Origin of the sequence: Prevotella sp. AM23-5 (assembly GCF_003473645.1) — a bacterium.
GTDB lineage: Bacteria > Bacteroidota > Bacteroidia > Bacteroidales > Bacteroidaceae > Prevotella > Prevotella copri_A.
In genome coordinates, this window is the sequence record NZ_QUCG01000005.1 from 1 (window position 1) to 57,671 (window position 57,671).

Consider the following 57,671-nt stretch of genomic DNA (forward strand, 5'->3'; position numbering starts at 1 on the left):
GTGCTGTCATTTTCCATATTCCATTCCTGTGAGTTTAAAGCATCCTCATAAAGGTAATATTGTCCCAGCAAGAAGTCGGTAACAGTTATCTTTCCTTGCGGATAATTCTTGTAGATGGTTGCAGACATTCTGCGATGTGGTATGGCATTGTATAATTGCTTTCCTTTCAATCCTTTTCCAACAGCTTCAGTCAAGAAGCTATCCCATAGTTTATCGCCATTAGGAGAAGCCATCAGAGAATCACACTGATAAGTATAATAGCTATAGCATTTTGAACACTCTGCTCCGATTTGCAGATAGAGCAAATCTTCCTTGCGCTGTTGTTCTCCAGACAGCGTATCCGTAAGATATTCATATACATAGCTACACAGCATATTAGCCGTATCTATCTTCTTATTTTGGGCAAAGCCAATAAGATAAAAAGTTAAAAATAGAAATATGAAACACTTTCTCTTCATGATTTTTCAATACTATATATCTATTTATATTTTACAAACTTTCTAATTGTTTATATTTCCACTTTTTAGAACCAACTTTTTCTATCTGGGGAATATCAATGCCCTGTAGTTGCGTTTGTGACTGGAAATCTCCAAAAAGAAATATATATTGTTCCTTTAAGAATTTTTCAAATGTAGTCGTCTCAAATTTGTTGTTTCCAACGTAAGTCTTGCTAAAGACAATCGGCTTCTTTGACACCTTTTCCATGCCAAGAAGTTTAAAGGCATGGCTATTATCTTCCGTAGTAGCCTCCATTATCAGTCCCGGCAATCCACATAATTTCCAAGGTCCGTCAGTTATTGGAATATCCATAGCAAACCATGCAGTCCAACAATGACCACGATAATGGCAGACTGCCTTTTGGCATTCATGTCCCAAGATTAATTTAGAAGAATCTTGTATTACCCAATTCTGAGCATATAAAGTATCTTCATAAATATAATCTTGCATCAGTAAGCCATCTGTTACAGTCATCTTTCCTTGCGGATAGTTTTTGTACACATAGGCTTTCATCCTTTTATGAGGCCACTCGGTCTTACTACCTATCGCAGCATTTATCTGCTGGCGCAGTATTACATCTCTATCAGGAGAAGCAAAAATAGAATCTACCTGCATACTATAATAACTATAGCATTTGGACATATTTTTACCTATCTGCAGCACCAACCAATCCTTGGCTGTTTTTCCAGACAAAGTATCCTGTATATAGGTATAATCATATTGACATTTCAGATAAGCTTCATCTATTTTTTTCTGGGCATAACAACATCCTATCCCCATATAGGCTAAGATTGTTAATGCCACCCAACTTTTCATTTTCTCCATAACTTTTCCTTGTTTAAAATAAAGATACTCTTTGATTCTATTCTCTTTCTATCAAGTCATAGTTACGTTTATCGTCTGACAGACCTAAGGATATACCTGACGTAGCCTCGCTTATGCTATTTTGATTATGAAAATAATTATATTCAGACTTCAGAAAAGCTTTCCGGTCTGTCTTTATCCGTTTTCTATTGAAAACATCATAAACGATAGGCGTGCCAGCATCCTTCTGCAATCCCTTGATGCAAAAATATTGCTGTCTCCCCTTGTCATACACTTCCATAATCAAACCTGGAAGACCACAAAATTTCCAAGGTCCATCACTCATAGGAACATCCAAGGCAAACCATGCCGTCCAAGAGCGACCACGGAATCTGCAGGTTGCCTTCTGGCAGTTATAGCCTAATATGTTTTTAATGCTATCACCTTCTACAACCCAATTCTGTAAACCTAAGCTGTCACTATATTCATAATACTGAGACATCAGATTGTCCGTTACCGTCATCATATTCTGCGGATAATTCTTATAGACGCACGCCGTCATTCTGCGATGTGGAAAAGAATTAGTCAGATACCCTTCTCGCTTTAACGCTTCTTTAAACAATGCACGAAACTTTGCTTTGCCATCTTCTGTAGATTGCAAGGAATCAGACTGGTAAGTATAATAACTATAGCATTTTGAAACATTCTTTCCGATAGAAAGAAAGAGTAAATCTTCTCCTTTCTCATTATTCTTTATCGTATCTTTCGAATAACAATAATAGTATGAGCAGAGATATTGCCCACTGTCTATCACGTTATTCTTAGCTTGCAACAGAAGCGCACCAAAGAACAACATGGATATACTTATAAAAAATCTCTTAACAAACATATTAATATAACCTTTAAAAATTAAAGAAATACTCTTTTGACTGCAAAAGTACTAAATCATTTTCAAAATCCTTTATCTTGAAGTATAATTTATATTAATAATGTGAAGAAAAGACGGAAGAGTTCGCAAAAGGTTCAAACATCCGGTGCATAGAAAGCTACTTTCGAAAACACTCTTCACGAAGAATCGCCAGGAAGCTATTCCGTTGCTTCGCTGGCGATTCTGAGAGAGAGAGATTTATCTATGTAATATCGTGTTCTTATTCCGCCTGAATACCGAAGTACTCGTTGAGTTCGGCGATGGCAGCACCATCGGCATTAGGAAGATCCTTCACCAACTTGCCTTTCTCCAGCAGGAGGATGCGGGTGGAGATGTCGGCAATGAAGTTGAGGTTATGGCTGGAGATGATGACCGTGGTGCCCTGCTCCTTGCAGATGCGCTGAATCATGTGGGCGATAGTCATCTGAGAAGATGGGTCGAGATAGTTGAAAGGTTCATCCAGGAGAAGAACCTTCGGATTGATGATCATCGCTCCAATGATGCCAATCTTCTGTCGGTTGCCCTGAGAGAAATCACGGAGATACTTCTTGGTTCCCATGATTTCATCGTGCATAAAGCCCTCAAACTGCGCCAATCGCTCCTGCAGGGTTTCATCGTCGATGTTATAGACATCAGCGATGAAATCGAAGTATTCCTCAGGGGTGAGGAAGTCGATGAGGAATCTGCCGTCGATGTAACTGCCGGTATATTCCTTCCAGGTTTCACTCTCGTTCACCTTTTGTCCATTGCTTTCCACGAAACCATCATCCGCCTGAATCAGGTCGAGAATCAGGCGGAGCAAGGTGGTCTTGCCCGCACCATTATTACCTACGAGTCCTATCAACTCGCCCTTTGCAACACCCAGATTATCAATATCGAGTACGGTATTGCCATTATATATCTTTTTGAGATTCTGAATCTTAATCATTTTACTTTGAACTTTGAATTTTGAACATTGAACTTTATGATTACTCTCCTAGCTTTCCATGAACTTCTCCATGCGCTTATACTTGTTCTTCTCGAAGATGGCAGCAATCTTGGTGATGAACCATTTATGGATGGCGATGCTGATGACTGCCAGCGCTACGCAGGTGATAAACCATGCCGTCTCGCCAAAGAAATGATAGATGGCAGCGACGCCAGCCAGCGGGAAGAGGAAGGCGATGGCATAAAGATTGATCTTCAGATTCGCTCCCTGCATGCTGAACATGGAAGTCTGGAATATCTCCAGACGGGAAGAGAAGAGTGCCGTAGGCAGATTAAAGAGATTGATGAACACCGCCAGACAGAAACCGCTGATGAGCACCTGGATTCCGATTCCTGCCTGCAGGAAAAGGAACGGAAGGGTGAGCAGCAAAGCAACTGCACTCACCACCATATAATAATAGAAGCAATTCTGCAGCATCTGCTTCACCTTTACCGGCTTGGTCATCAAACCATGGAAGAAGTTTGCCTCAATACCAAAGGTCCATTGCGACAACACCACCGATGGCAGCAGGATGGCACCTGCCACATAGAGGGTAGTCATAGCCACCTTATCCCCCATTTCCTGTCCCGGCTCTAAAGGCATCAGGGCGAAGAGATAGGCATCGAAGAGGAAGATGGCGGTAATCATAATCACCATCGTACGGACACGCTTTGCTCTCAATGTGCCGATATATTGCAGACTGAAAAGGTTGATATGGCTGAATCCACGGAACTTGGAAACCTTCTGCTTCTGCTCGTTATAAATCTTTTCGTGATAGAGATAGGCGGTAAGTCCGGTGAATACCGCTCCTGCAAGGAAGAAGAAACCTATCCATCCCATATATACTGGGAAGAAGGAAGCCACAAACATATATCCTATCAGCACGGCAAACATTCCCATCCATCCCAATATCAAGGGCCATTTCAGAATCCACTCCGTAGCCTTGCGGTAACAGGTGATGTAGATGCCGTTGATGAAAGAGAACTCCAGGAACAGGAAAAAGCTGGCTACAGCCTCTCTTGCCGGCAGGAGATAGATGAACACCGGAAGCGTAAGCACCGGAAGCACATAGTTCCAGAAGCTCACGAGATTGGTAGTGAGCAGGAACTTGTTCCAGATTTTCTCTGGCACAGGGCGCGACTTCACGTAATCATCCATTGCCGTAATATCCCGCTTCATCACCATCTTCATGATGATGTCTGGAATCAGCATGCCGATTACGATGCCCGCACCCAACAATGCCGGCATATCTTCCCCCTTCAGTTCTCCTCCACTCTCGGTGAAGCCCTGGTAGAAGCCCACACCCACCATCACATACAGGAAGATGATGTAGCACGCCACGAAGGCATCTCTCTTGCGGAAGTTACGGCGCTGTTGCAGCCACCATAACCTTAACAGTAATTTCAACATAATTCTTTCATTGCATTGGTTTATGGATGCAAAGGTAAATAAAAAGCTCTGAATTCTCTAACAAATTAGAAGAAATAACCTAAAAATAACATTAGATAAGAAACAATTTGCAAGAAGAAGCAAAAAGTTATAAGAAAAAAACAAAAAAAGCAGCATCTTCGTCCCGAAGATGCTGCTCGTTTCTAACTAACACTAACTTATGTATCAACTATTCATCAAACTATTAAAGCCTAAAAATTAATTCTATTTTACCGGCAAGATGTTACCATCCTCATCATAGAAGAGAGGAGCCACCTTTACGCTGCGAAGCCAGGTTGTATCATTTGATGGCACGCAGTCGTGATGGAACAGATACCACTGTCCCTTGTACTCACAGATACTATGATGAGTTGTCCAACCTACTACCGGTTCCAGGATGACACCCTTGTAAGTGAACGGACCATAAGGATTATCACCTACAGCATAACAGAGATAATGAGTGTCACCAGTAGAGTAACTGAAGTAATACTTGCCCTTATATTTGTGCATCCAGCTAGCCTCGAAGAAGCGATGAGGATCATCGGCTGGCAATACCTTACCCTCCTCGTCAACAATGACAACAGGCTTTGGCATCTCAGCAAACTGCTGAACATCATCAGTCATCATGGCTACACGAGATGGCAACGGGTTCTCCTTACCTTCAGGGAGATGCTCATTCTTCAGAGCCTTGTTGTCCTTATACCACTGAAGCTGACCGCCCCAGATACCACCGAAGTAGCAGTAAATCTTGCCATCATCATCCTTGAACACGCAAGGGTCGATGCTGTATGACTTGCGGATTGGGTCGGCATTCGGAATGAAAGGACCTTCCGGCTTATCAGCCACAGCCACACCGAGATGGAACACACCATTATAATCCTTGGCAGAGAAGATGAGATAGTACTTGCCATCCTTCTCTACTACATCGTTGTCCCACATCTGCTTCTCTGCCCATGGCACATCCTTCACATCGAGAATCACACCATGATCGGTTACCTCACCTTCCATCACATCGTCCATAGAGAGAACATGATAGTCTTTCATCTGGAAGTGACCGCCATCATCGTCGAAGCTTTCGCCGCTGTCCCAGTCATGAGATGGGTAAACATACAGGCGACCGTTAAACACATTGGCAGATGGATCTGCCATATAATCCTTAGGGAACAAATATCTTGCTTTCATTGTTATCTTATATTTAAAGAGATTGATGATATTATCTTAAGAGATTCTATTTGAAGAGATTGACGATTTCCTTCACCACTGGCTTCACCTCGTTGTTGCGGTCGATGAGCAGTGGATAGTTGGTTCTGCCAGGGATAGGCCAGCCATTCAACCAAGAGTGACCATCGTTGACACCCCAGAAGGTAACACGACTGATGACATCCTTGTGACGCTCTACAATCTTGAAGAGATCGAGATAACGCTGGTTGAAGAGTTTCTGTGCCTTCTTGTTAAGTCCCTTCACGTATGGATTGTACTTCTTCTGAAGTTCAAACTTCTGACTGATTTCCGCTCCGCCGAATCCTTCCGGATTAGGAAGCATGTTCATATCCAGCTCAGTCAGCATCACCTTGACACCTTCACCTGCAAAAGCCTCGATGCTCTTCTCATACTCAGCATAATCAGGATAATCAAAACCATTGTGGCTCTGCATACCTACAGCATCGATGCGGAGACCCTTCGCCTTCAAATCGCGAACCAGCTTGCAGATAGCCTCTCGCTTAGCTGGCTTAGAAGTAGAATAATCATTGTAATAGAGTTCTACGTTTGGATCAGCCTCATGCGCAAAGCGGAAAGCCAGTTCGATGAACTCCGGACCGATAATTTTATAATATAAAGACTTGCGGTAAGAGCCATCATCCTCGAAAGCTTCGTTCACAACGTCCCATCCCTTTACTCTACCTTTATAATGAGTAACCACATTCATGATGTGATTATACATTCTGCCGATGAGCACTTCACGGCTTACCAGATTACCCTTATCATCGGTAAACATCCACTTAGGTGGCTGAGAGTGCCAAACCAGGCAATGACCTATCAAGGTCTTGCCGTTCTTTTCAGCCCAGTCAGCCAGCTTATCGCCATCGGTGAAATCAAAACGATTCACCTCCGGATGATTTTCCTCGCCCTTCATACAGTTCTCGGCAACCACCTGGTTAAACTGTTTCTTCACTACTTCCTCACCTGCTGGGTCTTGTCCGTCTGTCAGAGAAGTATTAACGGCAGCACCCACCAGGAAGTACTTGCCCATGGCCTCCTGGAATGTTGGGATTGTCGTATTATTATTGCCTTTCTGGGCAAAAGCTGCAGAAGCAAGCATCAAGCCCAATGCAAAAGTCGATATTTTCTTCATGTCTAATTTATATTTTTCTCAATTTTAAATGTTACTTTCCCTGTTTGTGCCGAGCCTCAATCTTCTTGTTGATATCATCAATAACCGCATCTGTCAACTCATACTTCGAAATAATGAAGATGGCGAGCAGCAACAAGGCAGCAGGAATGACACATACCAACCAGAGAATACCCTCCTGAGCCTCAGGAGTCTGCTCCACGGCCTTCGGATTGTAAGCCACGTAAGCAAGGATGGCTGGAGCCACCACACTACCCAAGGTCATACCCGCCTTGAAGAAGATGCCCGTCAAGGCATTCACGATACCTGCAATACGCTTACCACTCTTATACTCTCCATAAGAGATAACCTCAGGAACAAGAGCCCACATATAACCCGTAGCTACAATAACACCCGTTGACTTAACAAACTGGGCGATATAGACGAGCATCATACTTGGCTGCTCCATCTTTGCTACCAGATAAAGGAATGCCATACCCACGATGGCGATGCCCAGGAACACATAGAACATGTTCTTCTTGCCGATTGCCTTCTTAATCATAGGCACCAGTGGCATGAAGATGAACGATGGTGCCGAACCCAAACCCATGAAGATGGAAAGCTGCTCGGAGGTTCCGTGAAGGTTGCTGTTCATGAAGTAAGCTCCTGCCGCATTGCCGATAGACATCATGGCGAAGGCGGTGATGAAGAAGAAGGCTATGATACGCAAAGGACGGTTGTGGAAAAATTCCATCCAAAGGTCGCTTATCTTCACATTGGCACTCTCCTCGGCATTCATTACCACACGCTCCTTACACTGTGAGAAACAGAAGAGGAGCAACAACAAACCAATGACGGCATAGATGGTCATGGTGGTAAACCAAGCCACCGGATCCTTAGGCAAACCATCCGACTGCTGGTCGGTAAAGTATGCGATGAGCAACGGAAGGCCTGAGCCTACAGCCAAACCGCCACAGTTTGCCATAAACATACGAACTGACGTCAACACCGTGATTTCATCGGTATCACGAGTCAGCGATGAGTTCAAGGCTCCATAAGGTACATTGATAAATGTATAGAGCAATGTCATGGCAATGTATGTGATATAGGCATAGAGCAGGGATGGTGCAAAGCCATTCCAGAAGCAGAGGATGGCAAAGCCCGAAAGTGGGATTCCTACGAATACCAGATAAGAGCGATACTTACCCAACTTAGGATTGTGCTTATCTATAAGGGCACCTACAATAGGGTCCCAAATCACATTTGCAACATTTCCTACCGTAAACATCACGGAAACGTCAACTGCATCGAGTCCGTAGATATCGGTATAGAAGAACAACAAGTACATACATGTTGTCTGGAAGATGAGGTTTTGTGCCAAGTCACCAGAACCGAATCCGATGCGCTGCAACCAACTCAATTTGTAGAATCCCTGGGATTCCTGTGAATTCTTTTCCATATCTTTATTCTTTTATTTCAATTTTTCTGCGGCAAACTTGCCCATAGCTTCATATCCCTTAGGGTTGAGATGCAACCAGTCGTCTGAATATTCAGCCTTCAGGCGCTGAGGGTCTTTCGGGTCACGGGTTAATTCATCGAAATCGATGACCTCATCAAAGGCACCGCTCTTTCTAATCCATTCGTTCACGGTTTGGCGCATTGCCTCATGCCAGAAAGAATACCATCCGTTGCCCTTGGTTGGGGTGATGGTTCCGCCATATACCTTGATGCCTTTAGCCTTGGCTTTTGCTATCAGTACCTTGTAGCAGGCAATCAGGGTATCTGTTACATGTTCATAATTTCCTCCGCAGCAACCGATATCGTTGGTTCCTTCGAAGATAATGAGCTTATCTACACCTGTCTGTCCCAGGATGTCACGGTCGAAACGCTTCATAGCTGGTTCGCTCAATCCGCCTTGCACCACGCAGTTGCCACCGATTCCGAGATTCAACACACCGTATGGCTTCTCTGCATTCAGGGCATCCGAGAGGAAATCGGTCCATCGGTTCTGATGGTTGGTGGTACTTCCACGGCCATCGGTAATAGAGTTTCCGAGGATAGCCACCACAGGGGTAGTCTTATCGGTCTTCACATCAATGGCTGAAAGATTGTACCAGTGGTCAGCCTTCTCCTGCTTATCGAAAGCAACATCCGTTGGCTTCACCGCCTTGCCCTTCACATTACTAACAATATAAGATGTGGTACGTGATCCGCGATGAGATGTTGCATTCACAGGAGTCTGTGTGCCATAATCGATGGTAATCGTAAGGCGCTGACCACTCTTCAAGGCATACTTCAAATCATCAGAGAAGATAGCCTTTCCAGGAGCAATGGTCACATTCTTCTTACCTCTGAATTTAAGATACTTCACCGTCTTGGTCTGAATTCCCCAGTTACTAGGAACATCTGTATCTGCAATATACACCGATTTGATTTCCACCGGTTCCTTGCTCTGCTCATTACTGAGCTTCACTCTGAGTTCCTCTCCGCCAAAGGAAACATGAACCACCTGTCGGCAAGAGCGGTTGCTCAAGCTTTTCTTAGGCATATCTCCTTTGCCAGTCCATTCCACTGCAGTAGCCCAAGAGCCTTTCCATACCTTCTGGGCAAAAGCTACAGAACTTGACGCTGCCAACACGAGTGCCAAAGATAAGATTCTTATTGCTTGTTTATTCATTGTTATTATGATGCTTTTAATGTTTCTATTGTTGTTGACGATGCAAATTTACTAATAAATTATGAAATAACAGGTATTTTATAGTTACCATTACTTTTCTATTTGTTTCATACTCACAAAAATGGCACAAAAAGATAAAGAAACAAAAAGAAACGAAACATATTGTTACATTAGAATTTGTTTCTTCCATTGTTTTTTGTTACTTTTGCAGCCATAATAACCTATTTAAATAAGAAACGGACAAAAAATATGAAGCATATCAGACATTGCCTCACGGCACTCTTCGCTATCGCCCTATCGCTTATGGTATGGGCCGACAGTGGTGAACTCTTCACTTCGGGCAAGCTATCCAGTTCGCTGATCAACTGTATTGTGCAAGACAAGTATGGCTATATCTGGGTGGGCACGGAATACGGACTCAGCAAGTTCGACGGCTACCGCTTTACCAACTATCTGCACAACGAAGAAGACACAACCTCCATCACCGACAATATTATCTCCGACCTTCTGGTAGATAAGAAAGGTAACCTCTGGATTGGTTGCGCCAAGGGATTGATGCGCTATAATTATGAGACGAACAATTTCTCCCGTCTCCAGTTTCCTGATGGCAGAAAGCCACGCATCTATTCGATGGTAGAAAGCCATCGCGGCGATATCCTGCTGGGCACTGCAGGTTACGGTCTCTACTCCGTGAAGAACAACGGCATAGAGAAAACGGCAAACAACAGATTCACCATCAGATGGGAAAGAGCATACGCCGAGCGCGACTCGGACGTATTCTTCACCCATATCTACGAAGACAAGCACCACTATCTCTGGCAGAGCAGTCACCTGTCAACCTTCACCCGATTCATCGAGAAGCAAGGCAAGGTGCAGCGCAAAGACTTCAAATCGCCATACGGAGCTCCTGTGGCATTCATCCAGCATCGCCCGCAAGCCATGCTCATCGTCTGCATGTATGGCATCATCTACTATGACTATCGAACGGGGCGTATAGCCGATGCCGGTTACGACCTGGGTACTTTCAAGAATCATGTAACCATCAACAATGCCACCTTCGACCACGATGGCAACCTCTATATCAGCACCTCTGAACATGGAGCCCTGATTATCAAGAAGGGAAGCAACAAGGTGGAACAGCTGGAAAACAGCAACAGCAATTTCAATCTTTCCACCGCCTTCGTCAACGATATCATCGAAGACAAGGACAACAACCTCTGGATAGGCTGCTACAAGAAAGGTCTCTATCTGCTCAACCAGCGCCAGCAAGCCTTCAGCAGCTGGAGTTTCTCGGCACAGAACTACATCATCGGCAGCAGCGTTTCTTCCATCGCCCCTGGTGAGAATGGCGAAACATGGTGTACGGTGCAAAACAGTGGCGTATTCTGTTTTGATGCTTCAGGAAAGATTATCGCCCACCCTACCTCGCCAGCAGGCACCTGCATCATCTACAAAGACCGCCGTGGTGCATACTGGATCAGCAACGGAAGTGCGCTCTACAGCTACAATCCGCATACGGGAGCCTATCAGGAAAAGCTCACCTTTACCAGCGCAGGTATCTACTGCATGACAGATGACAACCAGGGCAATCTCTATATCTCTGTATATAGCAAGGGCCTATATATATATAATGTGGAAAGCGGAAAGGTTACCGTACTCAATATGCGACAGAGGGGAAACAAGGGATTCCTCTGCAACGACTGGGTGCGCAGCATGGCATTCGACCATACCGGTCATCTGTGGATAGGCACTTCAAATGGCGTTTCCTGCCTCAACACGAAGACACTCAGCTTCAAGGACTTCGGATGGAATAACATTCTGAAAGACAGACAGGCGAATGGCATCTGCGAAGGAAAGAACGGCAATATGATTATCGGAACGGAAGAAGGACTCTATCTTTTCGACCGAAAGAACAACAAGACCCTTGCTCTCCCTCACGCCGAAGTTCTGAAGGGAAAGCAGGTGTGCAGCATCATCAAAGACCATCAGGGCGACTTGTGGATAAGCACTACCATGGGCATCTGGCAGTATGACCAGAAGAACAGACAGTTTATCGGGCACATCAATGGCAACGGACTCACCACCCGTGAATACGTGCTGGGTTCCTCCATGCATACCGCCAGCGACCTCATCGCCTTCGGAACAAGTGACGGCATCACCACCTTCTACCCGGAAAGAGTGAGAGCCAAGAAGATGGAACTGGGAGATGTACACCTCACCAACTTTATCATCGACGGCAAGCCAATCAACTGTCTGACGGATGAGTTCACGATACCATACGAGGAGAATTCGTTCACGCTGGAGTTCTCGCTGCTCAACTACAGGAACACCGACAACATCAGCTTCCAATATCGTATCAACGAGGGAAAATGGAACAGCACCAACGAAGGCTCCAACGCAGTATCATTCAACAAGTTGAAACCGGGCAGCTACACCCTGGAGGTAAGAGCCATGAGCAATGGCAACTTCTCCAAGAAGTCAACCATCATCCACATCAAGGTGTGCGACCCTTGGTATGCTTCCACCTGGGCATTCCTCCTCTATTTCCTGGCAGCAGCAGGCATCATCCTGTACATCATCTACCGGTATGAGCGCCATCGCAAGGAAGACCTGGAGGAAACCAAGATGCAGTTCCTCATCAATGCCACCCACGACATCCGTTCACCGTTGACACTGATTATGGGACCTCTCAACAAGCTGAAGACAAGAATCACGGATGCCGAAAGCAAACAGGATATCGATACCATCGACCGCAACGCCCAGCGCCTGCTGCTTCTGGTAAACCAGATACTCGACGAGCGAAAGATAGACAAAAACCAGATGCATCTGCACTGTCAGAAAACCCAGCTCAGGGAATTCCTGAACGGCATCATATCGCTCTACCGTTTCAATGCAGAAGAGCGCAACATCACACTCTCGCTCCAGGAAGATGCGAGCCTCAACGATGCCAATGGCAAGTTGCCTGTATGGATAGACCGCATCAACTTCGACAAGGTGATTTCCAACCTGCTCTCCAACGCCATGAAATATACCTTCAATGGCGGCACCATCACCCTCATCATGGGCAAGGACGAGAAGAATGCCATCATCAAGGTACAGGATACCGGCATCGGACTGAAGGAAGAGAAGACTGACCGACTCTTTGACCGGTTCTACCAGGGCAACAACAGCAGCGACCTTCACATCGAAGGCACCGGCATAGGACTGAACCTCTGCAAGGCATTCGTAGAGATGCACGGAGGCAAGATCAAGGCATACAACCGCACCGATGGCATCAAGGGTTCCTGCTTCGAGGTAACCATTCCGCTGGGCAAGGAACATCTGAAGCCAGAAGAGATTCTCAACGAGGAAGAGGACAGAAGCATCGAATCCATCGGCAAGAAAGTGCAAGCCAACCGCAACTTCAACATTCTGATAGTAGATGACGATGCAGAGATTGCCCATTATATCAAGACCGAACTGAGCGACTGGTACCGATTTGAACATGCCAGCAACGGCAAGGAAGGTCTCAAGATGTTGCTCACCGGCAAATATGATCTCGTGATAAGCGATGTGATGATGCCGGAAATGGATGGTATTACCATGCTCAAGAAGATTAAAGGTAACTCTAACGTAAGCGATATTCCGGTCATCCTGCTCACCTCCAAGAGCGAGGTAGAGAATCGACTAGAGGGATTACGCAAAGGTGCCGATGCCTTCCTGGCTAAACCTTTCAATATGGAAGAGCTGCATATTCTCATCGACAATCTGGTAGATAATGTCCGACGCATCCGTGGCAAATACAGCGGTGCGCAGGGACAGAAGGCTAAGATTGAGCAGATAAAGGTAAAGGGCAATAACGACGCTCTCATGGAAAGAGTGATGAAATATATGAACGAGCACCTCGCCGACCCTGACCTCAACGTTGAGAAACTGACAGAAGATGTAGGCATCAGCCGTGCCCAACTGCACCGTAAGCTGAAAGAAATAGCAGGTGTCTCTGCCGGTGAATTCATCCGTAACTTACGATTAGAACAAGCTGCACGTCTTATTGAAGAAGGGCAGATCAACATCACGCAAGTAGCTTATTCCGTAGGATTTTGCAACCAGACCCACTTCTCTACAGTGTTCAAGAAACACTATGGCATGTCACCAAGTGAATATGCTGAAACAAAGAGAAATGAGAAATAAACAACAAATAAAAGAAAATAAGGTATTTTTTCGTATCTTTGCAGCAGAAACAATAATAATACAAACTAACGATCTGCAAAGATATGAAGAAATACCTTATTTTTTTATTTACGGTACTTACATCACTCCATGTTTCTGCACAGAGTGATGGCTCACAGTTATGGCTCGGAAAGCAGTATGCCAACTCATGCCAAGTCATCTCACAGTTGCCCGATGATGCAACAGCCAAGATTGCCAAGCAGGAGTTGGAAAACAACTGGCGTGGCAAGAATGTAGAATTGAAGATAGACAAGACGCTGAATCTTGGCGAGGGTTATCACCTCTATGCCCGTCCTGCACAGCAAGGCGACAACATTCAGTATGAAGCAACCATCACCGCCAGCAATCCTATCGGTTTGCTCTATGGTGCCTACGAGCTAATTCGACTTCAGAACACTGATGCCTACAACACAGGTAGCGGCAATCAGCAGAACTTCAGCAAAGCTATCGATGAGACCGAGAAACCACAAGTGGGTCTTCGCATTCTTAACCATTGGGATAATCTCGATGGCAGCATCGAACGTGGCTATGCCGGCAAGAGCATCTTCAAATGGGAAGAAATCAAACTCGGCAAAAACGGCAAGGGTGGCAGCATCAGCAAGAGTCTTCACGACCGTCTCATCACCTATGCCCGTGCCAACGCATCGCTCGGTATCAACGGAAGCGTACTGAACAATGTAAATGCATCGCCAAAGATGATGACGGCAGAATATATTAATAAGGTGAAAGTCATCGCCAACATCCTGCGTCCATACGGCATCCGAGTGTATCTCAGCATCAACTTTGCTTCTCCTATGGCATTGGGCTATACCAAGACTGCAGACCCATTGGATAAAAAGGTACAACAGTGGTGGAAGAAGAAAGCAAAGGAGATTTATGCTGTCATTCCAGACTTTGGCGGATTCCTGGTAAAAGCTAATTCTGAAGGACAACCTGGTCCTGGCGATTACCACCGCACCCATGCCGATGGAGCCAACATGCTTGCCGATGCCGTCAAACCATACGGTGGCATTATCATGTGGAGAAGCTTTGTATATGGTGCTAACCATAAGGGAGAAGACCGTGTAAAGCAAGCTGTCAGCGAATTCAAAGGGATGGATGGAAAGTTCCGTGACAATGTAATTCTCCAGTCAAAGAACGGTCCGCTCGACTTCCAGCCTCGTGAACCATACGCTCCTATCTTCGACAACATCAGACAGACACCTCAGATAGCAGAACTTCAGATTACCCAGGAATATCTCGGACAGTCTAAACACCTCACCTATCTCGCCCCAATGTGGAAGGAATTCTTTGATTTTGTCAATCCAGACAAACTGGTTGGAATCTCAGGTGTAGCCAATATCGGTGATGATGCCAACTGGTGCGGTCATCCTTTCTCACAGGCAAACTGGTATGCCTTCGGTCGCCTGGCCTGGAATCCTTCGCTCAGCGCAGAAGAGATTGCCCACGAATGGCTCGTTCAGACTTACGAGAATCAGGACGAGAAGTTCACCAAACCTGTAGAGATGATGATGATGACCTCACGTGAAGCTTGCGTCAACTATATGATGCCATTGGGCTTACATCATATCTTCAAGTTCGATCACCACTACGGTCCGGAACCGGATGGTTTCATCGCCAGCTATCCATTGGAGTGGTGCCCTGTTTATTATCACAAGGCAGATGCCAAGGGTATCGGTTTCGACCGCTCATCCAAAGGTACAGATGCCGTAGGTCAGTATCCGGAGCCATATCGTAGTCTGTATGACAACATCGAGACTTGCCCTGAAGAATATCTCCTATGGTTCCATCATGTAGCTTGGAATTACAAAATGAAGTCGGGCAGCACCCTCTGGCAGGAACTCTGCATGAAGTACAACATGGGTGTGGCGATGGTTGAAGTATATCGCGACTTCTGGCACACCTCAGCCAAACAATATATGAAGGGGCATGAACAGGAATGGCAACATACCGATTCATTACTCAATGTACAGTTGGAAAACGCCAAGGAATGGCGCGAGACCTGCCTCAAGTATTTCCAGAACTATGTATCTTCTACAGTAGATAAGTAATAGTAGAACCCGCAGGAAAGTAATGATAAAGTGTCGTAATCTCAGATTTTTTATGAGATTGCGACACTTTTCTCGTTAGAAAGTTGTCGTAATCTCATTTTTTTTGTAACTTTGCGACAGTTTTAAGCAAAAAAGACAGATATGAAAGAGAACATCATCGGAAGAGAACAAGAGATATCCAAGCTGGAGAACTACATCTCTAGTCGTAAATCGGAGTTTATTGCCATATACGGCAGACGACGTGTAGGTAAAACATTTCTCATCAAGGAAATGTTTGAGGGACGTTTTACCTTCCGAGTTACAGGCAAAGACAATGTCTCTACCAAGGAACAACTCACCAATTTTGGCTTTGCCCTCCTTGAGCAAATGAATGTGGATACAATGCCTAAAGACTGGGAAGAAGCCTTCAGATTATTACAAAAGGCTATAGAAAATATGCCGGAAGGCGCGAAGGTCATCTTCTTCGATGAACTTCCATGGTTTGACACTCGTTCCTCTCACTTCATCAGTGTCTTGGAGCACTTCTGGAACGACTGGGCTTTCTATCGCAACGACATCAAGTTGATAACCTGCGGAAGTGCCACTACCTGGATGATAGACAATGTCATCAACTCTCATGGCGGTCTCCACAATCGTGTTACGCACAATATCCTTCTCTCACCTTTCTGCCTGAGAGAAGTAGGAGACTATTTCAAGGCACAGGGATTCAATTATGAGCGACCAGAAATCATCGAATGCTTCATGGCTGTAGGTGGAATTGCCTATTATCTCTCCCTCTTCGAAAGCGACAAGAGCGTGGCACAAAATATCCAGCAACTATGCTTTACACGTGGTGGCGAACTGACAGAAGAATTCGACCGTCTCTTCAAATCTTTATTCAAGAAAGCAGACAATTACCAAGCAATCGTAACGGCACTGAAAAATAAGGGCAAAGGCATGACGAGACAAGAACTCTTGGATGCTACGCATCTTCCCAACAACGGTAGGTTTACGAGCATGCTAAAGGAACTGGAGCAGTGCGACTTCATCCGCAGTTACAATCCTTTTGGAAAGACCAAAAAGGAATGTATGTATCAACTGATAGACCCATTCACATTGTTCTACTTCAAATTCATGCACAACAAAGGTACATTCTTTGACGACTACTGGATCAAGATGCAATCAACCAGCGAGTATGCCTCATGGTGTGGCCATGCCTTCGAGATAACTTGCCTTCATCACATCAACAATATTGTAAAAGCCCTTGGCATAGATGGTTGCATCAACATCCCATGCGCTTGGTCGTATCGCCCTACCAGCAAGACATTGGCAGACGAGGATGCCGATGAGGATTTGAAACAAGGTGCCCAGATAGACTTATTGATAGACCGCTCCGACAAGTCCATTTCCATCTGCGAGATGAAATACTGTCAGGGAGAATATGAAATCAACAAGGCATACGATGCCCATCTCATGCACCGCCTTAACATATTCAAGAAAGTGACCAAGACTAACAAGACCCTCATCCCTACCTTCATCACTCCATACGGACTATATAATAATATGTATGCAAGAAAAATAACAAGACAAGTAACAGGGGATGACTTATTTGCATAACATAAGGTACAAAAAGTTGTACGACAACAAGGTATTCCCACTAGGCTCGACAGAGAAGTTACTTTCTAGCACCCAGAATGATACTTTCTCCAACCCGAGAAGATACGCTTTTCTTCTGAAAGATGCAAGGAATTATTGGAAAATGTTTGAGAGTGAGGGAGATAAAAAGAAAAAGGTGTATCCTCGCTTGCCCGATATGTTGGGCAAGAAGGATACACCTTATTATATTATACTATTCCGAAAGATTTGATTAGTTAATCTTTGGAGCAGTAGCATCAGCATTGTAGTCGGTCTCGTTCAGAGGAACGCCCCATGTCCACTTGTTGCCATCCTCTGGTTTGATGGTGATAGCAACAGACTGATGTGCATTACCACCTTCTGCAAATGACTTGCGGACAACAGCCTTGTTCCAACGCTTGAAGTCGCTCCACTCGAAGCCCTCACCCCAAAGCTCAAGACAACGATAGTCCTGAATCTCTGAAAGAAGCTCCTCGCCAGTCTTTGTGCAGGTATATTCTGGGTTACGACCAGAAGTAGCATTCAGCTCAACCAATGCAGCCTGAGCCTCTGCAGTCTTGCCCAGGAAGTAATTTGCCTCAGCCTCAATCAGTACCATCTCGCTAGAGCGGATGAATGGTACGTAGCCGACACCTGGCTGAGCTTTTACATAGAACTTCAAGTTCGCATCCAGATAGTAAAAACCTGCCTGATATGGAGTTGTTAAGCCCTTAGCCTGATGAGCCTTTACTATAGAATCAGCCTGCTCATAGATGTTATCATCCATCATACCAAGGATACCAAATGTATAGTAATATTTAGACTCCTTGGAGAGGTCAAGGTTAGGGAACTTATCCTCTGTCAGGAAGTTCTGCTTGCGGGCATCATTGTTAGGGATGCGGGAAATCAACTCATGACCGATAGTACCTGAACCGGTTGGATTACCATCTGCTTTTGCATAGTAACCGTTACAAGCACCCTGTGTGCCATAAGACCAATAAAAGTTGTTTTCTGAATCATCACCATAACTTCCCATAATCCACTCAGATGTTGGCTCACAGAAACCGGCAGCGTAGCTATCGTTGCTCATCAATGGATAACCCTGCTTAGCAAGCTTAGCCTGGTCAACAGCAGTCTGGTAATCCTGGCGGAACAAAGCTGCACGTGCATAAACAGCATGAGCAACGTTTGCATTAGGGATCCAAACCTCGCGAGCAGGACGATCGATACCACTTTCGCCAAACAAGGTAATCGCTTCCTGACAATCCTTGTAAATCTGATCTACGGTTTCTGCCAATGTTGCAAATGGAGCATCGCCTGTAGATTCATCCAAACGAAGAACCACTCCCAGTGAAGCACCATTGTTGCTGTCCTGCCAACGATAGCAGTAGTAGTGAATCAACTTCTCGTAGCTGTAAGCACGGAAAGACAAGGCTGAAGCCTTGATAAATTTCTTGTCCTCATCACTACCTGTCGCAGCATCGATATGGGCAATAATTCTGTTTGCCTGACCGATGAGCTGGTAATAATAGTACCAAGCATATCCGTCATAGATAGTACTTGTTCTATTATGGAATGTCTGGTTATGGATAGGTGCCCAACCAGAAGCATAATAGTTATAATTATAGTTCTGGCTTGGCAAGTTCTCATAAAGACGCATGATAGCATTCTCACCAGCAAAGCCCTGTGAGAAAGCATAATGCTGAGTAGTCTGGCAACGAGCGATACCATTTAAAGCCTTGTAAGCCATATCTGTAGTTGCTACAGCTTCTGTAGAAGAAACGGAAGCTGTTGGCTTGGTTTCGAGATAATCGCTGCCACATGATGCCAGCAAGGTTGCAGAAGCTAAAATAGCGCAACCGAATATCTTGTTTATATAATTTTTCATCTTAATTTCTCTTTATATTAATTATTCCCTTAGAATGTTACAGACAAACCGAAGTTGAATACACGTGCACTAACGTATGTATCCTCTGAATCTCCATTGAAGCTATACTGAGGGTTCATACCCTTACGGGCTGTAAGTGTAAACAGATTCTCTGCACCTGCCTTAACCTGCAAGCCCTGGATACCCATGCTCTGGATCCATGCCTTTGGCAAGTTGTAACTCAGGTTGATATTCTTGAAGATGAGATAATCTGCACTTGTCAACCAGCGGTCACTTGTGTCGTTGTTGTAGGTACTGAGGTTGAAGTCGATAATTGGAGTTCCGTTAGGATCGAGACGGTTTGGAGATGTCTCTGTCATTCCCTCAGGCACACCATTCCAAGACTTCAGGATGTCCTTATGATTAGCTGATGCAGAAGAAGCCGAAGCTGTGCTCATCAAGCTCCTGTAAGAAGCATCATAAACCTTGCCACCCAAGCTATAGGTGAACAATACACCGAGGCTCAAGTCCTTCCAACGGAGGTTTGTACCGAATGAACCATATACCGATGGGAGAGCTGTGCCAGCCCACTTGCGCTCAGCATAGGATGTCTCTGTAGTGTAGTTTTTACCGTTGATTGTAACAAGAGTGCCGGCATTCTCTGCTGCCTCAACATTCTCGTCAGCAATGTCATACAAAGAATTACCTGTCATCTGGTCAACACCTGCGAAGTGATAGGTGAAGAACTCGTATGCAGAATGTCCCTCAGAATACTTCTGTACGCCATGGAGAATGTCCTTACCTCCAGGCAGCTTGATCACCTTGTTCTTCAAGGTTGTAGCATCTGCAGAAACTGTCCAGTTCCAATCCTTGTTTTTGATGATTTCACCACTCAAGGCGATTTCAAAGCCACGGTTTGAAATCGTACCAATGTTCTGATAAATAGACCAGTTTGTCATATTTTCATTATGAGGAAATGATCCTGCAGAATATGGCAGACGAACCTCGAAGAGAAGATCCTTAGAACGCTTGTCGAAGTAGCCGATACTGAAGTTCAAGCGGTCGAACACTCTACCCTCTACACCAAGATCGACAGTCTGAGTTGTCTCCCACTTAATATTTGGTGCTGGTAAAGACTGGCTGATGAATGCACCGTTTCCACCATTCTTGTTAATCTCATAAAGTGACTGATAAGCATAAAGGCTTACACCGGCATTGTTACCAACCTCACCATAAGAAGCACGTACACGCAAGTCGTTCAACCATTCTACATCCTGCAGGAAGCTCTCTTTCTTGGCATTCCAGTTCAAACCGAATGAATAGAAGTCACCCCAGCGTGCATCCTTTGCGAAACGGGAAGAACCATCGCGACGGTATGAGAAGTCAGCGAAGTATTTCTCATCATAGTTATAGCGGATACGACCCAAATAAGACTCGGTCTTATCTACATCATCAGAGCCTTCGAAGAATGAATTCTTCAGGAAATTGCCCATAGTTAAGTTTCCTGCTGCAGCCATATTGGTGTTCATTCCACTAGTAAGCTTTCTCTCCCAGCTATAGTTCTCATGACCGGCAAGAACATCTACGGTGTGCTTGCCGTAGGTCTGATTCCATGTCAACAACTCCTGGGCTGTATAGGTAGCATACTGGTATGCATAGCTAATCAAACGACCATTGTTAGCAGCACCATCACCGATGTTAGGGTTGTTGTAAGTCTGACGGTTCTCTGTACTGTTGTTACCATTAGCCTTTACCATCACAGAGAAGTTATATGGCAAATTGATCTTACCATAAACCTGTGCATCAATAACTGCACGACGGGTCTTATCCTTGTCAGCAGTCATCTCGTATGCGATGTTACGGTTAGAGAGGTACTCAGAAGTTACATCAAACTGCTTTTCACCATTCTCATCAAGCGCATAGCTACCATCTGCATTATGCATATACATAGGATAGACAGGCGCCATGTAACGGGTGACATGGAATGGGTTTGCAAAAAGACTACCTTTGGCACCGTCGTTGAACTGACGGTTAGAAACGTTGGCACTCAAGTTGATACCACCTTCGAACCACTTGCTTGGAGTGAACTTAGAGTTGATACGACCTGTGAAACGCTCGAAAGCAGAGTTCTTGGTATAACCCTTCTCGTTCAAGTAACCGGCAGAAGCATAAACATTAAACTTCTCACCACTTACAGCACCAGAGACATTGTACTCCTGACGATGACCGGTACGCTCTACACCATCCTGCCAATCGAGGTCGTCATAACCAGAGAGGCGAGAAGCAATCAGCTTACCATTTGCGTCAAACAAAGCATCATCCTTTGCATTGTAGATATTTCGCTTTACATAGTCGCTAATCAAGTGAGTTGTAGCGTATTGAGCTGCAGCTGTAGCATCCAGACCCATAGAACCAGACATAGCGTAGTTCTTCATTGCCAACCAAGATGCCTCCATCCACTGGTCAGCACCCAGGCGCTCATACTCACCAATACCACGAGTGTAAACACCGTTGTTAATCTGGAGATTGATAGTTGGCTTGATGCCATACTTTGCACGCTTGGTAGTAATCAGGATAACACCATTGGCAGCACGGTTACCATAAAGGGCAGCAGAAGCAGCATCCTTCAATACAGACATACTCTCGATGTCGTTAGGGTTCAACTCAGAGATGTTACCATCGAAAGCTGCGCCATCTACCACATAAAGAGGCTGGTCAGCATCCTTTACCAAGGTTCCGACACCACGGATGTGGATCGTTGGAGCCTTACCTGGCTCACCGTATGAGCTATTAACCTGTACACCAGGAGCAGCACCTTCGAGCGCACCTGTTACAGAAGTAGAGATACGGTTCTCGATTTCCTTAGAATCAACAGCAGTTACAGAACCAGTAATAGATTGGCGCTTTGCTGTACCGTATGCCACAACAACAACGTCATCCAAAGACTGGTTGTCTGCATCCAAAACAATCTTCATGTTAGAAGAAGCCTTGGCTGTCTTAGACTGCATACCGATGTATGTAATCTCCAACTTAGCTCCAGCTGGAGCGTTCAAAGAGAAGTTACCATCAATGTCGGTAACTGTACCTGTGTTAGTGCCTGCAACCTTGATAGAAGCACCGATAACTGGGCTTCCGTCCTCAGAAGAGGTCACGTGACCAGAGATTTGACTTTGTGCAAAAGCCATGCTCGTACTGAGAGCAAGACCTGCAACTACTGTCATGAGTCTTTTTTCCATAAATCTCTCTCGTTTTAAATAAATGAATATATAATGTTTATAATTTCTTTCTCTCAACTTTTCTTATATGATCACTCACAAGGAGTTATCATCATCTTTTTGCCCCCACCTCTTGCCCCGAGGTAGAGATTTATGGGGAAAACGGCGATTTATCACTATAAAGCTATTGGAATTAGCAGGATGTATCATACCTTTGGGTATATTTTCGTAAATTCTTTATTTTTAATCATTTAAACATTTAAGTTATGGCATATTTCAAGTTAGAATTCGGTTTCGGAAGAAGTAAGAGTGAGGGTAAGATTTCTGATTCTGCGAATCACGCAGATGAGCAGGCTGTGTTGGAGATTCCTGGATGGGACTTCGTGAAAGGTGAAGTGGAAAGGGCAAAACTGGAAGGACGTTTTAAAGTTGCCAGTAATTATCTTACTGCAGCTCGTTCCTTTACAAAGTTCATTGGTAGTGACAGTTGGCTTTTTTCTGATATGACGGCAGAAAAGCTGGATAGCTATCAGCGATGGCTGCTGGGGCGTAATATCTGCCTGAACACATGTTCTGCTTATATGCGGGCATTGCGGGCTATGCATCATAGAGCATTGCCGATTCTCAATGCTGCTCCATTCAGTAAAGTGTTTACGGGGAGGACCAAGACCAAGAAACGTTGTATCTCACAATCAGAAATTCTGCAGCTCAAAGCCTTGCCGCTACAGCCTGGAGGTTCTCTTTCCTTCGCTCGTGACATCTTCCTGTTTTCTTTTTATGCGATGGGAATGCCTTTTGTAGATATTGCCTATCTCAAGAAAAGCCAACTGAGAAACGGATGTATTTATTATGCCCGGCATAAGACAGGACAGCAGATACAGGTAGCACTGTTGCCTGCGATGGTTGAAATCATCATGCGATATGAACAAAGAGATTCAGAATTTGTCTTTCCGATACTTTCAGACAAGGTAGAAGATTCTGTTTCCTCACCATCTGTTTCTGCCCAACAGCATCGTCAATATACAGCTCGATTGCGCCAGTACAACTACAATCTGCATCAGGTGTCTAAGATGTTGGGGCTGGCTCAACCCTTATCCTCTTACGTGGTTCGTCATTCGTGGGCAAGCATAGCTTATCTTCATCATCTGGACATCAGCTTGATAAGCAAGGCTTTGGGACATACCAAATCATCAACCACCTTTATCTATATTAAAAGCCTTTTTGATTCCGACTTGTTCGAAGCAAACCAGACTTTGATGCAAGATTTGGGGTTATAATCCTGTCGGAAAACTTCATTGCCCATCGAAACAGGCTTCATCGACCATAGAAATAGGCTTCGTTTGCAGTTGAAGCTGGTTTCTAGTTCAAATGAGAAAGAATGGTACTTACGAGGTGTCGGAACGTCTCTGAAAGGTAGCCACGATAGTCCTGGCGGGTTACAAGTAGCCTTCTTCTGTTTATTGCCTGGTTACGGCAAGATATTGCCCTCTACTAGGGCAATTTTGTGCCATTTCCAGGCACAAAACAATACGTCGGGAGGAAAATTTGGGCAGGACTATCATCTTGATTTAGGATATGGTTGCAGCCAGAGCCGTTTTGCTCGTAAAAATCCTACTCTCGATTTTACTCTTCACTCTTCACCAAATCGTCTGAAACCCCGATAAACACAGGGGTTGTGAGAGGTGAAGAGTGACGCACCTCTCTTCACCACTCTTCACCTCTCTTCACCTTATGCAAGAGGATAAACGCTGAGCCGCTTACTTATCACGAAGCTCGGTCATCATTGATGACCAGCGCTGGTCTTCAATGATGGCTGAAGCAGGGAGTAAGGAATGATCTCGGAGTCTCAAAAAATACAGGTGAAGAGAGGTGAAGAGTGGTGAAGAGTACCTTGTTACTCTTCACGCGCGCAATTTTCTTATATACAGTTGGTTATGCTGTATTTGTGAAGAGTGAAGAGTGTTTTTGAAAGTAGCTCTCTATTCATCAAACTCAGCCAAACTCCTTCGAAAAATGTGAGAGATTGGGCAAAAAGTCCTTAGGAAAATGTGAGAGATTGCCGTAAAACTCCTTCGAAAAATGTGAGTATTTAACATGAAACTCCTTTGCAAAATGTGATAAATATATTTAAAACTCCTTCGAAATATGTGATTTTTCTTGCTTAATACCATGATTTTTAGTACTTTTGCAAAAAACAAATAAAAGCGTATGGAAAGACTTCTAATTCACCAATTGTTAAAATGGAAAGAGAGCACCCATCGGAAACCGCTTGTCTTAGAAGGAGCAAGACAGGTAGGCAAAACCTGGTTGTTAAGAGAATTCGGCAAAAAGTATTTCAAAGATGTTTGCTATATCAACTTTGAGCAAAAAGACAGGTTGGAAAGCATCTTTGCGGGCGACCTTTCGCCCCAATTCATCATCGAGCAGCTATCCATCTATCATGGAAAGCCAATCAAACCACAAACCACACTCATCGTATTTGATGAAGTGCAAGAAATGCCTCGTGCCCTTACATCACTAAAGTATTTTTGTGAGGAAGCACCCGAATACGCCATTTGTTGTGCGGGCTCTCTGCTGGGCATAGCATTGCATGAAGGCACATCTTTCCCTGTTGGAAAAACAGACTTTCTGCATCTATACCCTCTAACTTTCAAGGAGTTTCTTCTTGCCAATGGCGAGCAGATGTTAGTTGACTATATACAGCAAGGCAACAGAAACGTAAAAGCTTTCGAACCGCGACTCATTGATTATCTCAAGAGATATATGATAGTAGGAGGAATGCCTGCTGTTGTTAACGAATGGCTTGACACCAAGGATTTTACGAAGGTAGAGAAAATTCAGAAACAACTGATTGCTGCATACCAAAAAGACTTCTCCAAACATGCACCTCATCAAATGGTCGAGAAAATAAGATATGTGTGGAATAGTATCACCTCCCAACTTGCCAAGGAAAACAAAAAGTTTGTCTACGGCTTGGTAAGAGAAGGAGCCAGGGCAAGAGAATATGAGGATGCCATCATGTGGCTATGTGACGCAGGCGAAACTATCCGCACCCACAATGTTAGCAAACCAGACGTTCCAATATCCGCATATGTTGATTTGAAATCATTCAAGGTATTCCTGCTGGATGTTGGCTTGCTGAGAGCCATGAGCGGAGTGTCGCCTAAGGTTATCTTAGACGGCAGCAGAATCTTTGAGGAATTTAAGGGCGCATTGACAGAACAATTTGTCTGTCAGGAGCTTCAGCAATTTTCTGACACCCTCCAAACCAATTATTATTGGACGTCCTCTGCCACCTCGGAAGTAGACTTTATCATCTCTGATGGCCTTGATGTCTATCCATTAGAGGTAAAAGCAGGCGTTACGATGAATGACAAGAGCCTCAAGCTCTATGTGGAGAAATACTCTCCCAAATGGGCTATCCGTACCAGCCTCTTGCCATACGAGCGTAATGCCGAGGCTAAAACGCTCAATATTCCTCTCTATATGCTCTTTGTTCTCGGAAAGGAGCTGGAGACTGAAAGCTAGAATCTAAAAGTGTCCTCACTGACGGACTTTGGTGCCCCAGTGAGGAACAAACAACAACTACGAGGTAAGCAACCACTTCCATACTGGTATCACTTCAATCTTCAAGTCATCCAGTTCTATCGTCTCTTCTTCATCCATCGTAATAACAAAAAGTTTACTTCCTGGATACCTCTTCTGATAAGCATTCAAAGCCCCCAATTCTCGCTCACGAGTAGCAGCATCCTTGATACTATACGACACTTGAAAAGCACATTGATGCTCAAAGAGACAAAAGTCCACCTCCACATTATCATAATAATAGAAGAGATCTTCCCCATACTTCTCATGCAGGTGAATGGCTACCAGATTCTCCAAGAGAGATGTTTCTGGATCAAAGAGGAATAGACTCAGAAAACCATTATCTATAAAGTAATACTTCTGGTTCGACATTCTATCTTGCAATTTTGCGCAAATGTTTTCTATGGAGAAGACCAGGCAAGTGTCCTTGATATATCTCAGATAGTCCACTATCGTCTCTTGCTTTACCTTTCCTGCCACAGTAGAAACCAGATTAGCCAGTCTGTTAAAAGACTGTGGCTGCTTTACGCTCTCAGAAAGTTTACGTATCAAAGTCTTCATCGCCAGAGGGTTACGAATACCGTATCTGGTAATTAAATCTCCAAAGTAAATCTTGTTGTATAGATTGCCCAACCACTCTCGCTTAAACTGATTGTCAACAATCACCAATTCTGGCAAACCGCCAATATGAAAATACTCAAGAAAAGCCCTCTTGAGGTCAGAATTTTGCAGATACTCCCACTGCGCAGGCAAGGAGAAATGCTGGGCTGTCAAGTATTCCTGAAAGGAGAAAGGAAAGACGGGTTGCACCATATATCTGCCACCAAGCGTAGTAGAAATCTCGCTACTCAGCATCTTGGCGTTGCTACCAGTGATATACACTCTATATTTCTGGTCAGCAAGTCTACGTGCAAATTTCTCCCACCCATCAATGATTTGTATCTCGTCGAGCATGAAGATCGGCTGATGCCCATACATCTCCTCGTAAGCCTGCTTGATGGCATCCAGGTCGGAAAGCTGGAGATTTTCCAATCGGTCGTCCTCAAAATTGAAGTAAAGGATTTCCTCTGGCAGATGTCCCTGAGCTATCATCTCTTGGGCACGCTGATATAGCAAGTAAGACTTACCGGCTCTTCTTAGTCCTACCAGCACATAGTTAGAATGAGATTCGAAGCTGATGTTTCTTTTCACCATCTCCACATTCTGAATCATCCTTTGGTTCTCCGCTATCAGCAGTTTTGCTATTCTCTTGTCCATATCTTCCGTTTTATGTTAATCTGGGTGCAAAGATACAACATTTTCCTTTATAAAGGAAGAAAAATCATAAGATATTTCCTTTATAGGGGGTAATTTTTCCCCAAAAGTTTCCTCTATAAAGGAAACTTTCTTTAAACTCCTCCAAGCGGTCTCTCCGAACCTGTTTCCTGCCATACGGTAGAAATGAGGATTCTAAGATGCTGAATATTCCTCTCTATATGCTCTTTGTTCTCGGAAAGGAGCTGGAGACTGAAAGCTAGAATTTAAAAATGCTTAAAAAACAAGCGTTTTCCAACATTCCCCCGAAAAATGTGTAGAAAAACTCCATTATTCCCTCGAAAAATGTGTAACTTTGCACTGTTATTCCCCCGAAAAATGTGGGAGCATCTAAGAGGGTTCCCTAGAAAAATGTGTAAAAAGGAGCTGGAATTATGGAAAGAACAAGTATTAAAGAACTGGTTAAATGGAAGGATAGTTCTCGGCGCAAACCCCTTGTAATAGAGGGCGCAAGACAGGTAGGAAAGACTTGGCTTGTAAAAGAGTTTGCACGTCAAAACTACAAGCAGTTGGCTTATGTCAACTTTGAAAACATGAAAGTCTTGCAGAATGTCTTCATACAAGACTTCGACATAGACAGAATTGTCACAGCCATTGGGGCTGCGACGCATGTAACATGTACGAAGGGCGACACCCTTATTTTTCTAGACGAGATACAAGCTGCCCCCAATGCCATCACATCACTCAAGTATTTCTATGAGAATGCTCCAGGCTACCATGTAGTGGCGGCAGGCTCCTTGCTCGGCATCGAACTTCACAAGGGGGAATCGTTTCCCGTAGGTAAGGTACAATTTCTCAGTTTATATCCTATGAGTTTCGTGGAGTTTGTCATGGCGATGGGTGAAAACGGATTGGCTCAATTCTTGCAAAACAAGGACTGGGACATGATCAATGCCTTTGCTCCTAAATACCAAGAATTGATCAGATATTACTATTATGTAGGTGGAATGCCCGAAGCAGTGCTCAGCTTCAGCCAAAACCGGGATTGGAAGGAAGTTAGGATGATACAAAACGAAATATTGAAGAGTTATCAAAGAGATATATCCAAGCATGCCCCTTTGGAGATTGTGCCTCGAATAACAGACATTTGGAATTCGGTTCCTGCACAACTGAGCAAAGAGAACCGCAAATTTATCTACGGATTAGTGAGAGAGGGAGCTAGAGCCAGAGAGTATGAAATAGCCCTGCAATGGCTTCAAGATGCAGGACTTATATATAAGGTATATAATGTGAAGGCTCCGCGCATCCCGCTGAAGAGCTATGAAGATCGTGCCGCCTTTAAGATATTCCTGCTAGATGTGGGACTGCTGGGAGCGATGGCTCGCCTAAAGACCACAACCGTCATTTCGGGCAACGATATTTTTACGGAATTTAAGGGAGCCTTGACTGAACAATATGTGATGCAGCAGCTATTGCTAAGCTACGAACCATACTATTTCTCTAAACCGAAGAGTACACAAGAGATAGATTTCTTGATAGAAGACGAAGAGGGCGAGGTGATTCCGATAGAAGTGAAAGCGGAGACGAACGTGAAAGCTAAGAGTTTGCGTCAATTTGTAGAGGATAACCACCCGCAAGCCGCTTATCGCATCTCGATGAATGATTACAGACCAGAGGACTGGGTAACCAATATCCCTCTCTGGGCTGCCGAATCCCTCTAAGCTCTCTAAGGAGCTGGAGACTGAAAGCTAGAATCTTAAACGGGCGACGGTTTTTAAATGAACTGTCGCCCGATTCTTTACATTTTATAAGAAAAAGCGCATAAAAACCGGATATTTATAACAAAATGTAGTAGAAAGTGCAACTTTTTCTGAAAAAAGTTTGGTGGTTTCCTAAATAATGCTTAATTTTGCACCCGATTAAAAATATTCTTTAAAATTAAGTAAGTTTTAGACTTACAGACCCTTATATAATATAAGGTATAAAAAGCGAACTCCTCCACCTCGGGGCAAGAGGTGGAGAGCAAAAAGATGATAGACTGCTCCTTGTGAGTGATCATATAAGTTAAGTTGAGAGAAAGAAATAATAAACATTATATATTCATTTATTTAAAACGAGAGAGATTTATGGAAAAAAGACTCATGACAGTAGTTGCAGGTCTTGCTCTCAGTACGAGCATGGCTTTTGCACAAAGTCAAATCTCTGGTCACGTGACCTCTTCTGAGGACGGAAGCCCAGTTATCGGTGCTTCTATCAAGGTTGCAGGCACTAACACAGGTACAGTTACCGACATTGATGGTAACTTCTCTTTGAACGCTCCAGCTGGAGCTAAGTTGGAGATTACATACATTGGTATGAACTCTACTAGCGTGAAGGCAGGCAAGAACATGAAGATTGTTCTTGATCCAGACAATCATTCTTTGGAAGATGTAGTCGTTGTTGCGTATGGTAAGATGAAGAAGTCTTCATTTACGGGTTCTGCTGCCGCTATTGGTAACGAGCAGTTGGAAAACCGTGCAGTATCCAACGTATCTAAGGCTCTTGATGGACAGGTTGCTGGCGTCACAGTTACATCTGGTAGCGGACAGCCTGGTGAGGGCGCAAAGATTATTGTTCGTGGCTTTGGCTCTATAAATGCATCTAACAACCCTCTTTATGTTGTAGATGGTATTCCTTATGATGGTAACATCTCTAGTATCAACCCTTCTGATATTGCACAGATTACAGTATTGAAAGACGCTTCTGCAGGTGCACTTTATGGTGCTCGTGGTGCGAATGGTGTAGTGATGATTACAACAAAAAAGGGTGAAACAGGTAAGACCAAGGTTTCTTTCAAGAATACCTTGGGCTGGTCTTATCGTGCACTTCCAAAGTATGAGAACGTGAACCAGAAAGAATTTGTTCAGTTGTCATACGAAGCTTTGCGCAACTCTTATGAATTTACCAATGGTATGTCTCATGAGGCAGCAGTAGCTGCGGCTCGTGCAGCATTGAGCAGCAATCTGGGTGGCGAACAGTATAACCCATTTAAGAATTATACTTTTTCAGAGATTATCGATCCTACTACCGAGCAGGTACGTTCTGACGCAACTTCCGCATGGAATGATGATTGGATGGACATGCTGATGAATAGTGGTGCTCCACGCCACGAACATGAACTTTCAGTTTCTGGCGGAACAGAGAAAACACAATATCTTATTTCTTTGGGATATTTGAATGAGAATGGTATATTAAAGAATACTAATTTCGAGCGTTATTCTGGACGTACTAATGTCGATTCACAGATAAATGATTGGTTCAAGGCTGGCATGAATACCTCTTTGGCATATACTAGCAGTAAATATAACCAATACGCAGATAAAGATCATTCTTCTGCCCAAAATAATGTCTTCTATTCATCTCAGTTTGTTTCCCCTTTGTATCCAATGTATCTTAAGGATGCTAGTGGTAAGGATCTCTTGGATGCCAATGGCAATCGTCAGTTTGATTATGGTGAGAATGGTCGTCCATCATTGACAGACTATAACCCTTTGGCTGGTCTTTACGAAGACAAGTCGTACAACACTTATGATAATGCAAGTGTTCGAACCTATATGTCATTTGGTTCAGACAAGGATTCCTTTGGCTGGGCAAAAGGCTTGAAACTCACATTAAATTTTGGTGCCGATTATGTTTCCGGTGAGCAGACAACAATGATGAATAAATACCATGGCAACCAAGCTAATGCTGGTGGCTACATCACAAAAGCTCATAACCGTACACTGAGTTATACATTCAACCAGTTGCTTACCTGGAACCGAACATTTGACAAACATAGCGTTGATTTGCTTGCTGGTCATGAATTCTACCAGAAGAAATATAAGTATATGAATGCTGCCAAGACAAATATCGTGGATGGTATTGACGAGTTGGCTCCAGCAGCAAAACTTACAGATGGCACCTCTTATTCTACAGAATATGATGTGGAGTCTTGGTTGGGTCGTGCTAATTACAACTACGATGACAAGTATTACTTCTCAGCTTCATTCCGTCGAGATGGCTCTTCCCGTTTCTACAAGGACAATCGTTGGGGTACATTCTGGTCTGTAGGTGCTAACTGGCGCATTAGCAATGAAAAGTTTATGGAGAATGTTAAGTGGATAGACAATCTTTCTTTGAAGGCCTCTTATGGTCAGCAGGGTAATGACGCTATCCTCGATGCATTAGGCTATCAGGATTATTATGTATGGCAGAATCTCTATGACTTGAGCTATTCTAATGGTGGTGCAATCGGAGGTTTCGTATCTTCCTTGGAAAACAAGGATATCTCTTGGGAGAAGAGTGGCAACTTGAACATCGGTCTTGAAGGTTCTTTGCTCAATCGTCTCATCGACTTCAGCGTAGAGTATTACAACCGCAAGACTTCAGATATGTTGCTCAACTATCCTATGGCTCTTTCTACTGGATTCAGTGGTTACAATGCAAATGTGGGTAACGTTCGCAATCAGGGTTTTGAGTTGATGCTGGCTGTTACTCCTATCAAGAATGAAAATGCTGTATGGCGCATTCAGTGGATGGGTTCAACCATCAAGAATAAGGTGCTGAAGCTTACAGATAAATCAAATCAGATTGTAAGTGGAAGTTACATTATTAAGGAAGGACTGCCTATTTATACATTCTATATGGCAAAATCCGCAGGTGTAGATCCACAGACAGGAGCCCAGCTCTACTATGCATATGAGAATATGGATGACAATGGTAAGGTGACTGGCGAATACATCACTTCGGATTACACAAAGGCTGCCAATTCCAAGTACTATTGTGGAGACCGCATGCCAGACCTCTATGGTAGCATCAATACAAGTTTGAATCTCTTCAAGTGCATCGACCTTAGCGTCACGACCACATACTCGATTGGAGGTAAGATTTTGGACAACTTGTATATGAGTTCTATGCAAAATATGTATTTCAACAATGCTTGGAACAAAAATGCACTTCGTCGCTGGCAAAAGCCTGGTGATATCACCGACATTCCACGTATCGAGGTTGCTGGCAAATATACTCTTACTGACAATTACTTGATAGATGCTTCTTATTTCGCAATCAAGAACATCACATTGGGTTATACACTGCCAAAGATTGTTACCAGCAAATTGCACCTTTCCGGTGTGCGCATTTATGGTACAGCAGAGAATCTTGCACTTTGGAGTCATATGAAGGGTATGGATCCACAATATAATTTTAATGGTTCTACCGATTATGTTTATTCTCCAAACAAGTCATATACAATAGGTCTTGAAATCAATTTCTAAACAAGAAACGAAAAGATAAATAATTATGAATAAAATATTAAAATATATATTCATGGGAACTCTCACACTGGGCTTCGTAACTTCATGTAGCGATGACCAATTGGAGACTTCTCCTACTGATAGAGTTTCTGGTTCTACTATGGAAGGTAGTGCCGATGCTGCCATGATTGCAATGAATGGTATCTACCGTTCTATGTACACCGCAGGTTGGTCAACGGCAGCTAATACCCATCAGTGCTTTGGCATTTCTGCCTACAACTTGATGGCAGACGTTATGGGTGACGATTGCATCATGAATGGAATGGGTTCTGGTTGGTTTTGGTTTGATGCTGTTTACAATGTTAAGCCAAGATATACATCAAGTGCCTGGCGTTCATACGACTTGTGGAATGCCTACTATGCTTGGGTTCAGAATGCCAACTACATTATCAAGAATGATGCAAATCTGGGCGAGAATGATACTGATATGAAGTACGTAATTGGACAAGCATATGGTGTCCGTGCATACGCTTACTTCATGTTGGCTCAGACATTCGCTCGCACTTATAAGGGACATGAGAGTGATCCTTGTGTTCCTCTTTATACAGAACCGACAACCAACAAGACAGATGGAAAGGGGCGTTCTACAGTGCAAGAGGTTTACACTCAGATTTCAAGTGATATAGCTAAGGCTGTTGAATACTTGAAAGCAAGTGATGGCACAACTTCTATCAAGAAGGATAAATCTTTTGTAGGGTTGTATGCAGCTCTTGGCATTCAGGCACGTGTGGCATTGACTATGGAAGATTGGGCAACTGCTGCAACTGCTGCAGAAGAAGTTATCAACAGCGGTCAGTATGAGATTCAGAACATAAAGGCTGCCGACTTTGTTGAAGATGCTCCTAACTTCATAAATACTGTTAGTAATAAGAATGTTATCTGGGGTGCAACTATTATCGCAGACCAGTCAGGTGCTTATGCTTCTCTCTTCACCCATATGGATGCAGCTATTGGAAAATATGGCGCTTCTGCTCGTAAGCAGATAAATAAAGATTTGTACAATAGTATGTCTGAGACTGATACCCGTCGTTGTTGGTGGAATCCACAAGACAAGAACAATGCCGATGGAGGATACCAGCAAGAAAAGTTCAAGTTTTCAAATGCAGCAAGTTGGTTAGGTGACTATGTTTGGATGCGTATTGAGGAAATGTACTTAACTGCAGCTGAGGCAGAGTGCATGCAAGGTCATGATGCAAAGGCTAAGGAATTGCTGAATACATTGATGAAGCATCGAGACCCTAACTATTCTTGCACCAAAACCGGAACAGCAATGGGCAAGTTAACATCAGACAAGACAGGCTCACTTCGTGAGGAAATTATCAAGCAGCGCCGAATCGAGCTCTGGGGTGAATATGGTCGCATTTACGATATTCGTCGTCTTCGTCAGGGTTTTGTCCGTTCTACAGAACAAGGATGGCCAAATGATCCTAGCATATTGTTGACGAATCGCCCATCTGATGATCCTGAGAATTATATGTGGGTATTAACAATTCCACAGGCAGAATTTGACGGAAATGTCAATATGAATGCGCAGGAAGACCAGAATCCAACTGGCGACAAGTAATTTATACAATAATTTTAAAAGGCTATAAAAAATGAAACATATAAAGTTTTTAGCTATCGCTTTTGTAGCAATGTTGACATTGGCTTCTTGTAGCACAGACCAAGAAGGACCTATCTATACTCCTATGAGTGAGAACGTTTCTTTGTCAACTAAGACACAAAGCTATCAGACTCAAGAGTCAAGCTTGGAAATTCCAGTAAGATTCGTCCGCTCTGACGCTAGTAAGGAATATACTGCACATTACAATATAAGCACTACTGCCGATAAGATTTTCTCTGACCCAAATAATGGTGAGGTAACATTCAAGGCAGGCGAGGGTGTAGCTATCGTTACTATCAAGGCTGAGAATATGCAGAAAGGTACAACTTATAAAGCAAAGCTGACATTAAGCGATGCCGATGTTGCATTGAAGGATACTGTAACTAACAATATGCTTACAGAGTCAACAATCTCTATCATGTGTGATTATGAGTGGGAGGATGCTGGTACTGTATCATTTACTGATGCTACTTTTGCAGAAACACCCGCAACTGTAGAAGGCGTAAAGATTCTACACGCAGTTACTGACGAGTTCAATCTTTACAAGCTTGTAGCTCCGTACAATGCTATTTATGGCGATGAAATAGGCGAAGCCGACATCCAGTTCTATCTCAATGAAGATTATAGCGCCAAGGATTTGGCATCTGCCGGTAAGCTTGATATATTCCCAAATGCTGGCTATAAGATGTACTGGGACACCAAGAATTATCCAGATTATAACAATTTCAGCAACGAAGGTGATATCTTTGTCGTAAACTTCCTTCTGACTGATGATAAAGACTTGTTCCCTGGTGGCTATTTCTCATTCAAATGGGACAAATGGCCAGGCAACAAATAGTATTTCAGCTAGATAAATAATAAATTAAGGTGTATCCTTCTTGCCCAACATATCGGGCAAGCGAGGATACACCTTTTTCTTTTTATCTCCCTCACTCTCAAACATTTTCCAATAATTCCTTGCATCTTTCAGAAGAAAAGCGTATCTTTGCAGAAGAAAAGCTGCACTCGGCAATCTGTAAGCAAGCTTACATTGCACTCGTTTGCATAATCTTTGCAGCACGAAAGTTGAATCATTAAAACAAGGAGGTAGAATATGGATTTATTTGATAGCAAAAGACAAGAAAGATTAGAGGCTGTAAGAAAGGCTTCTACTGCCAGTAAAGAAGCAGCAAGAAAATTTCTCATTGAGGCAGGAATCTTGTTGCCAAACGGAGAAGTTGCACCACATTTGAGATAAAGTTATGAACAAGGAGAATCTTTCATCAGTAGCGTTACTCTCCAATGATGGAGATATGACTTCGTTTAGATATGGCAATAACAATATCCGATTTCGTTCTCCAAAATGCCTCAAACGATATACAGAGGTTAAGGAATGGGATAAGGGATATATTGTTGTTATGGCAGATTATGAAGGTTTGGGCGAAACGGAAGAGTATATTGACCTTTTGCCCATATTGAAGAATCTGTATATCAATCCTGAGACTTTTCTCAAACCAATCAAGTCAGTAAAAATAGATTATCATGAAGGAAGAAGAGATTAAAATCGTGGCAGGAAATGAGCAATAATGGCTTTTATCATGGAGAATAATTTTTCGAAAAAATCTTTGGTATATTCCATATTTATTATTATCTTTGCAGCGCAGTCCCGGTAAGGCCCTCTCCCAGATTATTCGATGCTGGTGATGCCCCCGTTTTTTTTATCTTTGCAAAACAAAAGTTGAATCATTAAAACTAAGGAGGTAAATATGGCAGAATTGAAAGATAGATACATAAGATTTGACTGGGCTATCAAGCGTTTGCTTCGCCAAAAGGCGAACTTTGGTGTGCTTGAGGGCTTCTTGACTGTGTTTCTGAATGAACCTATTAAGATTGTTGATATTCTGGAAAGCGAAGGTAACCAGCAACAGGCTAATGATAAGTTCAACAGGGTAGATATCAAGGCGAAAAACAGCAAGGGAGAAATCATTATCGTCGAGATACAGAACACAAGTGAACTGTATTACCTGGAGCGTGTACTATATGGAGTAGCCAAAGCTATTACAGAGCATATCAATCTGGGAAATACATACAAAGAGGTGAAGAAGGTATATTCCATCAGCATTCTGTACTTTGATCTGGGCAAGGGTTCTGACTATATTTATGTGGGACAGAACAACTTCGTGGGCTTGCATACCCAAGACCATCTGATCATCAGCACCAAGGAGAAAGATACGATAGTGAGGAAATCGCCTTCCGAGATTTTCCCAACTTATATTCTGGTTCGTGTAAACGAATTCAACAAGGTGGCTAAATCACCATTGGAAGAATGGGTTGAATACCTGAAAAATGGAGTCATCTCTCCAGACACCCAGGCACCAGGTCTGCAGGAAGCTCGTGAGAAACTGAAATACTATTCCATGTCGGATGCAGAACGTTATGCATACGATGAGCACATCAATGCCATCATGATTCAAAATGATGTTTTGGGAAATGCCAGATTGGAAGGTATGGAAGAAGGCAGAGCTGAAGGTAGAACTGAAGAGAAAAATAACATTGCCCGCAAAATGCTGGCTAATGGATTGAGCATAGAGCAGATAGCTTTAATTACTGGTTTGACAGAGCAGGAAATTAAAAGACTATAATATAATAAGGTGTATCCCCTAGCCTTTCATCATCGAAGGCTACAGAGGATACACCTTACTTTTTTATCATCTCAGCTGATAAGAAACGATACTATGAACGGATCTTGTAGCCGTGGATGCTGTAATACAAAATGTAGAGGAAGCAAGGGAGACAGAGCCAATATGCCTGCTGAGCACCTACTGCATCCTTCAGACTGCCATAGAGCGTAGGAAGAACAGCTCCACCAAACATCGCCATGATGAGCAATGAAGAACCTGACTTGGTAAACTTACCCAGATCTGCCATTGCCAATGGCCAGAGAGCAGGCCACATCAGAGAACAACCCAATGCCATCAATGAGATGAAATAGATGGAAATCTCGGCTGGAGTAAGAACCACCAGCAAAGCTCCGGCGATTGCCAGGAACGAACAGAGTTTCAAGGCTACCGCCTGACTGATGTACTTAGGAATCAGGATGATACCGCAGATATAACCGATAACAATACCGATAGGAGCAATCCAGGCATAGTTAGCTGCACCAGGCAAACCCAGGGAATTGGCATAATCTACCAATGTACCGAGAGAAACCGTCTCAACACCTACATAAAGGAACAGCGCCAGACAGCCCAAAAGCAAGTGAGTGAACTGGAAGACAGAGGTCTTGGTTGCTGCATAAGCGCAGGCAGCAGATTCCTCCTCCTCTGATTCATCCTCGCCGGCAGCCTTTACCTCTGGTAATGGAGCCAGGAATGCCAGAACACCCAAAGCCAGGAACGCTACGATGATGATCCAAAATGGCTTGGACAAATCCTCGATTCCGATGAGATGAACATCCTTGCCCAGCAGCCATACGATGAACATGGATGGGATTGGCCACGCCAACTTGTTGCAGATACCCATCATACTGATACGCTTGGCTGCACTATCCAAAGGACCCAGAATGGTGATGTAAGGGTTGACGGATGCCTGGAGATAGGCATTGGCAGCACCACTTACAAAAGAAGCAAGCAGGAACAGTGGGAAACTCTTCTCATCGGCAGAAAGGATGAAGAGATAGAATGCTGCTGCGAAGATGACAAACGACAGCGACATCGTCTTCTTATAACCGATAGCCTTGATGGTGAGTCCGGCAGGATAACCGAAAATTAGGAACGGAATGAAGGTGGCTGCGATGATGAGATAAGAGGCAGCATTGGAAATACCCAGCGAGCCCTGCAATACAGGCACCAGCAAGGAATTAATACCCAGGGCAAAGCCCAAAGAGAAAAACATGATTCCAATGAACGACAATGGAATCGCAAAACTTTTTGTTGGTTGCATAGACTTATATTTTAGTTAGAATTTTGGGCAAAGGTACAACTTTTCTCAATATTCTCCAAAGTTTTATGAAAAAAGTTTTTAAATTTCTTGGTTTTATTGCCTTTTCTATCTAACTTTGCACGTATGATGAAAAGATTATTAGTTTTCTTAATGATGTTCTGTGCCCTATCAACTTATTCTCTGGCACAGAACTGGGTAGGCACCTGGGCCACAGCTCCGCAAACTGTAGTCAAATCATTTATGCCCTATAACAATTGCATGACTAACCGTTCGGTACGCCAGGTGGTAAAGGTTAGCATAGGAGGCGACGTGATCCGCCTCAAGTTGAGCAACATCTATTCGATGCAACCCGTAGAGATCCGATCTATCTACATCGCTCATGCCAAGGATTCCTCCGACATCGATGCCAAGACGGCGCAATACTTCAAGTTCGGCAACAGCTACAAGACCGTCATCCCTGCCGGCAAGCAGATTGTGAGCGATGCCCTGAAGTTCAAACTCAGGAATCTGGAGCGTGTAGCCATCACCATCAACTACACCTCGGCTCCCGAAATTCCGACCGTACACATGGGTTCGCGCACCACCTCCTATATCATGAAGGGAGTAACCAATGCCCACTCCAACTTTGAAAAGGCATTCCGGGAGAACCACTGGTACAACATCAGCGGCATCGATGTCTATACGATGAGCAACAACATGAGTGCCATCGCCATCATCGGAAACTCCATCACCGACGGAAAATGCTCTACCGACAATGCCCAGAACCGATGGCCCGACGTGATGTCGGAGATGCTGCAGCTGAAGCATAAGATAACCAATCAGGGTGTGCTGAACCTGGGCATCGGCAACAACCGCGTAACCGTACCGGGCGGATTCGGAGCCCTTGCCAAGGAACGTTTCGACAGAGACATCCTGATGCAGAGCGGCGTGAAGAAGGTGGTGATCTTCGAGGGAGTCAACGACATCGGTGCAGCCAGGAGCGGCAGCAGCGAAACCGTAGCCCGGCAGATCATCGAGAGCATCCAGGGAATGATGAAGAAGGCGAAAGCCCGGAAGATGAAAGTTTATCTGGGAACCATCACTCCCTTCAAGGGCGCAGGATATTATACCCACTTCCACGAGGCTGCCCGCCTCTATGTAAACGACTGGATCCGCAGTCAGGCGAAGGACGTGGATGGCATTCTGGATTTCGCCAAGCTGCTTCAAGATCCGAATGATGACAGAAGAATGAAGCGGGAATACGCCAGCAACGACTGGCTCCATCCTAACCCAACAGGCTATAAGGCGATGGGAATCTATGCAGCAGACATTATAAAATAGCCGATATAAAAAACAGCAAAAGCCGCCCGTATAAACAGGCGGCTTTTACAATATATAATATAGGTGTATTACTTCAAGACAATCTTGCAATCATCCAGGCTCTCTACGGTTGCGAGCGCCTCATAACGGATACCCTCCTTGCGTAGGAAGTCGCCACCATGCTGGAAAGCCTTCTCGATGATGAAGCCCATCGCCTCGATCTTGGCACCAGCCTTCTCGCAGAGATCCATCACACCCTTGGATGCGTTACCATTGGCGAGGAAGTCATCGATGAAAATCACATGATCCTCAGGAGTCAGGTAGCTGTTGCTCACGCAAACCGTATAGTCACGATCCTTGGTAAAAGAGTGAACCACCGAGGTAATCATACCCTCCATCGTCTTAGGCTGCTTTTTCTTGACGAAGACAACAGGAAGATTGGTCAGGTAACCCACCATGATGGCTGGAGCGATGCCCGAAGCCTCGATAGTAACAATCTTGTTGTACTTGATGTCCTTGAAAAGGCGCACGAATTCCTTAGCCAGGTCCATCATCAGGATTGGGTCCATCTGATGATTTACGAAGCTATCTACTTTTAAGATTCCACCAGGAAAGCAGCGGCCCTCCTGCATAATTCTTTCTTTCAGTAAATCCATTATGACTTGAACTTTTTGGTTATTGGGTGCAAAATTACTACTTTTTTCGCAAACAAGAAAGTTTATCACCCAATAATTTTGTTTTGTCTGCAATTTACCGTAATTTTGCAGCAAAATAACTGGGAGTGAAAGAAGTTAAGGACTTACCCCCAATAAAAATTATAAGATTATGAATTCATATATCAAACAATTCACCGACCTGATGTCGGGCAAGAAAATCATGTATGTGCACGGTTTCCTCTCTTCTGCACAGAGCGGTACCGTGAAGATGTTGCAGGAACTGATGCCGAATGCTACCCTCGTGGCTGAAGACATCCCGGTTCATCCGGAAGAAGCCCTAGAGATGCTGCAGAAGATGGCAGAGACAGAGCAACCCGACCTCATCATCGGTACTTCGATGGGCGGAATGTACACCGAGCTGCTGAAAGGATTCGACCGCATCCTCGTAAACCCAGCCTTCGAGATGGGAAACACGATGAGCAGCATGACCGGCAAGCAGGAATTCCAGAACCCGAGAAAGGATGGAGTGAACGAGCTGATGGTTACCAAAGGTCTCATCAAGGAATACCGCGACTTCACCGAGCGATGCTTCCAGGATATCACTCCCAAGGAACAGGAGCGTGTATATGGTCTCTTCGGCGATGAAGACCCGTTAGTCCACACCTTCGACCTCTTCCATGAGCACTATCCACAAGCCATCCACTTCCATGGCGAGCACCGACTCATCGACAAGGTGGCATTCCACTATCTCTGTCCGGTAATCCGATGGATAGATGACAAGCAGAACGGCAAGGAGCGCCCTATCGTATATATAGACTTCGATGCCCTGCACGACAGTTACATGAAGGCAACCAGTTCGATGCACAAGGCTTACGAGATGCTGATAGAGCATTACAACGTATATATCGTAGCCCCAGCGCCAACCAACGACCATGAATATATGGCGAAGGTGCAGACCTGGGTAGAGGAATATCTCTCTACCCCAGCCTACAACCACATCATCTTCTGCAATCAGAAGAACCTGCTCTACGGCGATTACTTCATCGACCCTCGCCCATGCGATGGTTTCATGGGTACAACCATAGAATATGGCAGCGATGAATTCAAGACCTTCGAGGAAATCATCACCTTCTTCGAAAGACTGGGTGGACAGTAATCTTATGCCTTATCCAGATTCTTTGGCAATACGAGGTTCAGAATCACGGCGAGCAGGAAGACTACAGCTACGCAGTTATCTGCGAAAACGGTACGCACAATCTCTGGGAAGATATTGAACATACCTGTTGCTGATGTAAAGCCGAGACCCACGCTGAGTGAAAGACTCACGATGACCATGTTGCGCTGAGAGAAACCCGTGCGAGCCATCATACCGAAACCGGCAAAGAGGATGCTACCAAACATCATAATGGTACAGCCTCCCAATACTGCCTGAGGAATGGTGGTGAGCACATATCCGATAGCCGGGAACACACCACCGATAATCATGATGATGGCACCCAAGGCAATGGTAAAGCGGTTTACAACTCCCGACATGGCTGCCAAACCTACATTCTGGCTGAACGAAGTGATAGGAGTACATCCGAAGAGACCCGATACGGTGCTGACAAAACCATCACAGCATACGGCTGCACCCATCTCCTTGGTATTAGGATCGCGCTTCAAGGCACTGTTGCAGAGCGCAGAAGTATCACCGATGGTCTCTGTGGCAGAAACCAGATAAACAGCTACCACCGAGAGGATGGCACCGATATTAAACTCCGGAGTAAATGGAAGGAGCTTTGGCAAGGCAATGATAGAAAGGCCGGTAAGTCCGCTAAAATCTATCATTCCCATAAAGAGAGCCAAGACATAACCTACCAGCAGTCCAACCAATACCGACAGAGAGCGGAGGAATCCCTTGGCAAAAATCTGGCAGAGGAGACATGCGAGCAAGGTTACTGAACCCACAACCCAATTGTTCATGCTACCGAAGTCGGCAGCACCCTGACCACCGGCAAAAGAGTTGGCGCCTACAGGAAGCAGCGAGAAACCGATGGCTGTTACCACGGTAGCGGCTACTACAGGCGGAATGAGCTTGATCCAGTACTTGGCAAAGAGACCGAGTGTACCTTCTACCAAACCGCCGATGATGACTGCACCAATCAGCGTACCCATGCCATGAGCACCAGCAATGGCGATGGCAAGCGAAAGGAAGGTGAAGGAGATACCCATCACGATAGGCAGACGGGAACCGATGCGCCATACCGGATAGAGCTGTACCAGAGTACCGATACCGGCGATAACCATACAGTTCTGGATGAGCACAGCGCTCACCGAACTATCCAATCCTACTGCACCAGCAAGAATCATAATTGGAGCAATGTTGCTGACAAACATCGCCAACACATGTTGAAGACCAAATGGGAGTGCTTTACCGACGGGCACTCTACCGTCAAGCTTGTAGAGATTTTCTATTGACTGTTCCATTGTCGTTATAATAATTAGAGAATTTCCATATAATCAGAGAATTCAGGGTTTTTCTGAATTTGGCGGCAAAATTACAAAGAAAATCCGAGAAATCGGTTCTTTTAGTAGAATAATTCGTTGAACAATAAAAAAACGGAGTGTTAATACTCCGTTTTTTCTGTATTTTCCTCCCACATGCGGAAAGCACCCAGCGCCTCATCGCGCATCAGGGCAATCATCGGCTTATGGCGGTCTTCTATCTTGCGGTCTATCTCCTCGTAGATAAACTCATCATCGAAACCTATCTTGGCTGCATCCTTTCTGTCGTTGGCATAATAGATACGGTCGAGATGTGCCCAGTAGATAGCACCCAGACACATCGGGCATGGCTCGCAGGAGGTATAAATCTCGCAGCCCTCCAGATTGAAGGTCTTCAGCTTGAAACAAGCCTGGCGCACACAGTTCACCTCGGCATGTGCCGTAGGATCGAGGTCGATGGTTACGCTGTTGGAAGCCTCAGCGATGATGATTCCGTCCTTGGCGATAACGGCACCGAAAGGTCCGCCACCGGTCTTCACACTATTCTTTGAGAGCTCAATGGCTCTATGCATCAATTCTTCTTTTGTCATTCGTTTAATATTTTAGATTAATAATATCCCATCTTTATCATTTGGGGGCTACAAATTTACAAAAAAGAATTGATACGGCAAGCATTTCTTACCTATATTTTAGAAAAAGTCTGCGGCTTTTTTCTTTTATCTCTATTTTCTTGCTTTTATCTATAAATTGATGTATCTTTGTACCTACATTTCAAGAATTAGCAATATCTCATGAATCAGAACAATATCAGCGCCGCAGAACTTTTCCAAAGGGTAAGGGAACTCCTGATGCTCCCAGAACTGGAACCGCAGACTCGCAACAAGATGATGCACGACACGCTCATCCTCTGCTGCCACGAAGGAGTGAAGGATACGAAACAGGCTTTCGGTAACCTTTTCTCGCAGGTGGACTATCTCTGCAAGGCACGCGGCATCAAGGTGGCAGACAAGATTGCCATCCAGACCATGCGCCGACACAGCAACTCGCAGGAACCGCTTTCGGGAGAAGACCTGAAATACGATGCACGTGCCCTCGCCCTCTTCATCTCAGCAGTCTTCGGAGTGGATGTTCCCCACGAACTCAACGTGCTCATTCCGCATACTCCCCGACCTTATCAGAAGGGACTGGAAATCAACAACCGCCGTATCCGATGCATCGTGAAGAACTGGGACGGAGATTTCATCCGTGTGGACATCGACCAGGATGCCGATGAGGAGGAATATCTCGTGCAGTTGAAGGATGAGGAGAATCATATCGACCATACCTATCTCTGGGATATCCTGAAGGAAGGGATGCAGCTCAACCTGCTCGACTGTCAGGTGAAGCAGCCCATCATCACTCCCCGCCTCATCGTGGTGGAACCGGATTATCTGGTAGATATCAGTAGCATCGCCACCTGTTTTACGGCTTTCGGTCATCATCCCCTGCTCTATCTTCTCAACCTGATGAAGCCCAGAGCCAACACCCAGGCTACCCTGCTCGGTAACTTTGCCGGAGCTGCGCTGGATGACATCATCAACAGCCACGGCAAATACCAGATGAACGAGACGGTGAAGACAAACTTCCGGGAGAAAGCCCTGGAATTCTGCACCTGTCCCTGGTTTGACCCCAAGAAGTTCTATACCGATGCCAGCCTGCAGGCTTTCAATCTGCAGCAGGTAGTGGATATCCTCTTTCCCCGCACCGCATCTCAGGCACAGATGACGGCTTTACGTGGCGAAAGTCTTTACGACCGGAAGAAAGCTATCCTGGAACCTTCGTTCGTCTGCGAAGCCCTCGGCATTCAGGGACGTGTGGATCTGATGACCACCGACTGCAAACTGCTGGTGGAACAGAAATCAGGACGCAACATGAATATCGAAAACCATCAGGTGGATCCGGCTTATCACAGTTATCAGCTGGAGCCTCACTATGTGCAACTCCTGCTCTACTATGGTGTATTGCAGCACAACTTCAAGTTGAGCAACGACCGCGTGAACATCCGATTGCTCTACTCCAAATACCGTCCACAGGACGGACTGATGGTGGTAGCCTACTACCAGAAGCTCTTCAAGGAAGCCATCCAATACCGCAACCAGTTGGTAGCCGCCTCCTTCGAGATAGCCAAGGAGGGTTTCGAACATGCGCTGAACGAGTTTACCCCCGAGGTATTGAATGTGGCAGGCACTCAGGACTTCTTCTACAACAAGTATCTGAAACCGCAGATAGAAGCCATCACCAAGCCGCTCCATACCCTATCGTCCCTGGAGGAAGCCTACTTCTGTCGCATGATGACCTTCGTATTACGGGAACAGATGATCAGCAAGGTGGGTGCACAGGAAGGAACGAACACATCGAGCAGCGACCTCTGGACTATGCCACTCACCGAGAAGAAGGATGCCGGCAATATCTATACCGACCTGCACATCATCCGAAAGGAACAGAGCTGCGCCGGAAGCGGATATGATACCATCACCCTGAGCGTACCCGACCAGGGCAAGGACTTCCTGCCCAACTTCCGCATCGGCGATATGGTGTATCTCTATACCTACAAGCTCAAGGAAGAACCGGATGTGAGAAAGGCTATATTATATAAAGGTGTACTGCAGGAGATTCACAGCGATGAAATCGTGGTTCACCTGACCGATGGACAGCAGAACGCCGACATCTTTGAGACGAACCTGCCGTATGCCATCGAACACGGAACGAGTGATGCCTCTACGGGGGGAAGCATCCGCAACCTGCACCAGTTTATCTGTGCACCAAAGGACAAACGCGACCTTCTTCTGGGCCAGCGTGTTCCAGAGAGAGACACTTCGCAGGAATTGACCAGACACTATGACGATGTATTGGACGACATCATTCTCCGTGCCAAGCAGGCACAGGATTATTTCCTGCTCGTGGGACCTCCTGGAACAGGAAAGACCAGTCGTGCCCTGAAGTTCATGGTGGAAGAAGCACTGAATGACGGAACTGGAATGCCTACAGCAGAAAGCATCGCCGCCGGAGGCAAGTCGGCTTTTCAGCCTGCGTCCTCTATCCTGCTGATGAGCTATACCAACCGTGCCGTGGATGAAATCTGCGAGATGCTGGTAGATTCCGGCATTCCATTTCTGCGCCTCGGCAGCGAGTATTCCTGCGATGAGCGATTCCGCCCTTATCTGATAGAGAAGGCTATCAGCGACTGTCCGAAGCTGGAAGCCATCAAGCAATATATAATAGGTACGCGCGTGATTGTGGGCACCACTTCGATGATGACCTCCAAGCCCTTCATCTTTACGCTGAAGCACTTCAAGCTTGCCATCATCGATGAGTCGAGCCAGATACTGGAGCCTAATCTCATCGGTCTGCTATCGGCTGTAGATAAGTTCATCCTCATCGGCGACTACAAGCAGTTGCCTGCCGTCGTGCAGCAGAGCGAGAAGGATTCGGGCATCCCTACCATCAACGACAGTCAGAAAGGGGGTGTCATCGATATGAGTATCCTGCAGGACATCTGCCTCACCAACTGCCGCAACTCCCTCTTCGAGCGCCTGATCAGATGGGAAGACCACGAGGAGCGCACCGAATTCATCGGCATCCTGCGCCGACAGGGACGGATGCATCCGGAGATTGCCGAGTTTCCGAACCGGATGTTCTACCGCCGGGAGAAGCTGGAACCCGTACCTTGTCCGCATCAGTTGGAGCCGGAACTGTCGTACACCCTCCCATCAGAAGATCCACTCGACGACCTGCTGAAAGAGCACCGCATGATCTTCCTCCCTTCCAGGTTCTGCAAGGAGCCGAATGTATCGGACAAGATTAATGCCAACGAGGCAGAAATCGTAGTGGATATGCTTCGTCGCATCCACCGTTTCTACGGCGACAGGTTTGATGCCCAGAAGACGGTGGGCGTCATCGTACCCTATCGCAACCAGATAGCCATGGTGCGCAAAGGCATCGAAAAGCTGGGCATTCCGGAACTGGAAAAGATCAGCATCGACACCGTGGAGCGCTATCAGGGCAGTCAGCGTGATGTCATCATCTACAGTTTCACCATCCAGAACATCTGGCAGCTCGATTTTCTTGCCGGCAACAGCTTTGTGGAAGACGGAGCCATCATCGACCGCAAGCTGAATGTCGCCATTACCCGAGCCCGGAAACAGATGATTATGACGGGCAATGCAGAGATATTGCGCAATAATCAGATTTTTAGCCAATTAATGGACTATGTGAAAGAAAAAGGAGGATATTTTCAAAATTTCACCGAAAAAGTTTGGTGATTCAGAAATAAAGTCCTATCTTTGCAATCGGATTATAAACAAAAGGATAAACAAGAGACACAATAAGATATAGGATTCCGGTGCTCAACAGGCACTGGAATTCTTTATTTTTTATGCCTCCTGCCAACTTAATTAATAACAATAAACAAAAAGAAAATTATGGCTTACATGTCACAAGAAGGCTACGACAATCTCGTAGCTGAGCTGAAACAGCTCGTAACTGTAGAGCGCCCTAAGGCATCAGCCGCAATTGCTGAAGCCCGCGATAAGGGTGATTTAAGTGAGAACTCTGAGTATGATGCCGCTAAAGAGGCTCAGGCTCATCTAGAAGATAAGATCAATCGTCTGAAGCTCACCATTGCCGAGGCTAAAATCATCGACACCAAGCAGCTCAGCACCGACAGCGTGCAGATCATGTCGAAGGTAGAGATGACCAACATGGCTAACAAGGCAAAGATGACCTATACCATCGTGAGCGAGAGCGAGGCTAACCTGAAGGAAGGCAAGATTTCCATCAAGACCCCTATCGCACAGGGATTGCTCAACAAGAAGGTTGGTGAAATTGCAGAGATTAAGATTCCTCGCGGAACCATCAATCTTCGCATCGACAAGATTTCATTTGAATAAAAAGAATAAAGGAACTATCATACGGACAGTGATGCCCGTATGACGGTTCCTTTTTATGTTATATGTAAGCCCATCAAGATATATTATTCATTTTAAACAGAAATAGAGATTATGGCAAGCATTTTTTCAAAGATTGCAGCAGGAGAGATTCCTAGCTACAAGTGTGCAGAAAGCGACAAGTTCTATGCTTTCCTCGACATTAGCCCTATCGGCAAAGGTCATACTTTGGTGATTCCTCGCAAGGAAGTGGACTACATCTTCGATATGGAGGATGCAGACCTGGCTGAGTTTGAAGTATTCGCCAAGAAAGTAGCCAAGGCTATCAAGGCAGCCTTCCCATGCAAGAAGGTGGCTCAGGTGGTTTTGGGACTGGAAGTTCCTCACGCTCACATCCATCTCATTCCTATGAACAGTGAGGCGGACGTGAACTTCCGCAAGGAGCACCTCAAGCTCTCTGAAGAGGAGTTCAAGGAAATCGCCAACAAGATTTATACAGAATTCCAGAAGTTATAAGCAATAAAAAAAGAGCAGCGAAGATTCGCTGCTCTTTTTCTATCCTATACATATTCATCGCCCTTCTTCATCTGTATCTCATTCACATACTTGCGAATAAGGGCAGAAGAATCTTCCTTCTTGCATACCAGGAGCACATTGTCTTTCTCGGCAACGATAAAGCCATCAAGACCATTGAGTACGGCAAGCTTGCCCTTCGGCATCTTCACCACCGTATTATGGCAATCCTCGATGAAGACGTCGCTGTCTATCACCACATTGTCATCCTCGCTCTTCTGCATCGCCTCATAGATACTGTGCCAGGTACCCAGGTCGGCCCATCCGAAGTCGCATTTCATCATGCAGGCATTGGATGGCTTGTCCAATACGCCAAAATCTACCGAGATATTAGGGTAAGAAGAGAAGGTCTCCTTCATATAGGCATTCTCCGTTTCTATGCTGAACTCCGGATATTTCTTGTCATACTCACGAAGCACAGGAGGCAGAATCTTGCAGAAGCACTCACGAAGATGCTTGACATTGCTCAGGAAGATACCTGTATTCCAATAGAACTCGCCACTCTCAACAAAGATCTTGGCGAAATCACGCTCAGGTTTCTCCGTAAACGACTGTACGGCATAGATATCCTCTTCTACCACATCGCCCATCTGGATATAACCATAACCCGGTTCTGGACGGGTAGGCTTGACAGCCATCGTCAGGAAACGGTCGTTAGCTGCAACAAATGCCAAGCCCTCCAATACATTCTTGCGGAAAGCCTCTTCATTGAAGATGGCCTGATCGGAAGGAGTATTGATGATGCACGCATCAGGGTTCAGCATGGAGATGCGATGGTTAGCCCAAGCCATACTTGGAGCCGTATTGCGATGAATAGGCTCAGCCATTATGCGGTCGGCAGGTACCTCTGGCAACTGCTCTTTCACCAAATCTACATATTCCTCGTTGGTATTGATATAAATATGGTCGGCAGGTACTATCTTTGCCATGCGATCGAATGTCTGCTGCAATTGGGTACGTCCGACTCCAAAGAAGTCAATGAACTGTTTTGGATGACTGCTCCGACTGCATGGCCAAAGTCTTCGACCTTTTCCACCTGCGAGAATCACACAATAATTATTATTATCATTAAGTGTCATATTATAGTTCATTTTTTATAAGTTACTAAATTCAAGTGTAAAATTACTCATTATCTGCGAGAAAGCCAAATCTTTTCTAAGAATTTAATAAAGAATAGGAGAAATAAAACACATTTTTAGCTTTTTTCGCCCTTGGAATTGTTTTTTCAGAAAAAAAATCACCAAAAAGTTTGCTATTTCAATTTTTATTTGTACCTTTGCACCCGCAATCGCCCAGATGGCGGAATCGGTAGACGCGCTGGTCTCAAACACCAGTGGGGCAACCCATCCCGGTTCGATCCCGGGTCTGGGTACAAGGAGCTGCAAGTTTTTACTTGCGGCTCTTTCCTTTGCAAACACCATCGCCCAGATGGCGGAATCGGTAGACGCGCTGGTCTCAAACACCAGTGGGGCAACCCATCCCGGTTCGATCCCGGGTCTGGGTACAAGGAGCTGCAAGTTTTTACTTGCGGCTCTTTTTTTTTGCCTGATTAGGAAAAGGGCATCACCCTCGACTTCTAATCAAAAGCCGCTCAACAGGCAAATCTGTTGAGCGGCTTTTTTATATGGAAATCATAGCACTGCAGCTATGATACCTAGTCTTTAAAATCGAGTGAGAGTTCACCTGTGCCTAGAAGATTGTAGCTCTTGCGATGATAAGGCGTAATGCCAAACTCCCTGATGGCAGCACGATGCTTCTTGGTAGGATAACCCTTGTTACCCTTCCAGTCGTACTGTGGATATTCCTCTGCAAGCTCATCCATATAGTCATCACGATAAGTCTTGGCAAGAATGCTTGCCGCAGCTATCGAGAGATACTTTCCATCTCCTTTTACAATCGTGGTATAAGGCAGGTCCTTGTAAGGCTTGAAACGATTACCATCCACAATCACAGCCTCAGGACGTACCTTCAGCTGGTCCAAGGCACGATGCATCGCCAGGAAACTCGCATTCAGAATATTGATCTGATCGATTTCTTCGGGAGTAACAATGCCCACAGCCCAAGCCACAGCATCACGCTCTATCTGTTCACGGAGCGCCTTGCGTTTCTTGTCGGTCAGTTTTTTGCTGTCATTGAGGTCTGGGTTCTGATAATCGGGAGGAAGAATCACTGCTGCCGCATAGACGCTACCAGCCAGACAACCTCTGCCCGCCTCATCGCAGCCCGCCTCAATCATATCCTTATAATAATGACTTTCTAACATATTCCTATCTACTTAAGAAGATATATTGGAGTTAAGAAGATGAACGGAGCATTGTCCTGCCTAGAACATCTGTGAAACGCGTTTTACGCCTGCTATGAGCGCATCAACCTCTTCCTTGGTGTTGTACAAGGCGAAGCTTGCACGAACGGTTCCCAGAATGCCATAGCGGTCCATCAAAGGCTGTGCACAGTGATGGCCTGTACGAACGGCGATGCCAAGGCGGTCGAGCAAGGTTCCCATATCCATATGATGAATATCACCAACCAAGAAGCTGACAACGGCATCTTTGCCTTCCTGCTCACCAAAAAGTCTGATTCCATCGATGGTCCGCATCTGCTCCATACAGTAGCGGGTGAGTTCCTGCTCGTGCTTGGCAATGTTATCCATACCGAGTGCTGAGACATAATCAATGGCTTTAGCCAGACCGTGGGTAGCTACATAATCCGGAGTACCAGCCTCGAACTTGAAAGGCAACTTCTCGAAAGTAGTCTTCTCGAAGCTCACACTCTCAATCATTTCGCCACCTCCCTGATATGGAGGCAACTTCTCGAGCCACTCTTCCTTGCCGTAAAGTACGCCGATACCGGTAGGACCATAAATCTTATGACCGCTGAAAGCGAAGAAATCGCAATCCATATCCTGCACATCCACTGCGAAATGAGGAGTACTCTGAGCTCCATCTACCATCACAGGCACACCGTGCTCATGGGCAATCTTAATCATCTCCTTCACCGGATTCACCGTACCGAGCACGTTGCTCACCTGGGCAATGCTCACGATTTTGGTACGTTCGGTAAATAAATTGGCGAATTCATCGAGGTTAATCTCACCTTTATCGTTGATTGGGATTACACGGATGGCAATTCCCTTCTTGGCAGCCTGCAACTGCCAAGGCACGATATTGGAGTGATGCTCCATGGTAGAGATAATCACCTCATCGCCCTCGCTCATAAAGGCATCGCTGAACGATGAAACCACGAGATTCAGACTCTCGGTAGTACCGCGGGTAAAGATGACTTCCTCAACCTTAGGCGCATTGATAAACTTGCGCACGGTTTCGCGGGCAGCCTCATGAAGGTCGGTAGCCTGCTGAGAGAGATAGTGAACGCCACGATGCACATTGGCATTTACGTTGAGATACTCGTCGCGCATGGCATCAAGCACACACAATGGCTTCTGCGTGGTTGCCGCATTATCCAGATACACCAATGGCTTATCATATACCGTTCTCGATAAAATCGGGAAATCTGCTCTTACTTGATTGATATCATACATATTTTTAAGAACTTAACTCCTTTAAAAGGATATTATCTACTTGCAAAGCTTGCAGCCCTCACACTTATTGAGTTCACCACGGAATCGCTTCTCTACGAGATGATGTAGGCGATCGCGCAATGGCTCCAGCTCCATCTTGTCGATGACTTCGTTGATAAATGCAAACTGAAGGAGCAACTTAGCCTCCTCACGGCTCACACCACGCTGCTGCATATAGAACAATGCCGCATCGTTGAGCTGACCTACAGTACTACCGTGTGCACACTTCACATCGTCGGCATAAATCTCCAGCATCGGCTGGGTGAACATGCGGGCAGTCTTCGTAGCACAGAGGTTCTGGTTAGTTTCCTGCGAAGTGGTCTTCTGGGCACCATGACGAACCAGCACTCTGCCGGCAAAAGCGCCACGTGCCTCACCATCGAGTACATACTTATAAAGTTCGTTGCTGGTACAATGACCCACCTGATGATCGATAAGCGTATTGTTGTCAACCACCTGGTTCTTGTCGGCAATCACACAACCATTACAGAAGCACTCGGCTCCCTCGCCCTTGAATACGAGGTCGAGGCGGTTGCGGGTGATACCGTTATGAAGGGTGATGACGTTATGGTTTACACGGCTGTTAGCCTGCTGCTCAATATAAACGTTGCTGACACGACGGTTCTTGTAATGAGTCTCCTCCAGACAATAGAGGTCGAGACTGGCATTCTCGCCTACATAAGCCTCGATTACCTGGGTAGCGAGGAAGTTCTTATCATCGGCTGCATGATCGCAGAAGAGGAACTTAGCCTCAGCACCCTGTTCCATCACGATGAGCACACGACGATTCACCATCAGGTCAACCTCCGAACGGAGAATATTGATGACCTGAATGGTACGCTCCACCTTCACGTTCTTTGGTACGTAGATAAGCAAGCCATCCTGTGCCAGGAATGTATTCAATGCCGTGATGCCATCTTCATCGGTTTTGGCAATCTTAGCGTAGTATTTCTCAATGAATTCAGGGTTTTCTGCAGCAATCTTGTTCAAAGAGTCCACGATAACACCCTCTGGCAACTCTACCTTTGGCAATGCCTTGCTATAGAAAGCATCGTTCACCACGAAGTAGAGCGAAGTACTCAGGTTAGGCACATCGCAACGGAAAGCCTCGTATGGATCTACAGGGATTTCCAGGCGATTCAAGTTCAAGCCATAGTCTGGCTCGAAGATGGCGCTCATATCTGTGTACTTGTATCTTTCTACCTTACGGGAAGGAAAGCCCAGGCGACGGAAGTCCTCGAATGCTGCATCGCGCACCGCATTGAGCACCTCAGCACTGTTCTTCTTGATCATTCTCGAAGAAGACTGATACAAGTCTAAATATTGTTTTTCTGAAAGCATAGCCATCCTCCTAATTATTTCTCATCTACTTCAGCCTTGATCCAGTCGTAGCCACGAGCCTCAATCTCCTTGGCAAGTTCAGGACCGGCAGTCTTCACGATTCTACCCTTATAGAGAACGTGAACCACACTTGGCTTAATCATATCGAGCAGACGCTCATAGTGAGTAATGACGATGGCAGAAGTCTTGTCGGTATGCATCTTGTTTACACCGTCAGCCACGATACGCATCGCATCCACGTCGAGACCAGAGTCGGTTTCATCGAGGATAGAGAGCTTTGGCTCCAACATTGCCATCTGGAAAATCTCGTTGCGCTTCTTCTCACCACCAGAGAAGCCTTCGTTTACAGAACGGCGAGCCAACTTGCTGTCCAGTTCCACCAACTCACGCTTCTCGCGCATCAGCTTCATGAATTCGCTGGTGTTCAATGGTTCCAAACCCTGATACTCACGCTTGGCATTGATAGCCGCACGCATGAAGTTGGTCATGGATACGCCAGGAATCTCTACCGGATACTGGAAAGAGAGGAACAATCCCTCACGGGCACGATCCTCAGGCTTCATATCCAGGAGGTTCTTGCCGTTGAAGATAGCCTCACCCTCGGTTACGGTATAGAGAGGGTTACCTGTGAGCACAGCGCTCAAGGTTGACTTACCGGAACCGTTAGGTCCCATGATAGCATGTATCTCACCATCGTTGATAGTCAGATTGATACCTTTCAATATTTCTTTGCCTGCAATAGTAGCATGCAGATTCTTAACCTCTAACATATTTTATATTTGTGTATCTATAATTATTCAAACAAGCCATCCCACAAACTTCTTCTGTCATTAGCAGTAAAAGTAAATGGAAAATTAATCTTTAAACCTACCGATACTGCATGGCGATGCAGTTGTCCATGATTATACGACGTATTCGAACTTCCTTTTTCCATGTAAGTAGCCCGATAGTGCGAGTCGAAACCAAGACGATAGCTGTATTCTACTTGTACTGCAATATTAGAAAACAAATAGAAATCCGCTCCAACCACAGGTCCTGCACTGAAACGTGGTAATCTTATATTACCATATCCTTCGTATTCATACGTCTTCGTTCCCATTGAACCAGTCGTGATAGAAGCAGACGTAGAGAAAGCTGAATGCTCTGCATCAAAAGCACAAAGCATATCGAGCCCCACATAAGGTTGAACCCACCAATCCGTAGGAGCAACATACCATCTTCCGCCTAACATCAGTTGATTTATGTCATAAGCAGCCTCCCCCTTCAAAAAGGTAACTTCTTCATGCTCATAACCTGCCTTTAAACTAAAATTCGTATTCGGCAAATAATATTCCGCATGAAACTTAGTCAACATTCCTATATTCTGGGTAGAACCGAAATGGTACTTTGGTACTTCCGCACCCGTATGATGTGCATTCTGATAAAAGCCTCCACCAATATGAGCATCTATCGCCCATACTCTTTCGACATCATCATCCTTATACTTAGATCGTTTATAGGTAGTCTGTCCTACAACAGACATACCTGCCATCAGTAAGCATAAAAGCATTATCTTTCTCATAAGACGTCACCTCAAAATTTGTTTCGTAATAGCCAATAGAAACTATCGCTTATCCTACGGTTCCTTCGAGTGAAACACTCAGGAGTTTCTGTGCCTCTACGGCAAACTCCATAGGCAACTTGTTGAGCACATCCTTGGCATAGCCGTTTACGATCAGACCGACAGCCTCTTCGGTAGGAATACCTCGCTGATTGCAATAGAAGAGCTGGTCTTCTGAAATCTTCGAGGTAGTTGCTTCATGTTCGAACACGGCTGTATCGTTATGGGCATCCATATATGGGAAGGTATGCGCTCCACAATCACTGCCCAGCAACAAGGAGTCGCAGGAACTGTAGTTACGGGCATTATCGGCATTGGATGTAGCACGAACCAATCCACGATAGGAATTCTGGCTATGTCCTGCCGAAATACCCTTAGAGATGATGGTACTCTTGGTATTCTTACCCATGTGAATCATCTTGGTACCGGTATCAGCCTCCTGATAGTTGTTGGTAACAGCCACACTGTAGAACTCTGCCACAGAGTTGTCGCCACGCAAGATGCAGGAAGGATACTTCCAGGTAATCGCAGAACCCGTCTCTACCTGAGTCCAGCTCAACTTAGAGTTCACACCACGCAAGTCGCCTCGCTTGGTTACCAGATTCAGCACGCCACCCTTACCATGTTCATCACCAGGATACCAGTTCTGAACGGTAGAGTACTTCACTTCAGCATTGTCCTTGACAATAATCTCTACGATAGCTGCATGGAGCTGGTTCTCATCACGCATTGGCGCTGTACATCCCTCCAGGTAAGAAACGTAGGCATCATCATCGGCGATGATCAATGTACGCTCAAACTGACCGGTGTTACGGGCATTGATGCGGAAGTAACTGCTCAACTCCATCGGACAGCGTACGCCCTTAGGAATATAAACGAATGAGCCATCGCTGAATACGCAACTGTTCAAGGCTGCATAGAAGTTATCACGATAAGGAACCACAGTTCCCAGATACTCTCTTACCAAATCAGGATGCTCCTTCACCGCCTCACCAATACTGCAGAAGATGACGCCCTTCTCACGGAGTTTCTCCTTGAAGGTAGTCTTCACCGACACAGAGTCCATGATGGCATCTACGGCGGTACCGCTCAAAGCCAAGCGCTCCTCCAGAGGAATACCGAGCTTATCGAATGTTTTCTCCAGCTCTGGGTCTATCTCCTTGTTCTTTGGCTTCTTTGCCAAAGGATCGGCATAGTATGAAATCTCCTGGTAGTCAACTGGTGGCACGTGCACGTGTCCCCACTTTGGCTCCTTGAGCGTCTTCCAGTAATTGTAGGCTTTCAGACGAAATTCGAGCATCCAGTCTGGCTCTCCCTTCTTCTGCGAGATCAGGCGCACAACATCCTCGTTGAGACCCTTTTCTATGATTTCAGTATGTACATCGGTGGTAAAGCCATACTCGTATTTCTGGTCTATCACATCCTTGACAACCTGATTCTGTTCTTTCTCTATTTCTGCCATTTTATTTAGAATAACCTTTCGTTATTTTAACCCTAAATAGGGATAAGCCACCAAGGGCTCATCCCTACCTTATTATATAATATATGCTATATTACAATTTCTGCTCTACCTCGATCTCAGTGAAGGTCTCAATAACGTCGCCTTCCTGAATATCGTTGTAGTTGACGAGGCTCAAACCGCACTCCATACCGGTAATCACCTCCTTGACATCGTCCTTGTAACGCTTCAAGGCACCGATTTCTGCAGTACGGATGACGATACCGTCACGGATGACGCGAGCCTTATCCTTAGCGTGTACCTTACCCTCGGTAACGAGACCACCGGCAATAGTACCCACCTTGGAAATCTTGAAGGTCTGCTTAACCTCAACCTGACCGGTAACGATTTCCTTCTTCACCTTGTCGAGCATACCAACCATCGCACTCTTGATATCGTCGATAGCATCGTAGATGATAGAGTATGTGTTGATTTCAACACCCTCACGGTCGGCAGCCTTGCGAGCATCGGCAGATGGACGAACCTGGAATCCAACGATGACTGCATCTGATGCAGATGCCAGCATCACGTCGTTTTCTGAAATCTGACCTACCGCCTTGTTCACTACGTTCACCTGAACCTTCTCGGTAGAAAGCTTGATGAATGAGTCGCTCAATGCCTCAACAGAACCATCGGTATCACCCTTTACGATGACGTTCAACTCGTGGAACTCACCACGTGCGATACGGTGAGAGATATCACCCAAGGTCAAGCGCTTCTGAGTACGCAAGCCCTGTTCACGCTGCAACTGCTCACGCTTGTTGGCAATTTCACGAGCCTCCTGCTCTGTCTCGATTACGTGGAACTGGTCACCTGCTGTAGGCGCACCATTCAAACCGAGGATGATAGCTGGCTCTGCAGGAGCAGCTGACTTGATATTGGCATTACGCTCATTGAACATCGCCTTAACACGGCCCCAAGAAGTACCGGCGAGCACGATATCACCAACCTTCAAGGTACCATTGGCAACCAATACGGTAGAAACATATCCACGACCCTTGTCGAGCGAAGACTCGATGATGGTACCTGTGGCACGACGGTTAGGGTTAGCCTTCAAGTCGAGCATATCAGCCTCGAGGAGCACCTTGTCGAGCAAATCGTGAACACCGATACCCTTCTTGGCACTGATTTCCTGGCACTGGTACTTACCACCCCACTCCTCAACGAGCAGGTTCATGTTAGCCAAGTCCTCACGGATACGGTCTGGGTTAGCACCTGGCTTATCAATCTTGTTGATGGCGAATACCATTGGCACACCGGCAGCCTGTGCATGGGCGATAGCCTCCTTGGTAGTAGGCATCACAGAGTCATCGGCTGCGATGATGATGATGGCGATATCGGTAGCCTGAGCACCACGGGCACGCATGGCGGTAAACGCCTCGTGACCTGGAGTATCCAGGAAGGTTACCTTGCGACCGCTGTTCAGGGTCACACTGTAGGCACCGATATGCTGGGTAAT

At 45.3% G+C, this 57,671-nt stretch carries 41 protein-coding genes and 2 tRNA genes (1 of these 43 running past the window's edge); 19 read left to right on the top strand and 24 right to left on the bottom strand.

Annotated features, from left to right (window positions below):
- The 9 genes from DW657_RS02330 to DW657_RS02370 form a co-directional block, all read right to left on the bottom strand.
- Window positions 1–458 (bottom strand): GLPGLI family protein (locus tag DW657_RS02330; protein ID WP_118311268.1); only part of this gene is annotated, 458 nt, incomplete at its 3' end.
- Between the two features lie 31 nt (window positions 459–489).
- Window positions 490–1,323 carry a GLPGLI family protein gene (locus DW657_RS02335; protein WP_118311269.1) on the bottom strand — a complete coding sequence of 278 codons (834 nt, stop codon included), beginning with the start codon at window positions 1,321–1,323 and terminating at the stop codon, window positions 490–492.
- Between the two features lie 37 nt (window positions 1,324–1,360).
- On the bottom strand, window positions 1,361–2,191 hold the full coding sequence (locus DW657_RS02340) for a GLPGLI family protein (RefSeq protein ID WP_118311270.1): 831 nt from the start codon (window positions 2,189–2,191) through the stop codon (window positions 1,361–1,363).
- Window positions 2,192–2,450: 259 nt separating this feature from the next.
- Window positions 2,451–3,158, bottom strand: coding sequence for an ABC transporter ATP-binding protein (locus tag DW657_RS02345; RefSeq protein ID WP_118311271.1), 708 nt, complete (start codon window positions 3,156–3,158; stop codon window positions 2,451–2,453).
- 48 nt (window positions 3,159–3,206) lie between these two features.
- Entirely contained in the window at window positions 3,207–4,607 is a 1,401-nt protein-coding gene (locus DW657_RS02350) for a DUF5687 family protein (protein ID WP_118311272.1), read from the bottom strand.
- A 243-nt stretch (window positions 4,608–4,850) separates the two neighbouring features.
- Entirely contained in the window at window positions 4,851–5,807 is a 957-nt protein-coding gene (locus DW657_RS02355) for a glycoside hydrolase family 43 protein (protein ID WP_118311273.1), read from the bottom strand.
- Window positions 5,808–5,853: 46 nt separating this feature from the next.
- Complete coding sequence (locus DW657_RS02360) at window positions 5,854–6,978, bottom strand: endo-1,4-beta-xylanase (protein ID WP_118311274.1); 1,125 nt, start codon at window positions 6,976–6,978, stop codon at window positions 5,854–5,856.
- 31 nt (window positions 6,979–7,009) lie between these two features.
- Window positions 7,010–8,413: an MFS transporter gene (locus DW657_RS02365; RefSeq protein WP_117661840.1), complete on the bottom strand. Its 1,404-nt coding sequence runs from the start codon at window positions 8,411–8,413 to the stop codon at window positions 7,010–7,012.
- A gap of 12 nt (window positions 8,414–8,425) precedes the next feature.
- Window positions 8,426–9,631, bottom strand: coding sequence for an SGNH/GDSL hydrolase family protein (locus DW657_RS02370; protein WP_199658287.1), 1,206 nt, complete (start codon window positions 9,629–9,631; stop codon window positions 8,426–8,428).
- Between the two features lie 249 nt (window positions 9,632–9,880).
- On the opposite strand from DW657_RS02370, the gene DW657_RS02375 reads away from it, so the two are divergent.
- The 3 genes from DW657_RS02375 (at window position 9,881) to DW657_RS02385 (ending at window position 17,487) form a co-directional block, all read left to right on the top strand.
- Window positions 9,881–13,801: a two-component regulator propeller domain-containing protein gene (locus DW657_RS02375; protein ID WP_118311275.1), complete on the top strand. Its 3,921-nt coding sequence runs from the start codon at window positions 9,881–9,883 to the stop codon at window positions 13,799–13,801.
- 83 nt (window positions 13,802–13,884) lie between these two features.
- Window positions 13,885–15,891, top strand: coding sequence for an alpha-glucuronidase (locus DW657_RS02380; protein ID WP_118311276.1), 2,007 nt, complete (start codon window positions 13,885–13,887; stop codon window positions 15,889–15,891).
- Window positions 15,892–16,032: 141 nt separating this feature from the next.
- Complete coding sequence (locus DW657_RS02385) at window positions 16,033–17,487, top strand: ATP-binding protein (protein WP_118311277.1); 1,455 nt, start codon at window positions 16,033–16,035, stop codon at window positions 17,485–17,487.
- A gap of 250 nt (window positions 17,488–17,737) precedes the next feature.
- Here the strand turns inward: DW657_RS02385 and DW657_RS02395 are convergent, their stop codons facing one another.
- A complete protein-coding gene (locus tag DW657_RS02395; protein WP_118311279.1) occupies window positions 17,738–19,372 on the bottom strand; it encodes a RagB/SusD family nutrient uptake outer membrane protein in 1,635 nt (544 codons plus the stop codon).
- A gap of 29 nt (window positions 19,373–19,401) precedes the next feature.
- Window positions 19,402–22,587: a SusC/RagA family TonB-linked outer membrane protein gene (locus DW657_RS02400; RefSeq protein ID WP_118311280.1), complete on the bottom strand. Its 3,186-nt coding sequence runs from the start codon at window positions 22,585–22,587 to the stop codon at window positions 19,402–19,404.
- Window positions 22,588–22,832: 245 nt separating this feature from the next.
- Here DW657_RS02400 and DW657_RS02405 point away from each other — a divergent pair, with 245 nt between their 5' ends.
- Window positions 22,833–23,843: a site-specific integrase gene (locus DW657_RS02405; protein ID WP_118311281.1), complete on the top strand. Its 1,011-nt coding sequence runs from the start codon at window positions 22,833–22,835 to the stop codon at window positions 23,841–23,843.
- A 931-nt stretch (window positions 23,844–24,774) separates the two neighbouring features.
- Window positions 24,775–26,094 (top strand): ATP-binding protein, encoded by a 1,320-nt coding sequence (locus DW657_RS02410; RefSeq protein WP_118311282.1) that lies wholly within the window; start codon window positions 24,775–24,777, stop codon window positions 26,092–26,094.
- Between the two features lie 57 nt (window positions 26,095–26,151).
- Here the strand turns inward: DW657_RS02410 and DW657_RS02415 are convergent, their stop codons facing one another.
- Window positions 26,152–27,408, bottom strand: coding sequence for an ATP-binding protein (locus DW657_RS02415; RefSeq protein ID WP_118311283.1), 1,257 nt, complete (start codon window positions 27,406–27,408; stop codon window positions 26,152–26,154).
- Window positions 27,409–27,839: 431 nt separating this feature from the next.
- Between DW657_RS02415 and DW657_RS02420 the strand changes: the two genes are divergently transcribed.
- The 7 genes from DW657_RS02420 (at window position 27,840) to DW657_RS02445 (ending at window position 36,959) form a co-directional block, all read left to right on the top strand.
- On the top strand, window positions 27,840–29,126 hold the full coding sequence (locus DW657_RS02420) for an ATP-binding protein (protein ID WP_118311284.1): 1,287 nt from the start codon (window positions 27,840–27,842) through the stop codon (window positions 29,124–29,126).
- Window positions 29,127–29,531: 405 nt separating this feature from the next.
- Window positions 29,532–32,696, top strand: coding sequence for a TonB-dependent receptor (locus DW657_RS02425; protein WP_118311285.1), 3,165 nt, complete (start codon window positions 29,532–29,534; stop codon window positions 32,694–32,696).
- 25 nt (window positions 32,697–32,721) lie between these two features.
- Complete coding sequence (locus tag DW657_RS02430) at window positions 32,722–34,299, top strand: RagB/SusD family nutrient uptake outer membrane protein (RefSeq protein ID WP_118311286.1); 1,578 nt, start codon at window positions 32,722–32,724, stop codon at window positions 34,297–34,299.
- 31 nt (window positions 34,300–34,330) lie between these two features.
- Entirely contained in the window at window positions 34,331–35,176 is an 846-nt protein-coding gene (locus tag DW657_RS02435) for a hypothetical protein (RefSeq protein WP_147381871.1), read from the top strand.
- A gap of 255 nt (window positions 35,177–35,431) precedes the next feature.
- Window positions 35,432–35,575, top strand: coding sequence for a hypothetical protein (locus tag DW657_RS17630; RefSeq protein ID WP_158573411.1), 144 nt, complete (start codon window positions 35,432–35,434; stop codon window positions 35,573–35,575).
- Window positions 35,576–35,579: 4 nt separating this feature from the next.
- Window positions 35,580–35,879 (top strand): hypothetical protein, encoded by a 300-nt coding sequence (locus DW657_RS02440; RefSeq protein WP_118311288.1) that lies wholly within the window; start codon window positions 35,580–35,582, stop codon window positions 35,877–35,879.
- A gap of 204 nt (window positions 35,880–36,083) precedes the next feature.
- A complete protein-coding gene (locus DW657_RS02445) occupies window positions 36,084–36,959 on the top strand; it encodes an Rpn family recombination-promoting nuclease/putative transposase (RefSeq protein WP_118311289.1) in 876 nt (291 codons plus the stop codon).
- Window positions 36,960–37,050: 91 nt separating this feature from the next.
- On the opposite strand, the gene gluP is transcribed toward DW657_RS02445, so the two are convergent.
- A complete protein-coding gene (gluP, locus tag DW657_RS02450) occupies window positions 37,051–38,259 on the bottom strand; it encodes a glucose/galactose MFS transporter (protein ID WP_233522174.1) in 1,209 nt (402 codons plus the stop codon).
- 126 nt (window positions 38,260–38,385) lie between these two features.
- Here gluP and DW657_RS02455 point away from each other — a divergent pair, with 126 nt between their 5' ends.
- Window positions 38,386–39,579, top strand: coding sequence for a GDSL-type esterase/lipase family protein (locus DW657_RS02455; RefSeq protein WP_118311302.1), 1,194 nt, complete (start codon window positions 38,386–38,388; stop codon window positions 39,577–39,579).
- A gap of 68 nt (window positions 39,580–39,647) precedes the next feature.
- Here DW657_RS02455 and xpt read toward each other — a convergent pair whose 3' ends face one another.
- Window positions 39,648–40,214 carry a xanthine phosphoribosyltransferase gene (gene xpt / locus DW657_RS02460; RefSeq protein WP_117661821.1) on the bottom strand — a complete coding sequence of 189 codons (567 nt, stop codon included), beginning with the start codon at window positions 40,212–40,214 and terminating at the stop codon, window positions 39,648–39,650.
- Window positions 40,215–40,380: 166 nt separating this feature from the next.
- Here xpt and DW657_RS02465 point away from each other — a divergent pair, with 166 nt between their 5' ends.
- Entirely contained in the window at window positions 40,381–41,370 is a 990-nt protein-coding gene (locus tag DW657_RS02465) for a YqiA/YcfP family alpha/beta fold hydrolase (RefSeq protein ID WP_118311290.1), read from the top strand.
- A gap of 2 nt (window positions 41,371–41,372) precedes the next feature.
- Here DW657_RS02465 and DW657_RS02470 read toward each other — a convergent pair whose 3' ends face one another.
- Both DW657_RS02470 and DW657_RS02475 read right to left on the bottom strand, forming a co-directional pair.
- Window positions 41,373–42,680, bottom strand: coding sequence for a nucleobase:cation symporter-2 family protein (locus DW657_RS02470; protein WP_118311291.1), 1,308 nt, complete (start codon window positions 42,678–42,680; stop codon window positions 41,373–41,375).
- Between the two features lie 140 nt (window positions 42,681–42,820).
- Complete coding sequence (locus tag DW657_RS02475; RefSeq protein WP_089544843.1) at window positions 42,821–43,288, bottom strand: nucleoside deaminase; 468 nt, start codon at window positions 43,286–43,288, stop codon at window positions 42,821–42,823.
- A gap of 201 nt (window positions 43,289–43,489) precedes the next feature.
- Here DW657_RS02475 and DW657_RS02480 point away from each other — a divergent pair, with 201 nt between their 5' ends.
- From DW657_RS02480 to DW657_RS02490, 3 genes are all read left to right on the top strand, one after another.
- Window positions 43,490–46,999 (top strand): ATP-binding protein, encoded by a 3,510-nt coding sequence (locus DW657_RS02480; RefSeq protein ID WP_118311292.1) that lies wholly within the window; start codon window positions 43,490–43,492, stop codon window positions 46,997–46,999.
- 159 nt (window positions 47,000–47,158) lie between these two features.
- Window positions 47,159–47,626: a transcription elongation factor GreA gene (gene greA / locus DW657_RS02485; protein WP_117661817.1), complete on the top strand. Its 468-nt coding sequence runs from the start codon at window positions 47,159–47,161 to the stop codon at window positions 47,624–47,626.
- Between the two features lie 111 nt (window positions 47,627–47,737).
- Complete coding sequence (locus tag DW657_RS02490; protein ID WP_089544840.1) at window positions 47,738–48,139, top strand: HIT family protein; 402 nt, start codon at window positions 47,738–47,740, stop codon at window positions 48,137–48,139.
- A 44-nt stretch (window positions 48,140–48,183) separates the two neighbouring features.
- Here the strand turns inward: DW657_RS02490 and DW657_RS02495 are convergent, their stop codons facing one another.
- Entirely contained in the window at window positions 48,184–49,275 is a 1,092-nt protein-coding gene (locus DW657_RS02495; protein ID WP_117661848.1) for a mannose-1-phosphate guanylyltransferase, read from the bottom strand.
- A 211-nt stretch (window positions 49,276–49,486) separates the two neighbouring features.
- Here DW657_RS02495 and DW657_RS02500 point away from each other — a divergent pair.
- A tRNA-Leu gene (locus tag DW657_RS02500) sits at window positions 49,487–49,568 on the top strand.
- Between the two features lie 50 nt (window positions 49,569–49,618).
- Window positions 49,619–49,700 (top strand) — tRNA-Leu (locus DW657_RS02505).
- A gap of 150 nt (window positions 49,701–49,850) precedes the next feature.
- On the opposite strand, the gene DW657_RS02510 is transcribed toward DW657_RS02505, so the two are convergent.
- The 7 genes from DW657_RS02510 to infB all read right to left on the bottom strand — a co-directional run.
- Complete coding sequence (locus DW657_RS02510; RefSeq protein WP_089544839.1) at window positions 49,851–50,459, bottom strand: ribonuclease HII; 609 nt, start codon at window positions 50,457–50,459, stop codon at window positions 49,851–49,853.
- A 60-nt stretch (window positions 50,460–50,519) separates the two neighbouring features.
- On the bottom strand, window positions 50,520–51,734 hold the full coding sequence (locus tag DW657_RS02515) for an aminotransferase class V-fold PLP-dependent enzyme (RefSeq protein ID WP_118311293.1): 1,215 nt from the start codon (window positions 51,732–51,734) through the stop codon (window positions 50,520–50,522).
- Between the two features lie 36 nt (window positions 51,735–51,770).
- On the bottom strand, window positions 51,771–53,114 hold the full coding sequence (sufD, locus tag DW657_RS02520; protein ID WP_118311303.1) for a Fe-S cluster assembly protein SufD: 1,344 nt from the start codon (window positions 53,112–53,114) through the stop codon (window positions 51,771–51,773).
- Window positions 53,115–53,128: 14 nt separating this feature from the next.
- On the bottom strand, window positions 53,129–53,884 hold the full coding sequence (gene sufC / locus DW657_RS02525; RefSeq protein WP_022120772.1) for a Fe-S cluster assembly ATPase SufC: 756 nt from the start codon (window positions 53,882–53,884) through the stop codon (window positions 53,129–53,131).
- A gap of 23 nt (window positions 53,885–53,907) precedes the next feature.
- Entirely contained in the window at window positions 53,908–54,675 is a 768-nt protein-coding gene (locus tag DW657_RS02530; protein WP_117661813.1) for a hypothetical protein, read from the bottom strand.
- 49 nt (window positions 54,676–54,724) lie between these two features.
- On the bottom strand, window positions 54,725–56,176 hold the full coding sequence (gene sufB, locus DW657_RS02535; RefSeq protein ID WP_117661812.1) for a Fe-S cluster assembly protein SufB: 1,452 nt from the start codon (window positions 56,174–56,176) through the stop codon (window positions 54,725–54,727).
- 91 nt (window positions 56,177–56,267) lie between these two features.
- Window positions 56,268–57,671, bottom strand: the final stretch of a protein-coding gene (infB, locus tag DW657_RS02540) for a translation initiation factor IF-2 (RefSeq protein ID WP_118311294.1). The gene runs 1,491 nt beyond the window's last position; 1,404 of the gene's 2,895 nt are visible here — the last part of the coding sequence; its start codon lies off the right edge, out of view — the gene reads right to left on this strand; the stop codon is at window positions 56,268–56,270.

What these genes read in the sequence shown, in the direction of transcription:
- DW657_RS02350 (WP_118311272.1), bottom strand. Translation starts at nt 4,607, where the DNA reads ATGTTGAAATTACTGTTAAGGTTATGGTGGCTGCAACAGCGCCGTAAC.
- DW657_RS02355 (WP_118311273.1), bottom strand. Translation starts at nt 5,807, where the DNA reads ATGAAAGCAAGATATTTGTTCCCTAAGGATTATATGGCAGATCCATCT.
- DW657_RS02420 (WP_118311284.1), top strand. Translation starts at nt 27,840, where the DNA reads ATGGAAAGAACAAGTATTAAAGAACTGGTTAAATGGAAGGATAGTTCT.
- DW657_RS02380 (WP_118311276.1), top strand. Translation starts at nt 13,885, where the DNA reads ATGAAGAAATACCTTATTTTTTTATTTACGGTACTTACATCACTCCAT.
- DW657_RS02470 (WP_118311291.1), bottom strand. Translation starts at nt 42,680, where the DNA reads ATGGAACAGTCAATAGAAAATCTCTACAAGCTTGACGGTAGAGTGCCC.
- DW657_RS02510 (WP_089544839.1), bottom strand. Translation starts at nt 50,459, where the DNA reads ATGTTAGAAAGTCATTATTATAAGGATATGATTGAGGCGGGCTGCGAT.
- DW657_RS02400 (WP_118311280.1), bottom strand. Translation starts at nt 22,587, where the DNA reads ATGGAAAAAAGACTCATGACAGTAGTTGCAGGTCTTGCTCTCAGTACG.
- DW657_RS02335 (WP_118311269.1), bottom strand. Translation starts at nt 1,323, where the DNA reads ATGGAGAAAATGAAAAGTTGGGTGGCATTAACAATCTTAGCCTATATG.
- DW657_RS02455 (WP_118311302.1), top strand. Translation starts at nt 38,386, where the DNA reads ATGAAAAGATTATTAGTTTTCTTAATGATGTTCTGTGCCCTATCAACT.
- sufC (WP_022120772.1), bottom strand. Translation starts at nt 53,884, where the DNA reads ATGTTAGAGGTTAAGAATCTGCATGCTACTATTGCAGGCAAAGAAATA.
- DW657_RS02375 (WP_118311275.1), top strand. Translation starts at nt 9,881, where the DNA reads ATGAAGCATATCAGACATTGCCTCACGGCACTCTTCGCTATCGCCCTA.
- DW657_RS02360 (WP_118311274.1), bottom strand. Translation starts at nt 6,978, where the DNA reads ATGAAGAAAATATCGACTTTTGCATTGGGCTTGATGCTTGCTTCTGCA.
- sufD (WP_118311303.1), bottom strand. Translation starts at nt 53,114, where the DNA reads ATGCTTTCAGAAAAACAATATTTAGACTTGTATCAGTCTTCTTCGAGA.
- DW657_RS02370 (WP_199658287.1), bottom strand. Translation starts at nt 9,631, where the DNA reads ATGAATAAACAAGCAATAAGAATCTTATCTTTGGCACTCGTGTTGGCA.
- greA (WP_117661817.1), top strand. Translation starts at nt 47,159, where the DNA reads ATGGCTTACATGTCACAAGAAGGCTACGACAATCTCGTAGCTGAGCTG.
- DW657_RS02515 (WP_118311293.1), bottom strand. Translation starts at nt 51,734, where the DNA reads ATGTATGATATCAATCAAGTAAGAGCAGATTTCCCGATTTTATCGAGA.
- DW657_RS02415 (WP_118311283.1), bottom strand. Translation starts at nt 27,408, where the DNA reads ATGGACAAGAGAATAGCAAAACTGCTGATAGCGGAGAACCAAAGGATG.
- DW657_RS02410 (WP_118311282.1), top strand. Translation starts at nt 24,775, where the DNA reads ATGGAAAGACTTCTAATTCACCAATTGTTAAAATGGAAAGAGAGCACC.
- DW657_RS02530 (WP_117661813.1), bottom strand. Translation starts at nt 54,675, where the DNA reads ATGAGAAAGATAATGCTTTTATGCTTACTGATGGCAGGTATGTCTGTT.
- DW657_RS02445 (WP_118311289.1), top strand. Translation starts at nt 36,084, where the DNA reads ATGGCAGAATTGAAAGATAGATACATAAGATTTGACTGGGCTATCAAG.
- sufB (WP_117661812.1), bottom strand. Translation starts at nt 56,176, where the DNA reads ATGGCAGAAATAGAGAAAGAACAGAATCAGGTTGTCAAGGATGTGATA.
- DW657_RS17630 (WP_158573411.1), top strand. Translation starts at nt 35,432, where the DNA reads ATGGATTTATTTGATAGCAAAAGACAAGAAAGATTAGAGGCTGTAAGA.
- DW657_RS02430 (WP_118311286.1), top strand. Translation starts at nt 32,722, where the DNA reads ATGAATAAAATATTAAAATATATATTCATGGGAACTCTCACACTGGGC.
- DW657_RS02435 (WP_147381871.1), top strand. Translation starts at nt 34,331, where the DNA reads ATGAAACATATAAAGTTTTTAGCTATCGCTTTTGTAGCAATGTTGACA.
- DW657_RS02495 (WP_117661848.1), bottom strand. Translation starts at nt 49,275, where the DNA reads ATGACACTTAATGATAATAATAATTATTGTGTGATTCTCGCAGGTGGA.
- DW657_RS02405 (WP_118311281.1), top strand. Translation starts at nt 22,833, where the DNA reads ATGGCATATTTCAAGTTAGAATTCGGTTTCGGAAGAAGTAAGAGTGAG.
- DW657_RS02425 (WP_118311285.1), top strand. Translation starts at nt 29,532, where the DNA reads ATGGAAAAAAGACTCATGACAGTAGTTGCAGGTCTTGCTCTCAGTACG.
- gluP (WP_233522174.1), bottom strand. Translation starts at nt 38,259, where the DNA reads ATGCAACCAACAAAAAGTTTTGCGATTCCATTGTCGTTCATTGGAATC.
- DW657_RS02475 (WP_089544843.1), bottom strand. Translation starts at nt 43,288, where the DNA reads ATGACAAAAGAAGAATTGATGCATAGAGCCATTGAGCTCTCAAAGAAT.
- DW657_RS02480 (WP_118311292.1), top strand. Translation starts at nt 43,490, where the DNA reads ATGAATCAGAACAATATCAGCGCCGCAGAACTTTTCCAAAGGGTAAGG.
- xpt (WP_117661821.1), bottom strand. Translation starts at nt 40,214, where the DNA reads ATGGATTTACTGAAAGAAAGAATTATGCAGGAGGGCCGCTGCTTTCCT.
- DW657_RS02365 (WP_117661840.1), bottom strand. Translation starts at nt 8,413, where the DNA reads ATGGAAAAGAATTCACAGGAATCCCAGGGATTCTACAAATTGAGTTGG.
- DW657_RS02440 (WP_118311288.1), top strand. Translation starts at nt 35,580, where the DNA reads ATGAACAAGGAGAATCTTTCATCAGTAGCGTTACTCTCCAATGATGGA.
- DW657_RS02385 (WP_118311277.1), top strand. Translation starts at nt 16,033, where the DNA reads ATGAAAGAGAACATCATCGGAAGAGAACAAGAGATATCCAAGCTGGAG.
- DW657_RS02345 (WP_118311271.1), bottom strand. Translation starts at nt 3,158, where the DNA reads ATGATTAAGATTCAGAATCTCAAAAAGATATATAATGGCAATACCGTA.
- DW657_RS02490 (WP_089544840.1), top strand. Translation starts at nt 47,738, where the DNA reads ATGGCAAGCATTTTTTCAAAGATTGCAGCAGGAGAGATTCCTAGCTAC.
- DW657_RS02395 (WP_118311279.1), bottom strand. Translation starts at nt 19,372, where the DNA reads ATGAAAAATTATATAAACAAGATATTCGGTTGCGCTATTTTAGCTTCT.
- DW657_RS02340 (WP_118311270.1), bottom strand. Translation starts at nt 2,191, where the DNA reads ATGTTTGTTAAGAGATTTTTTATAAGTATATCCATGTTGTTCTTTGGT.